The following is a 55777-nucleotide window of genomic DNA, read 5'->3' on the forward strand; positions in this document are numbered from 1 at the left end:
GCCGGCGTCGCCGAAGGCGACCAGGCCGACCCCCGAGGCGCAGCCGAGGCCCAGAGCCCCCTCACACCAAGATCAACCGAGAACAAAGCCCCCAAATACACAGCCTAGACCGACCCATCGACACCCCAGACCGCCCACACAACAGCATGATCAACCCGATCCAAAGCCCCCAATACACAGCCTAACCAAGCCCCCCGACAAACCCCGCCCCACGACCAAGTAAGTCCACAAAGGACCCCACCCCCGGATGTGACGCGCGCAACAACCCCCGTTGCCCGCCCACCAATCCCCCACCCCAGCAGGTGAAAGGACCACCACCACCCCAACCCGCCCGGATAGTACGACCACTGTGATCGAGTCGGTCAAGCCCAGCCCATCCCGATCGAGTCAGCTCGGTATTACAGTGCACGCCGTGCTCGACTCAGTGGCGTCACCGGGACTGTCCACCCGGCTGCGCGCGTTCCTCGACGACCGCGCGCCCGAGACGCCTTGCCTGGTGCTGGACCTCGAGGTGGTACGGACCAACTACCGCGCCATGCGGGCCGCGCTGCCCGAGGCCGCGATCTTCTACGCCGTCAAGGCCAATCCGGCCCCCGAGGTCGTCCGGGCGCTCGTCGAGGAGGGCTCCTCGTTCGACGTCGCCAGCACCGGTGAGATCGACCTGTGCCTGGCGCAGGGCGCGGCGCCCGCGGCCCTGTCCTACGGCAACCCCATCAAGAAGGCGAAGGACATCGCCTACGCATACCGGCTCGGCGTGCGCCGGTTCACCTTCGACGCCGAGGGCGACCTGGAGAACCTGGCCGCGCACGCGCCGGGTTCCCGGGTGTGGTGCCGGTTCCTGGTCGACGCGCCCGCCTCGGGCACCCCGTTCGGGGCGAAGTTCGGATGTTCCCCCGAGTTGGCACTACGGTTGTTGACCAAGGCGGCCGACCTGGGTCTCGCCGTGGACGGCGCCTGCTTCCACGTGGGCTCGCAGCACACCGACCCGGCGGCGTGGACGGCGGGCATCGCCCAGGCGGCCCGGATCGCGAAGGGGCTGGCCGCGGCCGGGGTGCCGACCCGGTCGGTGAACCTGGGCGGTGGTTTCCCGGCGTCGTACCGGGACCAGGTGCCGCCGCTGACCGCGCACACCGAGGCCATCCGGGCCGCGGTGGCCGCGCACTTCGACTCCCCGGTGGAGCTGGTCGTGGAGCCCGGTCGGGCGATCGTGGCCACCGCCGGGGTGATCCGGACCGAGGTCGTGCTCGTGTCGCGCAAGTCCGACACCGACGAGCACCGCTGGGTCTACCTCGACGTCGGTCGCTACTCGGGGCTCGCCGAGACCGAGAACGAGTACATCGCCTACCGGCTGCGCACCGCGCACCCGGCCGAGCCGAGCGGTCCGGTGATCATCGCCGGGCCCACCTGCGACGGCGATGATGTGATCTACCAGAACACCCCGTATCGTCTTCCGACGGCGCTGCGGGCAGGCGACCACGTCGACGTCCTCGACGCGGGCGCGTACACCGCGAGCTACTCCTCGGTGTCGTTCAACGGTTTTCCGCCCCTTCCGACGCTCATCGTCGGCTGATTTCCTCGCAGGAGGTAAGACAGATGTCGTATGACCGCGCGCCTGAACCGGGCGTGGGTAACTTCGCAGGCCGACACGTGCTGGCCGAGTTCGACGGGGTCGATCCGTTGCTGCTCGATGATCTGGGCTTCCTGCGCGAAGCTCTGGAGTCCGCGCTGCGCGACGCGGGCGCCACCATCTGCGACGTGGTGTCCAAGCAGTTCGAGCCGCAGGGGGTGACGGTGCTGGCGCTGTTGTCGGAGTCGCACGCCTCCATCCACACCTACCCGGAGATCGGATCGATGTTCGTGGACATCTTCACCTGCGGCGAGACCGCGGACCCGGAGCTGGCGGCGGCGTTGCTGCGCGACCGGCTCGGCGCGCTGGACGCCAGGATCAACACCGTCCACAGGGGACACCCGGTGCCGTCGGAGACCGCCCGATGATCGTCGAGCCGCTGGGTCCCGGCCTCACCCGGACGTGGGACGTGACCGAGGTGCTGGTGGACGCGAACACCGAGTTCCAGCACCTGGTGATCGGCCGGACCGCACAGGGCGTGAGCCTGTTCTGCGACGACGACCGGCAGAGCACCGAGTTCAGCCAGCTCACCTACCACGAGGCGCTGCTGGTGCCCGCGCTGCTGCTGGCCAAGACCCTGGACCGGGTCCTGGTCGTCGGCTCCAGCGAGGGGGTCGTGTCGCAGATCTCGGTCGCGGCGGGCGCGAGCGTGGTCGACCACGTGGACATCGACCAGCAGGCCGTGGAGCTGTGCGCGGAGCACCTGCCGTACGGCTACACCTCCGATGAGCTCGCCCAGGCCGTCAAGCACGAGGGCCCGGTGCGGGTGCACTACACCGACGGGTGGCAGTACCTGGCGGACACCCAGGAGCGCTACGACGTGGTGCTGGTGGACCTGCCCGACGAGCGCCCGGAGTTCGCCCAGCACAACCGCCTCTACGAGGAGGAGTTCCTCACCCGCTGCCGCTCGGTGCTGACCGACGGCGGCGTGGTGGTGTGCCAGGCGGGCTGCCAGACCATGTGGCGCAACGAGACGTTGATCCGGTCGTGGCGCCGGTTCAACGAGGTGTTCGGCACCACCGTGTACTACGGGTCGGACGAGCACGAGTGGGCGTTCCTGTTCGGACTCGCGGAGACCGAACCGGACACTGACCCGGCAGGGTTGTCCGCCACCACGGCGCGGATGCTGCGCAGGCTGGAGACGCTGCCCTACCGGCCGGAGACGATCGACGCCGACGCGCTGCGCGGCAACACGATCCCGCCGTACACCGTGCGCAAGTCGCGGTGAGACCGGGCGGGCCGGGGGCCTAGAGCTTCCGGCCCGCTCGCACCTGCCGGGTCACCCGGCGCTCCACGAAGAACGACACGAACGGGATCATGCCCGCGACCAGCACCAGCAGGGTCCCCTTGACCGACCAGCGCGCCTTGAGCGCCAAGTCGAAGGCGAACAGCAGGTACACCGCGTAGAGAAACCCGTGCGTGGGGCCGACGATGGCGACCGGGGTGGCGTCGTCGTAGCCGTACTTGACCACCATGGCCACCACCAGGCAGAGCAGGCCGACCCCGACGACGTAGGCCATCACCCGGTACCGGGCCAGCGCGCCCCGGGTGCCCTTGGCGCCGACCGCCTGGGCCGGGTTCTCCTCGTCGGTCATGCTCATCGGGACTCCTGGTTGGCGCGGGCGTTCAGGTCAGCGAGGTAGCGGTTGTACGCGGCCAGTTCGTCGTCATCGTCATCGGGTTCGACGACGGCGACCGGCCGGGGCGGCGGCGCGGGGATCGGCTCCGGTTCGGCGGGCCGCTCGGCCTCGCGCTGCCTGAGCTTGCGGAACCGCCAGAACATGTAGGCGGGGGCGAGGCCGAACAACGGCCACTGCAGCACGTAGCCCAGGTTCTGGAGGGTCCCGTTGGCCGACTCGAACCGCTGCCACTGCCACCACGCCAACCCGCAGCACACGACCAGCGCGAGCGTCGACCCCCCGATCACCAGGAGTGGACGTCCCTTGCCGGATCGCTGCGCCACCGGCCGATGCTAACGCGCCGCCGCTGAGAGCCGCGGACCGCGGTAAGACCGTGGTGACGGCCGCGACAGCTACCCGAGGGCGGCGCGCGCGTACCCGTCGGCCAGGCCGAAGACCTTCTGGCCGTAGGTCACCGAGTTGTTGTAGGAGAACACGCCCTGCCACCAGCCCTTGGGGCTGGTCATGTCGCGGCCGTCGGCGCACAGGTAGCGGGCGGCGGCGAGGGCGGCGTCGTCGATCTGCTGCGGGTCGCCGATCCCGTCGCCGTTGCCGTCGGAGGTCCACTTGCGCCAGGTGGACGGGATGAACTGCAGGGGACCGACGGCCCGGTCGACGGCGGTGTCGCCGTCGTACTCGCCGTGGTCGGTGTCCGGGATGTCGCGCACCCCGGTGGAACCGTCGAGCGGGACGCCGACGATCGGCTTCGACGGCCTGCCGTCGTCGCCCAGGGTCGCGCCGCCGTACTGGCCGTGGTTGGACTCGATCCGGCCGATGCCCGCCAGCGTGGCCCAGGACACCCCGCAGCGCGGCGTGCTCGCCCGCACCACCAGCTCGGCGTTGCCGTAGGCCAGCAACGCGCGCGCCGGGATGCCGGTGGGCCGGGCCAGCCGGTTGGCCCAGCCGCGCAGGTCCGGGCGACCCGGCCGGGGCACCTCGGCGACCTCGACCGGCGCCGCGACGTCCGGCTCGACCTGGGCGGGGGCCACCTCGGCCGCCGGGCTCTCCACCTGCGGGGTCACCGAGGCGATCCGCACGATCCAGACGATGGCGCCGACCACGGCGAGCAGGACCACGACGAGGGCGACCCGGAACCACAGGTCGGTCCGTCCGCGGGGTTTCGGGTCCGCCACCGTGCTCCCACCGGGCTCGTCGGCACCGGGCGGCGCCCGGTCTCACGACAAGCATCGATGACGGGGCACCGTGGCGTTACGCGGGGGTGGGGTCCTCGGGAGGTCAGGCCGCGCCGTCGCGGCGCTGGCGCTGCAGCCGGGCCACGCACCAGGCGGGGGCGCTGCCCCGGCGCAGGTGCTCGAGCACGGTGAGGGGACCGAGCCTGCGGGCCAGGTCGGACGGGGCGAGGCCCGCCGCCCGGTAGTCCAAGGCGCGCTGGTCCAGCGGGCTCATCCCCGCGTCCCACCACTCCTCGGCCTCGGCGACGCCGCCGACCATCTGCCACCAGCCGGCCGCGGCGGCGAGCAGCTCGTGCGGCACCTCGGGCAGCCGCTTGCGCATGGCGGTGAGGTAGCGCGGGTCGGCGGTCTCGACCGTGGCCCAGCTCGCGGCCCCGGCACGGGCGCGTTGACCGGGAATGCCCGGCGTGGACACGGTGGGGGCGTCGGCAAGCCACTCGGACGCGATGCGGTGGGCCTCGTCGGCGTCGGCGTCGTGCGCGCGTTCCGCGGTCCACTGGCGAACTAGGGCATCGACCCCGGGATCGTCGAGCATTCTGCCTCCTGGAGGTCTCATGATCACTCGATGGCTGAAACCGTAGGGGGAGGGACCGACAGATCGCCAGAGGCAAAACGGACCAGTTCGCCGAACGGACCGCGGAAACCGGCAGATCCACTCGGACGGTCCAATATGGATCTTCCACCGCGACCGGACATCACTGATCGTGACGGTCTACCGGCCCGCCGCTGGTCCTGGCCGGTGGCGGGCGCGCCTGTCCCCGGCGACCGGCCGGTCCGGCGGTGACGCTCAGGCGAACAGGTTCTTCAGGAAGGTGATGATCGCCTCGGCGCCGTCCCTCAACCAGCCCAACAGGCCCTGGACGGCCTGCGCGGCCTGGGTGGGCTGGCTGACCACGTAGAACAGCACCAGCGCGACCGCGACGAGGATCACGACTTTCCGCACGTTCATCGCCCACTCCGTCTCTCCGCGCCCACGGCGCACCGACCGGGTCCATGATCCCCCATTCCGCCCACCGGCGCGGCGGTTTTCGCCGATGGCCGACACCGACGGTGAGAAACCGGCCAACCGGGCCCGGGTCCAGCCACACCGTTGGCGGACCGATCACTCTACGGGCGGACGCGGTCGATCACCGGGTGGACACACCGGACGGTCGACGGAGAACGCGGCGCCGCCCAGAATTCGCGTCATCTTTGTGCAGGCGGCTGGGATCGGACACCCTCGGCGACCCGCGATCCGGTACAACTCCCCTGCGCGGCGCCGGGGTCACCACCCGCCGCCGCCCGGCCCGGAAGGCCCTCGGCACCCGCCCAGCAGGTGGGCGCCCGGCAGGCCGCCACCATGCGCGTGCCCGGGGCTGTGCGAACGCCACAAGCACCCGCACAGCCCTTTCCCCTCGGCGTCCTCCCGCGCGCGACGGCGCCTATCGAATTACCCGCGACGGGCCGCGCCATTGCCTGGTGGGCTATTCCCCGACAATGCCTTTATCACGGAGTGCCGCGAATTCCACTTCCGACACGCCCAACTCGGCGAGAACGGTGGCGGTGTCCGCGCGGGGGGCGCTCGGCGGGGTCGGCGTCGCGGTGGCGCTGCGGCTGAACCGCGGCGCGGGGCCGGGCTGCGGCGTGCCACCCACGTCGACGAAGGAGCCGCGCGCGGCGTTGTGCGGGTGGCCAGGCGCCTCGGCGGGCGACAGCACCGGGGTCAGGCAGGCGTCCGTGCCCTCGGCGAGCTCCGTCCACTCGTCCCGGCTCCGGGTGCGCACGGCGGCGGCGATCCGCTCGCGCAACTCGGGCCAGTTGGCCGGGTCCAGGTGGTTGGGCGGGTCGACCAGGCCCAAGACCCGGGCGAGCGCGCCGAAGAACCGGACCTCGATGGCGCCCACGGCCACGTACTTGCCGTCGGCGGTCTCGTAGGTGTCGTAGAACGGGGCGCCGCCGTCGAGCAGGTTCTCGCCGCGCCCGTTGGGCCACAGGCCGAGGCCGCGCATGCCGTGCAGGCTGGTGGTCAGCAGCGCCGCGCCCTCCACCATCGACGCGTCCACCACCTGGCCCAGCCCCGAGGTCTGCCGCTCGACCAGGGCAGCGAGCACGCCCATGGCCAGCAGCAGGCCACCACCGCCGAAGTCGCCGACCAGGTTCAGCGGCACGGTCGGCTGCTGCCCCGCCCGGCCGATCGGGTCGAGCGCGCCCGCGACGGCGATGTAGTTGATGTCGTGCCCGGCGACACCGGCCAGCGGGCCGTCTTGGCCCCACCCGGTGATGCGGCCGTAGACCAGGCCGGGGTTGCGGGCCAGCAGCACGTCCGGCCCCAGCCCCATCCGCTCGGCGACACCGGGCCGGAAGCCCTCGACCAACACGTCGGCCCGGTCGGTCAACCGCAGCACCAGGTCGAGACCCGCGGGCGACTTCACGTCGACGCCGATCCAGCGCCTCCCGCGGGTGAGCGGGTCGTCCGGGAAGCCGAGCACGTCCGGGCTCGGCCGGGCCCGGTCGACCCGGACGACGTCGGCGCCGAGGTCGGCGAGCACGGTGCAGGCGAACGGGGCGGGGGCGAGTCCGGCGAGTTCGACGACCCGCACCCCGGTCAGTGGTCCCATGGGGTTCCTCGTGGCAGGTCGGGAACTACAGCGAACGGGAGATGATCTCCTTCATGATCTCGTTGGTGCCGCCGTAGATGCGCTGCACGCGCTGGTCGGCGTAGATGCGGGCGATCGGGTACTCGTTCATGTAGCCGTAGCCGCCGTGCAGTTGCAGGCACTCGTCGACGGCCTTCATCGCCCGGTCGCTGGTCCACCACTTGAGCATCGCCACCGTCGGGATGTCCAGCTCGCCGCGCAGGTGCTTGGCGATGCAGTCGTCCAGGAAGACGCGGGCGATCCTGGCCTCGGTGGCGACCTCGGCCAGGGTGAACTTGGTGTTCTGGAAGGCGAAGACCGGGCGGCCGAAGGCCTGCCGCTCCTTCGTGTAGCGCAGGGTCTGTTCCAGGGCCAGCTCCATGGCCATCACCGAGCTGATGCCGATGATCAGCCGCTCCTGCGGCAACTGCTGCATCAGGTGGACGAAGCCCTGGCCCTCGACCCCGCCGAGCAGGTTGCCGACCGGGACGCGCACGTCGTCGAAGAACAGCTCGGCCGTGTCCTGCGCCTTGAGGCCGATCTTGTCCAGCACCCGGCCGCGGCGGAACCCGGGCCGGTCGGCCTCGACGATCACCAGCGAGGTGCCCTCGGCGCCCTTGGTCGGGTCGGTCTTGGTGACCACGATGACGAAGTCGCACTGGCCGCCGTTGGTGATGAAGGTCTTCGCGCCGGTGACCACGTACTCGTCGCCGTCGCGGACCGCCTTGGTCTTGACGCCCTGCAGGTCCGACCCGGCGCCGGGCTCGGTCATCGCGATCGCGCCGACCCACTCGCCGGAGGCCAGCTTGGGCAGCCAGGCGTGCTTCTGCTCCTCGGTGCCGTAGGCCAGCACGTAGTGCGCGACGATGCCGTTGTGCAGCGACACGCCCCAGCCGCTGTCACCCGCCCGGTTCTGCTCCTCCAGCAGCACGACCTCGTGCGCGAAGGTGCCGCCACCGCCGCCGTACTCCTCCGGGATGGACAGGCAGAGCAGGCCGACCTCGCCCGCCTTGGTCCACAGCCCGCGGTCCACCTGCTTGTCGGCGATCCAGCGCTCGGTGTTCGGGGTCAGCTCCTTCTCGCAGAAGGTGCGCGCCAGGTCGCGGAAGGCGGCCAGGTCGGGGTCCATCCAGGGGGACTGCTGGGTCACCGGGGGCCTCCTCGGGCCAGAAAACATTCCGGACTGCAGGTAAGTTCCCCCCAGAAGGTACCGGGGCCCGGACCAGCCCGTAAAGTGCCTGCCGAGCCCGGGTCGAGGAGGTCGAGTGGTGGCCGTGCGCACGCACCGCACCCAGCGGGAACGCAGCGAGCAGACCCGCGAGGCGCTGCTCGACGCGACCATCGGCTGCCTGGTCGAACTCGGCCACGCGCGCACCACGGTGCAGGAGATCTGCGCCCGTGCCGGGGTGTCCAGGGGCGCCCAGCAGCACCACTTCACCACCAAGGCCGAACTGATGACGGCCGCCCTCGAGCACCTGTTCGCCCGCCTCACCCGCCAACTGCGCGACGCCGCCACCGACCTGCCGCCCGGCCGCGCCCGGCTCAGCAAGGGCATCGACCTGCTCTGGGAGGCCTACTCGGGCACCCTGTCGACCGCCGCGGTGGAACTGTGGGTGGCCGCCCGCACCGACCCGGAACTGCGGGAGACCCTGCGCCCGGTCGACCGGGCGCTCGGCCACGCCACGCTGGAGCTCTACCGGGAGGCGGCGGGCGCCGAACTGCCGGAGGCCGAGGTGGAGACCCTCCTGCTGCTCAGCGTCAACCTCGTCCGCGGCCTCGCCCTCGACGCCATGATCGGCGGCGGCGCCGAACGCCGGGAGCGGCTGCTGGAGGAGTGGAAGGCCACCGTCCTGGACCGCTACACGTCGGTGACCGGCGGCGACCAAGGCTGACGAGTCCGGCCCGAACGACCCGTCCCGCACGACCCCGGCCGGATTCCGCCCGGTGCAGGCGGGCGGAACCGGCCGGGGTCCCGCTCGATGCTTCGTCGATCGCATCCGCGGCAGCCGACCCGGCCCTCGCTCGGGTCGGCCGCCGTACCCATAGATGAGTGCGGTGGGACGCCAACGGGACGTTCGCTTTCGCGAATAGTCTGACAGCGGCCCCGGTCGCCGGGTCTGCCAGGATCACCGGGTGACCGCACGAGCGCTCCTCTGGTGGTCGGCGGCGGTCCTGCTGCTGGCCGCCACCACCCTCGCGGTGGTCGGCCTGACCCAGCCCGTCATCGACCTGCCGGTCGACGGCTCCGCCGCCGACGCGAGCACCACGAACGCGCCCACCGCCCCGGTCCTGATCGGCGCCGGGCTCGCGGCGCTGGCCTGTGTCCTCGCCGCGCTGCGCCGGGTCACCCCGACCAGGGTGACCGCCGCGCTGGCCACCGGCATCCTGACCGGCATCACCATGACCAGTGCCCTGTCCGTGGACGACCTGTCCGCGCTGGAGGACACGACCGACGCCGACCCGGCGCAGGCGTTCACCGCGGGCCCCGGCCTGACCGTGTTGATCATCGCCACCGCCGCCGCCGTGCTGGCCACGCTGCTGACCTGGCTGCCGATCAGCACCAGCGGGCCCCCGACCGACGGCGAACCGGAGTCCTAACGACTCGTCCCGGGGCGAGTCACCGCGTCCGCCGAAGGACCGGCCCCGGTTCGCCCCGGAGCACCAAGACCGTGCCGGGCACCGGTTCCGTCACGCCACCACCCGGTCGCGGACGGGCCAGTCGCCGACGGTGAGGACGGCGCCGTCGACCGCGACCAGCAGCGCGGGCAGGTGCCGATCGGCGAGCCAGGCGGGGGCCTGACCGCCGAGCACCAGGGCCGCGGTGCTGGCCGTGTTGGCGTCCACACAGGACTCGGCGGCGACCGACACGGTGCGCCAGACCTCGGTGGCGCTGCGGCCGGTGCGGGGGTCGATCACGTGGTGCACGGCGCGGCCGCCGCGGTGCCAGCGCCTGCGGGCGATGCTGGAGGTGGCCAGGCCGCCGCCGGTGATGGCGACCCTGGCCCAGGGCGCGCGTTCGGCGGTGCGGTGGTCGTCGCTGATCGCGATCTGCCAGCCGCCCTTGGGGGGTTGCCCGGCGGTGCCGTAGTCGCCGCCGATCGAGACCAGGACGCCGCTGCCGATCACCTCGGCGATCAGCGCCGCGGCCCGGTCGGCGACCAGGGCCTTGCCGGTCGCGCCGAGGTCCAGGTTCACCCCGGGCGGCAGGAGGACCTCGTCGCGGTCGAGGTCGAGGGCGACCCGGTGCCAGCCCGGCACCGCGTGCGTCTCAGCCGGACGCGGGTCGTTGCCGGGTTGGACGGCGAAGTCGCGGTCGTAAGCCTGGCCGCGCAACGCGTCGGCGACGGTCGGGTCGACCAGGCCGTCGGTCACCTGGGCGGCGCGCAGGGCGACGTCGAGGGCGTCGGCCAGCAGCGGGCTGATCCGAGCCGCCCGCCCGCGCGGTAACCGGGACAGCTCGGAGTCGTCGCGGAACCAACTGCAGGCGTCGTCGAAAGCGGCCAGTTCCGCGCGTAAGGTCGCCGTCGCCTCGCGCAGCAGCAGCGGGTCGCCGACGACAACGACAGCCGACGTCCCCCACACCGAGAACTCAGCGCGCGCGGTCACGGCCGACACCCACTGGCAGGTCTTGTTCCCACACCGTCCAGTCGCGCGACGGCGGCCACACCACTCGCTCACTCACGACGCACCCTCCGGTCATCAGTCTCCCAACGCTGCACCCCGACCCTGTGCGGGCGCTGTGCGTGGCGTAGGCAAATCCTGGGCGCGGTTCCCACTATCCCCCGACCCACTTGCGCTGCGCCGAATGCCACAAACCCGGGCGTTCCTTCGGCCGCACGCCGAAAATCCCCCACTGCCAACCCGGCTATCCGGCGAGTTGTCCACAACGTCACCGACTGTCCACAGCGACCGCGCACCGGCACGACCTCATCCGAAGTCGCCACTACGCTGGATTTCGGGGGTGCTCGCGGAAGTTGGTCACCCGGGCGGGTGGTGCGACGTGTGGCCGGACACGCGCACCCCCTCACCCGCGCCCTCGCAGTGGGTGAAGCAGAAAACCGCCTGGGGATGACGGTACGTCCTTCGCGGGCGATTTGGGTGACCAACGCGGCGGCGGGTTGGCCGCACACGACCGAAACACGCCGGGCACTCGGCGGGCAACAGTCGTCGCGCAGGCTGGGCGCCATGCAGATCACCTTGCGACTCGGCACCACCGCCGACACCGACGCCGTTGGCGCGTTGCACGCCCGTTGCTCCGCGCAGACCCTGTTCACCCGCTACCACGCCGGCCTCGGGAAGATCCCGCCACGCTGGTTGACCAGACTGCTCCAGCCGCCGAACGGGACCACCGTGGTCGCCGCCTGCGGGTCGGAGGTGGTGGCGATCGCGCAACTGATCCCGACCGGCCGGGCCGAGGCCGAGGTGGCGGTGCTCGTGGAGGACGGGTGGCAGCGGCGCGGTCTCGGCACAGCGCTGATCCGCAGGCTCGCCGCCGACGCCAGGGCCACCGGGCACCAGCGGTTGATCGCGTGGTGCCTGCCCGCAGAGCCCGGGTTCGTCCGCGCCGCCGCCGCGTCCGGGCTGCCGGTGACCGCGCGCCACGAGGACGACCTGCTGCGCGTCGCCCTCGGCGTGCGGGGCAGGTGACGCGCGGGCTACTCGGAAGTAACATGAGCGGGTCGGCCGGAGCGAAGGAGCACGCCATGACCACCATCGGATCGGTTCCCGGCGCCCCCACCGCAGACCGGGCCGCCCAGTTGGTGGCAGGCGCCGTCCCCGGCGGCGCCGACCCGGTCACCGTCACCGCCCCGTTCACCGGCGCGCCGATCACCACCATCCCGCAACTGCTCGACGCGGACGTCCGGCAGGCGTTCAAGGTGGCCCGCGACGCGCAACGCGGCTGGGCCGACACGCCGGTGGCCGACCGCGCGCGGGTGCTGCTGCGGCTGCACGACCTGGTCCTGGACCGGCAGGGCGAGGTGCTGGACCTGATGCAGGTCGAGACCGGCAAGTCCCGCGTCGACGCGTACGACGAGGTCGCCGTCACCGCCATGACCGCCGCGTACTACGGCCGCCGCGCCGCGCGCCTGCTCGCCCCGAGGCGCAGGGCGGGCACGCTGCCGGTGTTCACCCGCACCACCGAGGTCCGCCACCCCAAGGGCGTCGTGTCGATGATCTCGCCGTGGAACTACCCGCTCGCGCTGACCGGCCTGGACGCCATCCCCGCGCTGGTGGCCGGGAACGCGCTGGTGCAGAAACCGGACAACCAGACCGCGCTGAGCGCCCTGTGGTTGCGAGAACTCGCGGTGGCGGCCGGCCTGCCGGAGGAGGTGTGGCAGATCGTGCTCGGCCGGGGTTCGGATGTGGGCGGCGCCCTCATCGAGGAGGGCGACTACCTGGGCTTCACCGGGTCCACCAGCACCGGCCGCGGCCTGGCCGCCCGAGCCGCCGAGCGGCTGACCGGCTTCTCGATGGAACTCGGCGGCAAGAACCCGATGATCATCCTGCCCGACGCCGACGTCGACCACACCGCCAAGGGCGCCGTGACGGCCTGCTTCTCGTCGGCGGGCCAGTTGTGCGTGTCCATCGAACGGATCTACGTCCACGAGGACATCCGCGAGGCGTTCACCCGCGCCTTCGTCGCCAGGACGTCGGCGTTGCGGCTGGGGTCCGCTTTGGACTACAGCGTGGACGTGGGCTCGCTGACGTCGACCGCCCAACTGGCCACCATCTCGTCGCACGTGGACGACGCGCTCGCCCAGGGCGCCCGGCTGCTGGCGGGCGGAAAACCCCGCCCGGACCTGGGCCCGCTGTTCTACGAGCCGACGATCCTGGACAACGTGCACGAGGGCATGACCCTGTTCGCCGAAGAGACCTTCGGCCCCGTCGTCGCCATCCACGGCTACACGGACGTCAGCCAGGCCATCACCCTCGCCAACCACACCCGCTACGGCCTCAACGCCAGCGTCTGGACCCGCGACCGCCGAGCGGGCGAGGAAGTGGCCACCCGAATCCACGCGGGCACCGTCAACATCAACGACGGCTTCGGCGCCACCTTCGGCAGCATCGACGCCCCCATGGGCGGCATGCACGACTCCGGTGTCGGACGGCGCAACGGCCCCGAGGGGTTGCTGAAGTACACCGAGCCGCAAACGATTGCGGCCCAACGGGGCCTCCCCCTCCGACCCGCGTTCGGGATACCGGCACGGGCGTGGACCGCGGGGTTGACCGCGGGCCTGCGCGCGCTCAAGCGGATACCCCGGTAGAAGATCAACAGTTCCGAGCAGCCCCCGTTTTCCAGCCTACCGAAGGAATGCGCGAGGAAGACCTGCCCGCAAGTCGCCTGTGGACAGTTCCTCACGATGTGGACGACGACCGTCATGGCTCCCGGTACCGACGGACGACAACCCGACGATCGGCCGCGGTGGATGGCCGCCTACCGTTGCCGCCCATGGTTGTCCACACACCCTGCGGCCACCCACAACCAGCCCACGGCACGCCCGCCCGAGCCTTTCCCCTCGGTAGGCTGGAAAACGGGGGCTGCTCAGCACCGTTGATCTTCGGACGCCGTGAGACCGCCGAGGGATCGGCGAGCAAGCCGTGGTCGTGGACGACGGCGACGGCATCAGTGCGGCGGCTCAGCACCGGGGATGTGGATGGCCGCTGACCATTGCCACCCACGGTGGTCCACACTCCCGGCGACCATCCACAACAGACCCGCGACAGGCCCGCCCGCGCCTGTCCCCCCGATAGGCTGGAAAACGGGGGCTGCTCAGCACTGTTGATCTTTGAGTGCCGCCCACAAGCCCCCGCGGGCGAGACGGCCAAGGGGTCAGTGAGCAGGCCGCGTCGACGGCGACGGCTTCGACGCAGTGGATCAACACCGGGGTCGTGGGTGGCCGCTGACCATTGCCATCCACCGTTGTCCACACTCCTGGCGACCATCCACAACCAGCCCGCGACACGCCCGCCCCCGCCTTTCCCTTCGATAGGCTGGAAAACGGGGGCTGCTCAGCACCGTTGATCTTCGAACACTGCCCGCTAGCCCTAGCAGGCGGGACAACCGAGGGCAGTGAGCAGGGCGGCGGTCGTCGGCGACGGCTTCGGCGCGGCGGATCAACACCGAGGTCGTGGATGGCCAAAATGACCATTGCCGCCCACAGTTGTCCACACCCCGGGCGGCCATCCACAACCGTCCCACGACAGCCCCACCCGCGCTTTCCCTTCGGTAGACTGGAAAACGGGGGCTGCTCAGGGCCGTTGATCTTCGAGCGCGGCGGGACGACCGAGGGGTCAGTGGTCGGTGAGCAGGCCGCGGTCGTAGGCGACGGCGACGGCCTCGGTGCGGCGGCTGGCGCCGAGTTTGGCCATGATGCGGCTGAGGTGGACGCTGACGGTCTTCTCGCTGATGAACAGTTCCTCGCCCACCTGGCGGTTGGTGCGGCCCGCGGCGACCAGGGTCAGGACGGCGCGTTCGCGGGGGGTGAAGGGGTCGACCTCGTCGCGGGGGGTGGTGGCGCCTTCGAGGGAGACGCGGGCGCGGCGGGCGATTTTGTGCAGGGCGTCGGAGAGGGGTTTGGCGCCGAGGCGGGTGGCGGTGGCGTCGGCGGCGCGGAGCTGGGCGGCGGCGGCTTCCCGGTCGTCGGCGGTGAGGAGGGCTTCGGCGTGGCGGCGGCGGCAGAGGGCTTGTTCGTAGACGGCGCCGTAGTCGAACGCGTCGACGGCCGCGCGCCACGTGTCGGGGTCGCTGGTGCCGGTGAGGCGGGTGTGTTCGGCTTCGGCGCGGGCGAGCCAGGCGCGGCCCTCGGGGCCGAGGACGCCGGTGCGCGGGCTGCCGCACTCGGCGGTCGTGCGGGCCATGGCCAGCAGGCGCGCGCCCTCGGTGGTGAACGTCGACACCTCGTTGCCCGCGCGGCGGGCGGTGGCGGCGAGGTCGGCGTACGCGGCGATGCCGATGGCGGCGATGCGGATCCCGGCGAGCACCCACTGCTCCCCGGCGCGCGCGACCCAGTCCAGCGCCTCGCGGACGCTTTCCACGGCCTTGTCCGGTCGGCCGCGCCAGATCGCGAGTTCCGCGCCGACGCCGCCGGTGGCGAGCGGGATCTGCAGGTCGCGGTGCCAGTCGGCGCGGAGTTCGGCGAGCAGCCGCTCGGCTTCGGCGAACCGGCCGCGACCGACGGTCACGTACGCGCCGACGGCGGCGAGCCGGGCGGACACGGTGCTGGACACCTTGTGCCCCGGGGGTTCGGCGGCGGCCTCGCTGCCGTCCCAGTCGCCGTGGGCGTAGCGGATGACCACCTGGATCACGCGCAGTTCCAGGCCGTAGGTGCTCCAGGTCAGGCCGGTGCAGCGGGCCCGTTCCACGCCTTCGTCGACGACCCGGGCGGCCTCGTCGAGCCTGCCCGCCTCGTAGAGGTTGACCGACAGCGAGTAGCGGGCGCGCAGCTCGACGGTGATCGCCTCGACGTCCTTGGCGCGGGTCATCGCCGTGTTCAGCAGCTCGCGGGACTCGTCGCTGTGGCCGCGGGCCTCGTCCAGGATCGCGACGGTGATCAGCGCGTCGGCCTCCGGTCCGCCCGCCTCGACCTCGCGGGCGACGGCGACGGCGCGCTCGGCGCGCTCGCGGGCCTCGTCGGCGCGGCGGTGCGACCGCAGGATCGTGGCGTACACCGCGAGCACCCACGCCTGGTCCGCGCTCGGCGGTCGCTCGGCGACCAGCCGCCAGGCCTGTTCGATGCTGGCCCACGCCTCGTCCTCGCGGCCCTCGACGGCGTACTGGAACTGGGCGAGCCTGCGGTGCAGCTTGGCCGCGCTCTCCGGGGTGACGGTGTCGTCGGCGACCCGCACCGCGGACTTGGCGAAGGCGATGGCGCGCTCCGGGTCGCCGGACATCACGGCAACCCAGGATGCATGTTGCAGCAACGCCATCTCGGTGACACCCGGCGGGCGCCGGTCGCCGGGAACGGCTTCCCACAGCTTCAACGCGCGCTCGGCGTGTTCCAACGATTCGGCGGGCGCCCCCAACCGTTCGGCCTCCAGCGCGGCTGTGATCGACGCGGCAAGAGCGGTCGGCAGCGCGTGGCTCTCCATGCTGTGGTGGGCAAGGGCCGCGGCCGCACCTCTTATGCCGACGTCGTTCGCGAGCTGATGGGCATAAGCGGCGTGCAGGCGCACACGTTCACCGGGCAATAGATCGCCGTAGACGGCTTCACGCATCAAGGCGTGCCGGAAGGTGTAGACCTCACCGTCCGCGGGAACGAGGACGTGGTGCGCGACGGCCTCGCGCAACGCGGCGTCCAATCCGGCCTCATCGATCCCGGCGACCTCGCGCAAGCGGGCGTCCGGCACCCGTCGACCGGCGACGGCCGCGACCCGCACCACGGCCTGCGCGGGCTGGCTCAACCGCTCGACCCGCGCCAACAACACGTCGACCAGGGTGGCCGGGATGCCGACGCTGTCGTCCGCCGCGTACGCGTCGAGCAGTTCCTCGGCGAAGAACGCGTTGCCCTCGGACCGCCCCGCGACCTCCCGCAACACCCGCTCCGGCAGCCGCCCCTCGGCCAACGCCGCCACGAACGCCCGGGTGTCCGCCGACCCGAACGGCGCCAACTCGATCCGCTCCACCTGCGGCAACCGCACCAACTCGGCCAACAGCGGCCGCAACGGGTGCCGCCGATGCAGGTCGTCACCGCGGTACGTACCCAGCACCAACAACCGCTGCGACCGCAACCGGGACAGCAGGAACGACAACAGGCTCCGCGTCGACGCGTCCGCCCAGTGCAGGTCCTCCAACACCAACACGACCGGCGACCGCTCCGCCAGGTCGGTCAGCATCCCGTGCACCCCGTCGAACAACTGCAACTGCCCGATGTCCTGCTCCGCGCGCGATCCCGCGGGCGGCAACGCCATCCCCGACTCCGGACGCCCCGGATCCGGCAGGCCGATCTCCGGGAACAGCCGCCCCAAGGCAGGCCGCCCGACCGCTTTGTCCCGCACCTGCGCCAACGCCTCGGCGACCGGGAGGTACGGCAGCCCCGCCTCCCCCGCGTCCAGGCAGCGCCCGGTGAGCACCAGCGCCCCCTGCTCGCGCGCGTACCCCCCGACCTCCTCGGTCATCCGGGTCTTGCCGACCCCCGCGTCCCCCGCCAACAGCACCGCCGACGCCCGCCCGGCCGCGGCCGCCGACACAGCCGACCGCAGCGCGCGCAGCTCCCGGCCACGCGCGACCAGCGGAATCCCCGAACCAAGACGCGGCATGACCAGCATGTTCGCACACCTCCCCGACAGCGGCGCCCACCACGGCCACGGAACCGCCGACGCCCCCGGACAAGTGCCGGTGCCGTTGTGGACCGATCGCCCCGCGGGCGACGAAACAGCGGCACATCCCGGGAATCCGCTCCGCCGCCGCGATTGGTCGCGTGCGCCAACGCGTTTCCCGGCGTCCACCGGTTGACCGGTGTCTCCGCACACCCCCATTCGGCGCCCCGCCAGTGCGGAGCCACCGGTCAACCGCCCGGTCGACCACCGGTCAGGCGCGGTCGCCCTGCCTCGGGTCCGGGCGCAGGCCGACCAGGCGCCGCCAGCGGGGGTGGTGCCTGCGGACCTCGTGGGCGTGCAACCTGCTGGTGCGGTCCCGGGTGCCGTGCGTGCGGTAGTTGGTCTCGGCCTGGATCGCCTCGATCGTCCACGTCATGTGGATCACTCCGTTTTCCCTCCGCCGCCGGGTCCTTCCCGGCTGACCCCCACTGTGCTGCTGAGGGGTGGCGGGGCAGATCGGGCGATCACGCAGTCCTGGCCCTTACCGACCCTCAGTCGGGGGCGTTCGGAGGGGTGCTGAGGGGAGTAAGGGGGTGAGGGGGGAACGGGGCCACGGGTGGTGCCGTGGCCCCGCCATCGAGGGGCTCCCGGACCGGGATGCTGTCGATCATCCCGGGCTCGGGGCTACCGGAGCGCCAGAAGGTTTCCCTTCACGGCTCCGACAAACACCGCCCACTCGGTGTCCGCGAACGACAGGTGCCCGTACTCCGCGTTCTTGGAGTCGCGCACCGCCGCGCCATTTCTGCCCACCACGAGTTCCACGCAGTCGTTACCACCACTGCGGGTGCTCGTTCGCCAATCGGCGCCGATCAGGTCAGAAACAGTCACGCCCCACTCCTCTCGGTGTTATTCGGGAATCACGGCCAACCTCTCCGCGATCCGCTGGACCAGGCCGACGGAGTCGTCTGGTCGCAACGCCGCCGCACGCAAGTGGTCGAACAACAAGGAGTGCTTGCGGACGTCCGCCGAGTTCTCCAGGTACACGCCGGAGGTGGCGTTCTCGACGTAGACGACGTCCGGGTCGGGGTCGGGGAACCCCATGATGAGGAAAGGCGATTCCATGCCCGCGTGCGCGCCGATCTCGAACGGCAGCACCTGCAGCGTCACGTGCGGTAGTTGGGCGATGTCGACGAGTTTCCGCAATTGCTCGTACATGACGTCCCGACCGCCGGTGAGCCGGTGCAGCACGGCCTCGTCGATGACCGCCCAGTACTCCGGCGGGTGCGGGTCGACGAGCAGCTTCTGCCGGGTCATCCTGGCCTCGACCCTGCGGTCGAGCTCGGCGGGCGGCGAGTCGGGCCGGACCGCGCGCAGCACCGCCCTGCTGTACGCGGCGGTCTGCAGCAGGCCGGGCACCAGCAGCGCCTGGAAGGCGTGCAGCGAGGCCGCGTCCGCCTCCAGCCCGACGAAGGCGCCGGTGAACACCTCGTTGTAGGCGTGCCACCAGCCCTTCTGCCTGGCCTCGCGGGCCAACTGCACCAGCGCGTCGCGCCGGTCGTCGACGATGCCGTACAGCTCGGCCATGTCGCGCACGTCGCGCGGGGTGACGCCGACGTGCCCGGTCTCGATCCGGCTGACCTTCGACGCGGAGCACTCCAGCCGGTCGGCCACCTCGTCGATGGTCAGCTCCGCCGCTTCCCGGAACCGCCGCAGTTCGGCGGCGAGCCTGCGGCGGCGAACCGTCGGACTGGGTGCTCGGGTCACGTGTCCACCTCGTTTCCGGCCGCGTGGAGGCGGCCTTCTGCCCGTTCGGGTGCTGGGGGGCGGCGTCGCGTTTCCCGCGGCCGCGGCGCGACCTGGGAGCGCGCCGTGGGCAAGTGTCGATGCTGATCTTGTCGAGCACAAGGAGCCGGTGCGCCGGAGGCCCGGTGCGGTTAACCGGATCGGCCCGCCGATGTCACCCGATCGTGTAGTGCAACTTGCAAAATGACATTCCCATAAAGCAGGCTGCACGGGTAAGCGCGGATGTCTGCGAATCGGACGCAAGGGACACGCGAAACGCGTCGGGGGGCGTGGGACCGCACCAGACGGTCATCGGCCGATTCGGCCGTCCGCTTGAGAGCGTCCCGGTTCGACGGTCGGGTTTTTCCGTTGATCGGACTACCCGGCGGCCGAACGGGGCGAGCACCGAGCGATCCGGTTGCCACCATGCGATTGCACAGTGACCTAGTAGCCGGTTGGTGGCGGTGAGGTTCGCGGGACACGACGAGGGCTGGAGGCCACGGGTGAGCGGGTCGATCTTCGGGCACATGGAAGCAGCGCTGCGCGGTCACCTCGCCGACCTCGGCGACCGCGCCCGAGTGGACGGCGACGCCGAGGCCGCCCGGCTGGCCCGAACCGAACTGCCCAGGGTCGTCGCCGCGCTGCGCGCCCTGCTCGACGAGCACCGTCCCGACCGGGACGGTCGCTGCCGCACCTGCCGCACCCGGCTGCTGACCCGCGCCCCGTCGCCGTGCCGGGCCTACCTGACCGCGCACCTGTGCCTGCTGGTCACCGAGGAGACCGACGAGACCGAGGACACGGATTACCGCGAACACCTGGCAGGCTGACAATTCCACACCGGACCCGCGTCCGTCCGGTCAACGCACCAGCCGCAGCAGTCCTTCCTGAACGACGGTCGCCACGAGCCTGCCGTCCCGGGTGAAGAACCGCCCGGTGGCCAAGCCGCGCCCGCCGGAAGCGCTGGGGGAGGCGCAGTCGTAGAGGATCCACTCGTCGGCGCGGAACGGCCGGTGGAACCACATCGCGTGGTCCAGGCTCGCGCCCATCACCTTGTCGGTACCCCAGTACACGCCGTGCTTGGCCAGAACTGCGTCCAAGAGGGTCATGTCGGAGGCGTACGCGAGCACGCACACGTGCAGCAGCGGGTCATCCGCGAGCTTGCCGTCGGCCCGCATCCACACCTGGTTGCGCGCGTCCCTCGGCCCCGTCTCCCGGGAAAGCCACGGCGGCTCACTGACGTAACGCACATCGATGGGCCGCGGCCGGTCCGCCCAAGCCCCGAACTTCGCCCGGAGATCCGGCGTCATCCGCTCCCCGTGCGTGGGCAACGACTCCGGGTCCGGCACGTCCGGCATCTCCTCGGCGTGCTCGATCCCCGGCTCCGTGGTCTGGAACGACGCGGACAACGCGAAAATCGCCTTACCGCGCTGAACCGCCACCACCCGCCTGGTCGTGAACGACCGCCCGTCGCGGATCCGGTCCACCTCGTACACGATCGGCACGCTCGGATCGCCACCACGGATGAAGTACGCGTGCAGCGAGTGCACCCCGCGCTCCGGCGGAACCGTCCGCCCCGCGGCGACGAGGGCCTGCCCGGCCACCTGGCCGCCGAACACCCGCACCGAGGAGTGCTCCGGGCTCACACCCCGGTAGATGTCGTCCTCGATCCGCTCCAGGTCCAACAGGTCGACCAGCAGGTCGAGCACACCCTGGCCACGCGGGACACCATCTTCAGCCAACTCGTGGTCGGTCATGCCGTGAAGGCTAGTGGGCGCACCCACCCGACGCCCGCGCGTGGTGCCCACGCCCGTCGATCAGTCCACAGTAGACCTGCGGGGACACGGGACTTGGTGCCGGAAGGGACGTTCCGGCACCAAGTGGGCGCTCGGTCCGCAGGGACGGGAACGGGCGCCGCGAAAGGGTCAGGCGTGGTCTTCCTCGCCCAACCGGTGGACGCGGATGAGGTTGGTGGAGCCGATGGTGCCGGGCGGGGAGCCCGCGACGATGACGACGAGGTCGCCGGGCTGGTAGCGGCCGATCGAGAGCATCGACTGGTCGACCTGGCGGACCATCCGGTCGGTGGAGTCGACCTCCGGGACGAGGAACGTCTCGGTGCCCCAGGTCAGCGCCAACTGGCTGCGGACGCCGGGCTCCGGGGTGAAGGCCAGCAGGGGCAGGCTCGTGTGCAGGCGGGCGAGCCGCTTGACCGTGTCGCCGGACTGGGTGAAGGCGACCAGGGCCTTGGCGTTGAGCCGCTCGCCGATGTCGCGGGCGGCGTAGGAGATCACGCCGCGCTTGGTGCGGGGGACGTGGGTGAGCGGCGGGACCGTGGGGATCTCGTTCTCCACGGCCTCGATGATGCGGCTCATCGTCCGGACCGACTCGACCGGGTAGCGGCCGACGGAGGTCTCGCCGGAGAGCATGAGGGCGTCGGCGCCGTCCAGCACGGCGTTGGCCACGTCGGAGGCCTCGGCCCGGGTCGGCCGGGAGTTGGTGATCATCGAGTCGAGCATCTGGGTGGCCACGATGACCGGCTTGGCGTTCTCCCTGGCGATCTGGATGGCCCGCTTCTGCACCAGCGGCACCTGCTCCAGCGGCAGTTCGACCCCCAGATCGCCGCGGGCGACCATGACGCCGTCGAAGGCCAGCACGATGGCCTCCAGGTTGTCCACCGCCTCCGGCTTCTCCAGCTTGGCGATGACCGGCAGCCTGCCCCGGCCCACCCGGTCCATCACCTGGTGCACCAGGTCGATGTCGGCGGGCGAGCGGACGAAGCTCAGCGCGATGAAGTCGACGCCGAGGAACAGGGCGAACTCGAGGTCCTCGATGTCCTTGTCGGACAGGGCGGGCACCGAGACGTCCATGCCGGGCAGCGACAGGCCCTTGTTGTTGCTGACCGGGCCGCCCTCGGTGACCTCGCAGACCACGTCGGGGCCGTCGACACCGGTGACGACCAGGCCGACCTTGCCGTCGTCGACCAGCAGCCGGTCGCCTGGCCTGGCGTCGTTGGCCAGGCCCTTGTAGGTGGTGGAGACCCGGTCGTGGGTGCCCGCGACGTCCTCGACGGTGATGCGCACGGTGTCACCGGTGCGCCACTCCACCGGGCCGTTGGCGAAGGTGCCCAGCCGGATCTTGGGGCCCTGCAGGTCGGCGAGGATGCCGACGGCGCGGCCCGACTCGTCGCCAGCGGTGCGGATCAGGTCGTAGACCTGCTTGTGGTCGCTGTGGCTGCCGTGGCTGAAATTCATCCGCGCCACGTCCATGCCCGCCGCGACCAGCTCGCGCACCCGCTCCGGCGTCGCGGCGGCCGGGCCCATGGTGCACACGATTTTTGCTCGTCGGTTCACACCTGCGCAGCTTAGCCCCGGGGGCTGTAACGATCCCGATGAACTCACCGATCGGGCCGACTCGATTCAGAGTGTTCTACCAGTGGCAACATGTTCGCTACCGTGTGCGATCGGTCAATCCCACGTGGTCACGGGCCCACTCGTTGAACGCCCGGAGCTGCCGCCACGCCTTGCGCACCCGGTCGAGGCACGCCCGTTCGTGCAGCGCGTCGTCGGGCTCCCAGACCCGGACCGCGAACACCGACCGGTACTTGAGCAGGTCAAGCCGAGGGTGCTCCTTGTCGAACCCGCGCGGCACCGTGCGCAGCCGGTCACCGCGGATGTCCCAGCCCGCGCGCTCCAGCTTGGTGAGGATGTCGCGCAGCGGCTCCCCGTGGATCTCCTCGGCGACCGCGGCGCGGAACCGGGCGAGCTGGTCGGACTCCAGGTGGAAGCAACCGCCGCCGACGCGCAGGCCGTCCGGGCCGACCTCGACGTAGTACGCGCCCGCGCCGCGCCCGGACTCGATGACGCCGCCGCAGTGGTCCTTGTAGGGCCGCTTGTCCTTGGCGAACCGGACGTCGCGGTGCGGCCGGAAGACCTTGGGGCTGCCGAAGTCGCCGCCGAACTCCTTCTCGAGCTCGCCGAGCAGCGCGGTCATCGGGGCGCGGACGTCGTTGTCGTAGGTGGCCTTGTTGGCGTCCCAGTAGGTCTTGGAGTTGTCGACGACCAGGCCGTCGTAGAAGTCGATGGCGTACTCGCCGAAGCCGGTGAAGCTCACACCCGCTCCGCCGAGGTCAGGTCGTGCGCGCGGACCAGCCGCTCGACGGCCGGGTCGTCCACCTTGTACTCGACGTCGTCGATGTGGCTGATGACCCGCACCGGGACCAGCGCGTTGGTGGCGAAGGCGGCGGCGAACTCGGGCAGCTCAGCGGTCGGCACCGGCCGGGTGACCACCTTGGCGCCGGTGCGCGCGAGCCCGCTCTGGATGAGCCCCAGCGCGATGCCGGGCAGCACGGGGGCGCTCGGGATGACGAGGGCGCCGTCCCGGTCGAGGAAGCACACGTTCCAGGTGGAGCCCTCGCTGACCTGGCCGTCGGGCGCCACGAACAGCACGTCGTCGAACCCGGCGCGGCGGGCGAGCCTGCGCTGGTAGAACAACCCGAACGTGCCAACGTGCTTGACCTGCGGCAGATCCCGCTGGTACCCGGCGGTCCGGACCTTCAGCGCGGACGCCTGGGTCGGCGGCGCGCTCGTGGTGACGACCACCTCGGGCTCGACATCGGCCTCCGGCCGGCGCGGGTCGAACCCGGGCGCGTGCACGGTCACCCGCACCGCCAGCGGCCCTTCCGCGCCGCTGATGGCCGCCCGGATCGCCGCGCGCACAACACCTTCGTCCAGCCCCTGCCCGAACACCACCCAGGCGTCCCGGTTCAACCGCTCCAGGTGCCGGGCCAATCCTCTGACCCGACCGGCGGCGACGTGCATGGTGGTGAAGTGGCCGTAGTTGACCAGGGCCAGGGACGCGGGGATGTCGGTCTGCGCACTCATCGCCCCGCAGTCTCGCACGCCGGTTCGAGCGGCCCTAGGCGTGGTGGCCGACGAGGTGGAACACCCGGCTCATCGCCCGGTACGGGTCCCGCAGGCTCGCCTCGAGTTCGACGGCGGCGACCGCCTCGACGTCGGTGTCCTGCACCGGGAGGTCCTGCCAGTCGCTGAACAGCCAGACCCCGTACCAGGCCGCGGGGGTGATGGCGTGGGAGGTCAGCAGGGTCGACAGGTGGTCGACGGTGTCAGCGCGGGTGGGGGCGCCGAGGACCCCGATCTCGGTGGTGGCGGTGAACGCGGCGAGGGCGTCGGTCCAGCGCCGTTCGAGAGCGGGGCGGACGGCGAGGGTGTGCGCGTTGAGCGCCATGATCGAGAGCAGGCCGCCGGGGGCGACGCAGCGGGCCAGCGCGGCGATCATGGGTTCGGGGCGGTCCAGGTACATCAGGACGCCGTGGCAGAGCACGACGTCGAAGGTGGCGCCGGTGGCCTCGGCGGCGTTCTCGCCCTCGGCCAAGACGAATCGCACGCGGTGTTGGACATCCGCCGGTTCGGCGGCGACCCGTTGTCGGGCCTTGGCGAGCATGGCCTCGGACGAGTCGAGCACCGTGACCCGGTAACCGAGGCGCGCGAGCGGGAGGGACTGGTGCGCCGCTCCCCCGCCGACGTCGAGGACCGTGGCGGGTGGTTCGGGGAGGTGCCGCAGCAACTGCCGGTGCAGGACATACGTGCGCACCCGCCCTTTCACCGTCGCGTAGGCGCCATCCACGAAGGCGTCCGCGAGGGCCGCCCAGGGATCGCTCATCGAACCGAGAGCGGCAGCGCGTTGGGTCGGACCGGGGCGGGCAGATCGGACGCGCCGGTCAGGTAGGTGTCGACGGCGTGCGCGACCGACCGGCCTTCCGCGATCGCCCACACCACAAGCGAAGCGCCTCGATGAGCGTCGCCGCACACGAACACACCGGGGGACGCCTGCCAGTCGTGGCCGCACGACAGCGTTCCCCGCGCGGTCAGCGACAGCCCGAGCCCGTCCAGCAGCGGCATGTGCTCGACGCCTTCGAACCCGATCGCCAGCAGGACCAGGTCCGCGGGGATCTCCTCGACGTGGTCGCCGACCGGGACCACTTGGCGCGCACCGGAAGCGTCGCGGGACACCTTGACCTCACGCAGCCGCACACCGGTCACGACATCGGTGCCGACGAACGCCTCGACGGCCACGGCGAACCGGCGCGAGCCCGCTTCCTCGTGCGCCGGGTAGCTGCGCAGGATCCACGGCCACACCGGCCACGGCGAGCGGGAATCGTCCCGAAGGGACGGTGGCATCGGGTACTGGTCGAGCTGGGTGATGCTCAGCGCCCCCTGCCGGGCGGCGGTGCCGTAGCAGTCCGCCCCGGTGTCGCCGCCGCCGATGATCACCACGTGCTTGCCCGCGGCGTCGACCGGGGCGGGCCCGTCGCCCGCGCAGGCGCGGTTGGCCGGGACCAGGTGGTCCATCGCGAGGTGCACGCCGCTCAGCGACCGGCCGGGGGTGTCGGTGTCGCGACCGCGCAACGCGCCCACGGCCAACACGACCGCGTCGTACTCGGCCTGGAGGCGGGCGACCGGGAACGCCGGGCTGCCGACGTCGCAGCCGGTGACGAACCGCGTCCCCTCGGCCCGCAGTTGCGCCAGCCTGCGGTCGAGGACCTTCTTCTCCATCTTGAACTCGGGGATGCCGTACCGCAGCAGGCCGCCGAGCCGGTCGTCGCGCTCGAACACGGTGACCTCGTGGCCGGCCCGGGTCAACTGCTGCGCGGCGGCCAACCCGGCGGGGCCGGACCCGACGACCGCGACCCGGCGGCCGGACGACACCGAGGGCCGCACCGGCTCCACGTACCCGCGTTCCCAGGAGACGTCGGCGATCGTGCTCTCGACCCGCTTGATCGCGACCGCGCCACCCGCCGCGGGGGAGATCGCCAGCACGCAGGCGGACTCGCAGGGCGCGGGGCAGAGCCTGCCGGTGAACTCGGGGAAGTTGTTGGTGGCGTGCAGCCGCTCGCCCGCCATCGCCCAGTCGCCGCGGCGGACCAGGTCGTTCCACTCCGGGATGAGGTTCCCGAGTGGACACCCGGCGGAACCCGAGTGGCAGAACGGGATGCCGCAGTCCATGCAGCGGGTGGCCTGCCCGCGGACCTGCCGGTCGCGGTCGTCGGCGGGCAGGTCGCGGTAGACCTCGCGCCAGTCGGCGACGCGCTCGTCGACCGGGCGCTTGGCGGCGTCTTCGCGGGCGTGCTCGAGGAAACCGGACGGGTCAGCCACGGGACGCCTCCATGACGGCGGTGTCGACGTCGCGGCCCTCGGCGCGGGCCAGCCGGACTGCGGCGAGGACGCGTTGGTAGTCGCGCGGCATGACCTTGGTGAAGCCCGCCGCGCGGCGGGTCCAGTCGCCGAGCAGGGACGCGGCGACGGCGGAACCGGTGTGCGCCCGGTGCCGGGTGACGATCTCGCGCAGCCACCGCAGGTCGTCGGACGCGGGCCGCTGCAGCTCGACCATGTCGGTGTTGACCAGGGCCGGGTCCAGGTCGAGGACGTAGCCGATGCCGCCGGACATGCCCGCCGCGAGGTTGCGCCCGGTCGACCCGAGCACGACCGCCCGACCGCCGGTCATGTACTCGAAGGCGTGGTCGCCGACCCCTTCGGCGACGATCACGGCGCCGGAGTTGCGCACCCCGAACCGCTCCCCCACCCGTCCACGCAGGAACACCTCGCCTGCGGTCGCGCCGTAGGCGATCACGTTGCCCGCGATGACCTGCCGTTCCGCGGCGAACCCGGCCGACGGGTCCGGCCGCACCACGATCCGGCCGCCGGACAGGCCCTTGCCGACGTAGTCGTTGGCGTCGCCGAACAGTTCCAGGGTGATCCCGGGCGGCAGGAACGCGCCGAGCGACTGGCCCGCGGACCCGGTGAGCCGGATCCGGATCGTGTCGTCGGGCAGGCCGTCGCCGCCGTAGCGGCGGGTCACCTCGGAGCCGAGCAGCGTGCCGACCGTGCGGTTCACGTTGCGCACCGGCAGTTCCAACCGAACCGGGTGGGCGTCCTCCAACGCCGCCTCGGCGAGCTGGACCAGCGTCCGGTCCAGCGCGTGCGCGAGACCGTGGTCCTGCGCGCGGACCCGCCTGCGCGCCGTCCCGTACGGGGTGTCCGGCACGGCGAACACCGGCGACAGGTCCAGGCCGCGCGCCTTCCAGTGCTCGACGGTGTCGTCGACCGCCAGCAGCTCCGCGTGCCCGATGGCGTCGTCCAGCGTGCGGAAACCCAAGGCCGCCAGGTGTTCCCGGACCTCCTGGGCGACGAACCGGAAGAAGTTGACCACGTGTTCGGCCTGGCCGGTGTACCGCTCGCGCAGCACCGGGTTCTGCGTCGCCACACCGACCGGGCACGTGTCGAGGTGGCAGACCCGCATCATCACGCACCCGGCCACCACCAGCGGCGCGGTCGCGAACCCGTACTCCTCGGCGCCCAGCAGCGCGGCGATGACCACATCCCGGCCGTTCTTCAGCGCGCCGTCGACCTGGACGGTGATCCGGTCGCGCAACCCGTTGAGCACCAGGGTTTGCTGGGTCTCGGCGAGCCCGACCTCCCACGGGGTGCCGGCGTGCTTGAGCGAGTTCAGCGGTGAGGCGCCGGTGCCGCCGTCGTGCCCGGAGATCAGCACGACGTCCGCGTGCGCCTTGGACACCCCCGCCGCGACCGTGCCGACCCCGATCTCCGACACGAGCTTGACGTGGATCCTGGCCTGCTCGTTGGCGTTCTTCAGGTCGTGGATCAACTGCGCCAGGTCTTCGATCGAGTAGATGTCGTGGTGCGGCGGCGGCGAGATCAGGCCGACCCCGGCCGTGGAGTGCCGGGTGCGCGCGATCCACGGGTACACCTTGTTCGGCGGCAACTGGCCGCCCTCGCCCGGCTTCGCGCCCTGCGCCATCTTGATCTGGATGTCGTCCGCGTTGACCAGGTACTCGCTGGTCACGCCGAACCGGCCGGAGGCCACCTGCTTGATCGCCGAGCGGCGGGCCGGGTCGTAGAGCCGCTCCGGGTCCTCGCCGCCCTCACCGGTGTTCGACCGGCCGCCGATCTGGTTCATCGCGATCGCCAGCGTCTCGTGCGCCTCGGCCGAGATGGAGCCGTAGGACATGGCGCCGGTGTTGAACCGGGCCAGGATCGACTCGACCGGCTCGACCTCGTCGATCGGGACCGGGGTCGCCGCGGTCCGCAGCCGGAACATGCCGCGCAGCGCGCCGCCCTCGCGGTTGAGCCGGTCGACCTCGGCGCTGTACTCGCGGTAGACCTCGTCGCGGCCGGTGCGGGTGGCGTGCTGCAGCAGGAAAACGGTTTCCGGGGTGAACAGGTGCAGTTCGCCCTCGCGCCGGTAGGCGTACTCGCCGCCCACGTCGAGGCGGCGGTGGACCCGGTCGGCCGGGTTGTCCGGGTACGCGCGGCGGTGTCGGATGCGGGCCTCCTCGGCGATGACGTCCAAGCCGACGCCGCCGAGTTTCGAGGTGGTGCCGGTGAAGTACTCGTCGAGCACGGTGTGCGCCAGGCCGAACGACTCGAAGACCTGGGCGGCGGTGTAGGCGCCGACGGTGGAGATGCCCATCTTCGACATGATCTTCAGGACGCCCTTGACCAGCGCCTTGACGTAGTTGCGCACCGCGGTGGCCGGTTCGACGCCGGTGATCGCGCCGTGCGAGATCAGGTCCTCGATGGTCTCGAACGCCAGGTACGGGTTGACCGCGGCCGCGCCGTAGCCGAGCAGCAGCGCGATGTGGTGCACCTCGCGGGCGTCGCCGCTCTCCACCACCAGGGCGACCCGCAGCCGCTCCTTGGTGCGCACCAGGTGGTGGTGCACGGCCGACACGAGCAGCAGCGACGGGATCGGCGCCATCCGGTGGTCGGAGTCGCGGTCGGAGAGCACCAACGTGCGCGCCCCGGCGGCGATCGCGACCGACGCCTCCCGGCGGACCCGCTCCACGGCGGTCGCCAGCGCGGCCCCGCCACCGTCCACTTCATACAGTCCGGAGAGGACGGTACAGGCGTAGCCGGGCAGGTCGCCGTCGTCGTTGACGTGGATCAGCTTGGCCAGCTCGTCGTTGTCGATCACCGGGTACGGGAGCTGGATGTGCCTGCAGGACGCCGGTCCCGGCTCCAACAGGTTCTGCTCCGGCCCCATGATCCGCTGCACCGAGGTGACGATCTCCTCCCGGATCGCGTCCAGCGGTGGGTTGGTGACCTGCGCGAAGATCTGCTTGAAGTAGTCGTAGAGCAGCCGGGCCCGCTGGGACAGCGCGGCGGGCGGGGTGTCGGTGCCCATCGACCCGATCGGCTCGGCGCCGGTGACCGCCATCGGGGTGAGCAGGATCTTGAGCTCCTCCTCGGTGTAGCCGAAGGTGAGCTGGCGGCGGCGCACCGACTCGTGCGGCTGCACCACGTGTTCCCGGTCGGGCAGGTCGGCGAGGGTGAGCAGCCCGGCGTGCAGCCACTCGTCGTACGGCTCGCGGGCGGCCAGCGCGTCCTTGACCTCCCGGTCGTCGACCACCCGACCGGCGGCCGTGTCGACCAGGAACATCCGGCCCGGCCGCAGCCGACCCTTGGCGACGACCTGGTCCGCCGGGACGTCGAGCACCCCGGTCTCGCTGGCCAGCACGACCCGGTCGTCGGCCAGCCGCCACCAGCGCGCGGGCCGCAGGCCGTTGCGGTCGAGGACGGCGCCGACCAGCGACCCGTCGGTGAAGGTGACGCACGCCGGACCGTCCCACGGCTCCATCAGACTCGCGTGGAACTGGTAGAAAGCGCGCCGCTGGGCGTCCATCCCGGTGTGGTTCTCCCACGCCTCCGGGATCATCATCAGCACCGCGTGCGGCAGGCTCCGGCCGCCGAGGTGCAGCAGTTCGAGCACCTCGTCGAAGCTCGCCGAGTCGGAGCCGTCCGGGTCGACCACCGGGTACAACCGGCTCAGGTCGCCGGGCAGCAGGCCGGACGAGAGCAGGGCCTCCCTGGCGCGCATCCGGTTCCGGTTGCCGCGCACCGTGTTGATCTCGCCGTTGTGCGCGACGAACCGGAACGGGTGCGCCAGCGGCCACGACGGGAACGTGTTGGTGGAGAACCGGGAGTGCACCAGGGCGATCGCGCTGCGCAGCCGCGGGTCGCGCAGGTCCGGGAAGAACGCCGGGAGCTGCGCGGTGGTCAGCATTCCTTTGTAGACAAGCGTGCGCGACGACAGCGACGGGAAGTACGTGCCGCAACCGTGCGCCACGCTCTCGTGCTCGACCCGCTTGCGCACGCAGTACACCAGCCGGTCCAGCTCGATCCCGGTCGGACAGTGACCGTCCGAGTCGGGGTGTCCGACCAGGAACGGCATGGCGAAGTACGGCATCACCGAGCGCGCGGTCGGTCCGATGCCCACGGCGTCCACCGCGACCGGGACCGGCCGCCAGCCCAGCAGCCGCAAACCCTCCTGCTCGGCGACCCGCTCGACCAGGGCGACCGCCTCGGCGCGCTCGGTCGGGTCGGCGGGCAGGAACGCCAGTCCGGTCGCGTACCCGTGGGCGCCGTGCTCATCGGGCTCGGGAAGGGTGAACCCGACCTCGGCGCGCAGCAGGTCGTCGGGCAGTTGCAGCAGGATGCCCGCGCCGTCGCCGCTGGTCGGCTCGGCCCCGGCGGCACCGCGGTGCTCCAGGTTCGCCAGCGCGGTCAACGCGTCCTGGACGATGCCGTTCGAACGGCGACCCTGGATGTCGGCGACCATCGCGACCCCGCAGGAGTCGCGTTCGGCGGCCGGGTCGTAGAGGCCGTCCGGGCGCGGAAAGGCCGAGAACAACATGGAGAGGCCTCCTGTCTGCGATCGCGCGCTCAGCCCGGCGGGCCCGAGGGGGCACAACCGGATCCTGGCGCGGGACGGCAGCGGCCCGCGAGGTGTGCTTTTTCGAGCTTAACAGCCCGCTAACCGGCCCGACACTCATCGAGATATCGGTCCGGTAGGGGAATTCGTCGGTGGTGGAATCGGTGGTGCGGGTCAGGACTTGCTGCGCGCGTCCACGTCGGTCTCGTCGGCGGAGTCGCGCGGTTCGGCGGCGGTGTCCGCCTCGTCCGTCTCATCACGATCGTCGTCATCGAGATCGTCGGCGCGGTCGTGATCAGCGCCTGCGCCGTCGGGATCTTCGTCGTCCGCTCGGGACTCGTCGGGCTCGTCGGGTTGCTGCGCGGCGACGATGGCGGCCAGGTCCTCGCGCGGGCCGCGGCGACCGGCGAGCACGAAGTAGACCACCGCGCCCGCGAACACCAGGATCGAGGTCCACACGTTGATCCGCAGACCGAGCACCATGGTGGCCGGGTCCGTGCGCATGAGTTCGATCGCGCCGCGACCGATCGTGTAGCCGGCGACGTACACGGCGAACGCGCGGCCGTGACCGAGTTTGAACCGGCGGTCGACCAGCACCACGACCACGGCGATGACCAGGTTCCAGATCAGCTCGTACAGGAACGTGGGGTGGACCGGGCTGCCGTCGATCGGGATGTGGTCCGCGGCGACCCCGTTGAGCGGGTCGTCCAGGCCGGTGGCCGGGTTGATCCGGCGGTAGATCTCCAGGCCCCACGGCAGGTTGGTGGGCCCGCCGTAGAGCTCCTGGTTGAAGTAGTTGCCGATCCGGCCGATGGCCTGCGCGGTGACGATGCCGGGCGCGATGGCGTCGGCGAACACGGGCAGCGGCACGCCCTTGCGGCGGCAGCCGATCCAGGCGCCGAGCCCGCCGAGCGCGATGGCGCCCCAGATGCCCAGGCCGCCGTCCCAGATCTTCAGCGCGTTGAGCGGGTTCTTGCCCGCGCCGAAGTACCGGTAGTAGTCGGTGGCGACGTGGTAGAGGCGACCGCCGACGAGGCCGAACGGCACCGCGTACACGGCGACGTCGAGGACCGTGCCGGGCAGGCCGCCGCGCGCGACGAACCGCTTCTCGCCCCAGTAGATCGCCACGATGATGCCGACGATGATGCACAGCGCGTAGGCCCGCAGCGGGAGGGTGAAGATCCCCAGGTCCAGCTCCCACACGCCGCGGTCGGGGCTGGGGATGCTCGCCAGGACTAGGTTCGAGGCGCTCGTCACGGGGTTACCGTAACGGGGTGGGGTGGTCTGCCGGTGAAGTGGTACCGGCAGGAGCCCGACTGGGAAACTTCGGTCACCGAGTTCACCCGATCGGGGCCGGGGTGGACCGCACGCCCTCGGCCAACTCGCCCGCCAGCGCCCGCACGCCTGCCACACCGGCGTCGGTGCCGCGGGTGACGAACGCCGACCCGACGATCACCGCGTCGGCGAACGACGCGACCTCGGCGGCCTGCGCGCCCGAGCGAACGCCCAGGCCGACGCCGATCGGCAGCGACGTGTGCGCCCGGGTCCGCTCCACCAGCCCGGCGGCGGCCCCACCGACGGCGTCACGCGCGCCGGTGACGCCCATGACGGCCGTCGCGTACACGAAGCCCGAGGACGCGGCGGTGGTCAGCGCGATGCGCTCCTCGGACGACGACGGGGCGACCAGGAAGATCCGGTCCAGGTCGTGCGCCCGCGACGCGGCGATCCAGTCGGCGCCCTCGTCCGGGATCAGGTCCGGGGTGATGAGCCCCAGGCCACCGGCGGCGGCCAGGTCGCGGGAGAACGCGTCCACGCCGTAGCGGTGCACGGGGTTCCAGTACGTCATCACGACCGCCTGGCCACCAGCGGCGGACACGGCCTCGACCACGGTGAACAGGTCCCGCAGCCGGAACCCGTTCTTGAGCGCGGTCTCGGCGGCGGCCTGGATGACCGGGCCGTCCATCACCGGGTCGGAGTACGGTACGCCGACCTCGACCAGGTCGCAGCCCGCGTCGACCATGCCCTTGAGCAGGTCGACCGAGCCGTCGACGGTGGGGAACCCGGCGGGCAGGTAGCCGATGAGCGCGCCCCGGCCCTCGCCGCGGGTCCGCTCGAACAGCGGGTCCAACCTGCCCATCTAGCTCTCCTCGTAAAAACCGAAGTACTTCGCCGCCGTGTCCATGTCCTTGTCACCGCGCCCGGACAGGTTGACCAGGATGTGGCCTTCGGGCCCCAGTTCCTTGCCGAGCTTGATGGCACCGGCCAGGGCGTGCGACGACTCGATGGCCGGGATGATGCCCTCGGTGCGCGAGAGCAACTGGAAGGCGGCCATCGCCTCGTCGTCGGTCGCGGACCGGTACTCGGCGCGGGCGGTGTCCTTGAGCCAGGCGTGCTCAGGGCCGACCCCCGGGTAGTCCAGGCCCGCGGAGATCGAGTACGCCTCGATGGTCTGGCCGTCCTCGTCCTGCAGCAGGTACGACCGGGCGCCGTGCAGCATGCCGGGGGTGCCCTCGGACAGCGTCGCGCCGTGCTCACCGGTGTCGATGCCCTTGCCGCCCGGCTCGATGCCGACCAGCCGGACGTCGGCGTCGTCGATGAAGCCGTGGAAGATGCCGATGGCGTTCGACCCGCCGCCGACGCACGCGGTGACGACGTCGGGCAACCGGCCGGTCTGCGCCAGGAACTGGGCGCGCGCCTCGAAGCCGATGACCTTGTGGAAGTTGCGCACCATCACCGGGAACGGGTGGCCGCCCGCGGCCGTGCCGAGCAGGTAGTGCGTGGTGTCCACATTGGTCACCCAGTCGCGCAGCGCCTCGTTGATGGCGTCCTTGAGGGTGCGCGAGCCGGACTTGACCGGGATGACCTCGGCGCCGAGCAGCTTCATCCGAGCCACGTTGAGCGCCTGCCGCTGGGTGTCGACCTCGCCCATGTAGACGACGCACTCCAGGCCCATCAGCGCGCACGCGGTGGCCGTCGCCACGCCGTGCTGGCCTGCGCCGGTCTCCGCGATGACCCGCTTCTTGCCCATCCGCTTGGTGAGCAGCGCCTGGCCCAGCACGTTGTTGATCTTGTGAGAGCCGGTGTGGTTGAGGTCCTCGCGCTTGAGGAACACCCGCGCCCCGCCCGCGTGCTCGGCGAACCGGGGCGCCTCGGTCAGCAGCGACGGCCGACCGGCGTAGTCGCGCAGCAGCCGGGTGAACTCGGCGGTGAACTCCGGGTCCAACCGGGCCTTGTCGTACTCGGCGGACAGCTCGTCCAGCGCCCCGATCAGCGCCTCCGGCATGAACCGGCCACCGTAGGGGCCGAAGTGGCCCTTTGTGTCCGGGTCGTGCCTGCCCTGGGCGTGCGGGTCCTGCCGCGGGTCGACCGCCTGCTGCTCGCTCACCGGCCCGGCCTCGGGCAGGCCGGGTGCGAGCCCGCGGTGACCAACTGCACCAACGCCGCCTTCGGGTCGTCCGTGGCGACCAGGCCCTCGCCGACCAGCACGGCGTCCGCGCCCGCGCCCGCGTAGGTCATCAGATCGCTCGGGCCGCGCACACCGGACTCGGCGATCTTGATCGTCTCCAGCGGCAGCCCGGGGGCCAGCCGACCGAACACGTCCCGGTCGACCTCCAGGGTGTGCAGGTTGCGGGCGTTGACCCCGATGACCCGCGCCCCGGCCTCCAGCGCCCGGTCGGCCTCCTCGGCCGTGTGCACCTCGACCAGCGCCGTCATGCCCAGCGACTCGACCCGGTCCAGCAGCGACACCAGGGCGTTCTGCTCCAGCGCGGCCACGATGAGCAGCACCAGGTCGGCGCCGTGCGCGCGGGCCTCGTGCACCTGGTACGGGCTGACGACGAAGTCCTTGCGCAGCAACGGGATGTCGACCTGGGCGCGGACCGCGTCCAGGTCGGCCAGCGAACCGCCGAACCGGCGCTGCTCGGTGAGCACGCTGATCACCCGCGCGCCCGCCGCCTCGTAGTCCTTGGCCAACGCGGCCGGGTCGGCGATCGGCGCCAGGTCGCCCTTGGACGGGCTGCGCCGCTTGACCTCGGCGATGACGCCGACGTCCGAACCGCGCAGCGCGCCGAGCGCGTCCCGCGGTGCCGCCGCCTTGGCGGCCAGTTCCTTGATGGTGTCGAAGGGAACGGCCGCCTCACGCGCGGCGAGGTCTTCCCGGACACCGTCGATGATCGAGTCCAGAATGCTCACCGCGCACCTCGAACCCGAGTCTGGCTGGTGTAGTCCCTCACAACCACTGCCCCTTCCCGCCGAATTGATGCTAACTCCGGCCCTTCCCCCTCCTGGGAACCGGGTCCTCGCTTCAACGCGTGGGGTCCTCCCCCTCCGACAACGCCTGCCACAGGTCTTGTTCGTCACGAGCCGTTTCCCGGGCTGCCCCCGGGCTGCGGTAACGACCACCCAGGCGTGGGGTTTGGTGGCCGCGCAGCAGCAACAGCACCCCGGCGGCGATGGTCAGCGACCCGCCGACCACGGCCACCGCCCGGCCTGCGAACTCGGTGCCGTCCGTGTGCTGGAACAGCGCGTTCCACACCGGGACCGCGCCCGCCGCGGCCACCACCAGGCCCAGCCAACGCCGCCATTGTCCGCCCACCGCCAGCACCCCGGCCACGGCGGCCAACGCGAGCACGGCCAACGGCACCAGGGCGGGCGCGGCGGTGGAACCGGGGACGGCAACGGCGACCGTGACGTCGGTGCCCGGCCGGACGTGCGTCGACTGGCCCCAGGCCAGCCGCGACGAGCCCCAGAGGGCGGCCGCGGCGAGCAGCAACAGGCCGATCACGATCCACAGTGGACTACGTGGTCGGTTCCCCCGCTCCGGGCTCGGCGGTTCAGCCACGGGCACTCGCGGCCGGTCGCATGGTCTCCGCCGTGGCGATGGCGGCGAGGACGGCGCGCGCCTTGTTGACGCACTCGGTGTCCTCGGAGCTGGGCACGGAGTCGGCGACGACCCCGGCCCCCGCCTGCACGTACGCCACCCCGTCGCGGACCAGGGCGGTGCGGATGGCGATCGCGGTGTCGCCGTCGCCCGCGAAGTCCAGGTAGCCGACGACGCCGCCGTAGAGGCCGCGCCGGGTCGGCTCCAACTCCTCGATGAGCTCCATCGCGCGCGGCTTGGGGGCGCCGGAGAGGGTGCCCGCCGGGAAGCAGGCGGCGACGGCGTCGAACGCGGTCTTGCCCTCGGCGAGCTCACCGGTGACCGTCGAGACGATGTGCATGACGTGGCTGTAGCGCTCGACCCGGAAGAAGTCGACCACCTGCACGGTGCCCGGCTTGCACACGCGGCCCAGGTCGTTGCGGCCGAGGTCGACCAGCATGACGTGCTCGGCGCGCTCCTTCTCGTCGGCCAGCAGGTCCTTCTCCAGGATCTGGTCCTCCTCCGGGTCTACCCCGCGCCACCGGGTGCCCGCGATCGGGTGGGTCGTCGCCCGCCCGTCGCGCACCGTGACCAGAGCCTCGGGGCTGGAGCCGACGATGCTGAACCCGTCGAGCCGGAGCAGGTACATGTACGGGCTCGGGTTGGTGGTGCGCAGCACCCGGTAGATGTCCAGCGGGTCGGCCTCGGTGCGCATCTCGAACCGCTGGGACAGCACGACCTGGAACGCCTCACCCGCCCGGATGGCCTCCTTGGCGGTCAGCACGGCCCGCTGGAACTCGTCGGGCTCGCGGCGCCGGGTGTACTCCGGGGTCGGCCGGTCGAAGGTCGCCGAGGTGGGGGCGGCCGTGGTCTGCAGGCCGTGCACCATCGCGTCCAGCCTGGCCACCGCGTCGTCGTAGGCCGCGTCCACCCGCTCCGGCGAGTCGTCCCAGTTCACCGCGTTGGCGATCAGGGTGATCGTGCCCTCGTGGTGGTCGAGGGCGGCCAGGTCGGTGGCCAGCAGCATGACCAGTTCCGGCAGTTCCAGGTCGTCCTCGGCGAGCTCGGGCAGCCGCTCCAGGCGGCGCACCGCGTCGTAGCCGATGTAGCCGACCATGCCGCCGGTCAGCGGGGGCAGGCCCGGCAGCGGGTCGGTGTGCAGCAGCCGGACGGTCTCGCGCAGCGCCTCCAGCGGGTCGCCGCCCTGCGGGAGGCCGATGGGGGGCGTGCCGGTCCAGTGCGCCTCGCCGCCGGTCGCGGTCAACGCGGCCGGGCTGGACACCCCCACGAACGACCAGCGCGACCAGGACCGGCCGTTCTCCGCCGACTCCAGCAGGAACGTCCCCGGCCGGTCGCCCGCCAGCTTGCGGTACACGCCCACCGGGGTCTCGGCGTCCGCGAGCACCCGGCGCACCACCGGGATCACCCGCCGGTCGGCCGCCAGGGCGTGGAACTGCTCCCGGCTCGGGCTGACCTCGCCGAGGCCGGTCGCCCCGACCGGGGGACGGGCCGGGACACCGATCGCGCTCACCATGGCGCCATTCTGCCGGGTGCGGGTCGGCCGGTTGTCCGTGACCCAATTCAACACATGTTGAACACCGGTCGGCTGTGGTCCATGATGCCCATCGTGACCAGCGCCCCCCGCGGCCGCCGCCCCGGCGGCGCCGACACCAGAGCCGCCCTGCTCACCGCCGCCCGCGAGGTCTTCGTCGAACAGGGCTACGACGGCGCCACCGTCCGCGCCATCGCCCGGCGGGCGGGCGTCGACGCCGCCATGGTCAACCACTGGTTCGGTGGCAAGGAGTCCCTCTTCGCCGAGGCGGTCCTGAAACTGCCGTTCAACCCCCGCGAACACCTCGCCCAAGCCCTCCGCGACGGCGACCCGGCGCTGATGGGCGAACGCGTCACCCGCACCTTCCTCACCACCTGGGACGCCCACGGCGGCGGCATCTTCGCCGCCCTGATCAGAAGCGTCGCCGCCCACGACCAGGTCTCCCACGCCCTCCGCGACTTCTTCCACCACAACGTCTTCGCCGAACTCGCCACCGTCGCCAAGGACAACGCCCCCCTCCGCGCCAACCTCGTCGCCACCCAACTCATCGGCCTCGGCATAGTCCGCTACGTCACCCGCTTCGACCCCACCGCCACGGTCGAGGTGGAAACCCTGGCCAAGGCCGTCGGGCCGACAATCCAGCGATACCTCACCGAACCGTTGGACTGACGTCGATCGACTTATCGGGGTCGGCGGCGGCGCACAGCCACGGCGGCGACCGCACCCGCCCCGACGAGACTGGCGGCCGGGAAGACGGTGGCGAGCACAGCCAAGCCGCCGATCCCGACGACGAGTAGGAGAAGAGCAAGAAGAGACCAACGCAGCAGCCGTAGCGCGCGCCGAGTGCGATCGTCGTCGTCAACAATGTGCCCGAGCAGGCCGTGAGGGCGTCGGGTCACCATGCCCTGCTCCGTTCGGATGTTCCGGGGCCAGGGGCCCGCAGATTCCGACGAAGCCCGGGGGCGTGCAGGACAACCCGCAGGGCATGTGCGAACTGCACGCACCGTGAACAGCCCGAGGCCGCCAAATCGTAGAGCTCACCACGGAACAACTCGTCGTAGTCCGCCCGGTGGGCAGCGGGCAGTATCCGCACCGCGCGATCGGTCAGCCAGCGGGACACGGTTGCCGACCGCGCCGGCGACGAGTGAATCTGCTCCATGTGCTCGGATTGCTCCAGCACAGTGGACAAATGCATCGCCGCCTCATGGACACGCTCCACAAAACGGCCGCGGACGAGACCGATGGCAGAGACACGGTCGAGATCGCGGACGATGTCAAGCAAGCAAACGGACCCGCGATCGAACCCGCCAGAAGAGTCGCGCGCGAGGACGACGACACGGTCGTAGTCACGGGCAAGGTCGCAAGCGACGTCTCGAGCAAGGGCACGGTCGCAGCCGAAGGCGCGACCCCGAATGTAGGCGGCGTTATGGAAGAGAGCTTGGACTCGGGCGAGGGCACGGACGCCTAATCAGAGGCGCAAGCAGAGGAGGAGGTCGCGAGCACGCAACCAGCCAAGGTCGCGGTCGCAGAATGGGGCATGCAAGCGGACGAGCGCGCCGACGGTACCGAGGTCGAGCGCGAGGTGGAACGCAAGATCGCGAGCGGCGGCGCGTTCGTTGCTCACTGGGCTCCCCCCGCAAGATCGGGCCGCAGGCGCAGCAGGGCCTGATGAGAGGCTTCGACACGGTGCAGGGCGGCGCGGACGGCGGCGGCGCTGTCGGGGTTGACGCTGTAGTAGCGGCGTCGGGGCCTGCCCTGCTCACCCGGGTCGATCTCTTCCCAACGAGACCGCAACCAGCCCACCTTTTCCAGACGAGCCAGGATGGGATGGATGGTGCCGGTGGGCAACCCGGCCGCCGCGCAGATCTGCAGCCCGTACATCTCCCGGTCTGGTTCCTCCAACAGCGCACGCAGCACCAACTGCGTGGGAATCGTCATCCGCGGTCCAGCCATGACCCTTACTCTACCTAGGGCTAGGTAGAGTACGACTACGCCGATCGAGTGCCGTTCCGGGGTCAGTCGAGGTCGAGGTAGTGCGCCAATACCGGTGCCAGTAGCTCGACGACCTCGTCTTCCGGGGCGGAGGCGAGGGGTTCGACGCGGATGATGTAGCGGACCATGGCGAGGCCGACGAGTTGGGCGGCCATCGCGGCGGCGCGGAGGCGGGGGACGTTGAGGGCGTCGGTGACCCTGGCGAGCATGGCGCGTTCCAGGAACTGGCGGAGCAGGTCGGCGGCGGACTCGCTGGTGGTGACCGAGCGGATCAGGGCGTGCATGGCTTTGGACGATTCCGGCGCGGTCCACAGGGTCAGGAAGAGGCGGACGAGGCGGGCCGGGATTTCCGCGCGGGGGCCGTCCAGGATGGTGGTGACGATCAGGTCCGGGTTGATCGGCAGGTTCAGGGCGGCGGCGAAGACCTGGTCCTTGGTGCCGAAGAAGTGGTGGATGAGGGCGGGGTTGACCCCGGCTTCGGCGGCGATGCCGCGCAGGGTGGCGCCCCGGTAGCCGTGGGTGGCGAACTGGGCGCGGGCGGCGGCGAGGATGTGGTCGCGGGTTTCGGTGGGGCCGGGTCGTCGGCCGCTCCTGGTCATTGTTCCCCCTTGTGCTCGCGGGTCCAGTATCGCCGCCCCGTAGGCTCGGGGGCATGGCAGTAGCGGTCCGCGTGATCCCGTGTCTCGACGTTGACGCCGGTCGGGTGGTGAAGGGGGTCAACTTCACCGACCTCGTCGACGCGGGGGACCCGGTGGAGTTGGCGGCCGCCTACGACGCCGAGGGCGCGGACGAGTTGACGTTCCTGGATGTGACCGCGTCCTCTTCGGACCGGGCGACGACGTTGGACGTGGTGCGGCGGACCGCGGAGCAGGTGTTCATCCCGCTCACCGTGGGCGGCGGGGTTCGCACCGTCGAGGACATCGACACGTTGCTGCGGGCGGGCGCGGACAAGGTCGGCGTCAACACGGCGGCGATCGCGCGGCCGGAGTTCCTGGGTGAGGCGTCGCGGCGGTACGGGGCGCAGTGCGTCGTGTTGTCGGTCGACGCGCGCCGGGTGCCGGAGGGCAGCGCGCCCACGCCGTCCGGGTTCGAGGTGACCACGCACGGCGGCAGGCGCGGCACCGGCATCGACGCGGTCGAGTGGGCCGAGCGGGGGCAGGAACTGGGGGTCGGCGAGATCCTGCTGAACTCGATGGACGCCGACGGCACCAAGGCCGGGTTCGACCTGGAGCTGATCCGGCTGGTCCGGGCCAGGGTGGACGTCCCGCTGATCGCCAGCGGCGGCGCGGGCGACCTGGCGCACTTCCCGCCCGCGGTCGCCGAGGGCGCGGACGCGGTGCTGGCGGCCAGCGTGTTCCACTTCGGACAGTTGCGGATCGGCGAGGTGAAGGACACCCTGCGCGCCGCCGGGGTCGAGGTCCGGTGAGCCGCCCGCTGGAGATCCGGGTCGCCGCGCTGATCCTGACCGCCGTCGCGGTGTTGTTCTTCGTGACCGGGCTGACGCGCGGGGACGCCCGGTCGCTGGTGTTCCCCGCGGTGCTCGGCGTGATCACCTTGCTGGCGGCGGTGAGCGCCTACGTCGGCCGGTACGTCGGCGTGGCGCTGATCGTGTCCGCGCTCGCGGCCATCGCGCACGCCGCGATCGCGTTGAGCGACCTCACGGTGTGGCTGCGGATCGCGTCCGGCGTGTTCGCGGCGGGGTACGTGTACGCCGGGGTGCTGCTGCTGACCCGCCCGGCCCGCAAGTTCTCGGGAAAGGAACCCGGTGACGAGTCTTGACCCGGCGATCGCCGACCAACTCAAGCGCAACGCCGACGGCCTGGTCTGCGCGGTGGTCCAGGAGCGGGGCAGCAACGACGTCCTGATGGTCGCCTGGATGAACGACGAGGCCCTGCACCTGACCCTGACCACCCGCCAGGCCACGTACTTCTCCCGCAGCCGCAACGAGTTGTGGGTCAAGGGCGCCACCTCCGGCAACACCCAACACGTCCACTCCGTCACCCTCGACTGCGACGGCGACACCCTCCTCCTCACCGTCACCCAATCCGGCGGCGCCTGCCACACCGGCAACCACACCTGCTTCGACGCCAACCGCTTGCTCTGACTCCACCCCGATTCCGAGTCACACCCCTCCGCCAGGACTCCAGTTCTCTGGGCGAGCCATCACCACCCCTGGCGACCCCCCTCACATGATCGTGCGGCCAAGCACCCCCACGATCAACCACCGACCGCACCCGCTCCCACCCACGCGATCGACTCCAACCGACCTCCACCCGAGCGATCAACCCCAACGGACCTCCACCCTCCACCAGGCGATCGACGTCGACGGACCCACCCAGTCCCCCACCCAATGCGGTCCAGCCCCCACCCAGTCCCGGGGGGCGTCCCTGGTCCAGTCTACCGGCCCTGACCTGCGCCGAAAGGGCCGCACCAAAGCTGGGGATCACCCCAGCCGATGTGGATAACTTTTGACCTTGATCTGTCCTGGGCTTGGGTTCCTGCTCGGGCCAGGATGGTTGGCCTGAAGGGGCTTGGAGGTCTGGTCATGCGGGAGTGGGCGGTGCTCGGGCGCTCTCCGGACGCCCGGTTGCCGACGTCGGCTCGGGTTACCGTTGCCGTCCTCGGTCTGGTTCCCCTGCTGGGTCTCGGTTTGTGGGCGGTGCTGCCGCTCGGGTCCGCGCCGTCCGCAGGCCGGCCGGTGCCGGTCGAGGTGACGTCAACCACCGAAACCACCGGATCCACTGACACCGCCGGATCCACCGAAACCACCGCGCCGTCTTCCACCGAGAGCCAAGCCGACTTCGTCACCGAGTTGGACAGCCTGCTGCACCGCACCCACGACGCCCGCGATCAGGTCAAGGCGGCCGTGCAGGACGCGGCGGCCTGCGGTTCCGACCTCGGGGGCGACGCCGACCGGGTCCGAGCAGCAGCGGCCGAGCGTGACCGACTGGCGGATGCGGCGTCCACAGTGGACGCCAACCAGGTCACCGGCGGGGACGAGATGCGCGGCAACCTCGTCTCCCTGCTCCGAACCTCGGCCAACGCGGACCGCGAGTACGCCGCCTGGATCGACGACCTGCGGGTGCAGTGCACACAACTGGCCACCAACCAGCACTTGTCGGCGGCGACCCAGTTGAGCGCGAGCGCGACCAAGGCGAAGCAGGTGTTCGTCGCCGACTGGAACGGGATCGCCGCCGCGCGGGGGCTGACCACCTGGCAGGAGGGTGATCTGTGATCGAAACGGACCTCGTGGTGACCCGGTTGTTGTGCGCGGGTGCGCACCTGGACAGCGCGTACTGCGGTGAGGTGTTGACCGAGTTGCTCGACCAGCGGCACCGGCGGGTCGCCCCGGCGTTCGGGTACGACACGGTCGCGGTGCTCGCGCACGCGTTGGAGTCGCGGCGCCGTCGTCGGCTACGGGCCCTGGCGTTGGTCGCGTGCGTCGCACCGCTGTTCCTCGCGTTCACCGACACCGACCGCTCGACGATCTGGGTGTGTGTGGCGTTGTGGTTGGCGTGGCTCGCCGTGTTCGTCGAACGCCTCGTTCGCACGCACACGTTGATGACCAGTCTGCCGCGCGGTGGCCCGATCTACCTCCGTCCGCACAAGGCGTTGCAGGCCCGCGCTGAGGACATCTCCCGGCAGCAGCACCTGGATTCGGTGTATTACAGCGGTCCCGTGCCGTTCGTCGGGGCGGGGACGCTGTCGCGGAGTTGGTCGTTCGCCATCGTGCTGCGCGGCGCGGACGGCGAGCCCGAGCGGTTCACGGCGGACGAGCTGGTCGACGACGTGTGCGCGGAGATGACCGCCATCCTCAAGGACCTGGTGGACGAGGACCGCCGCGTCGGCACCGTGCACATCGCCCGCCGCCGCTACGCCACCCGCCTCCTCCCCCACGACACCGAGGAGACGGACGCCGAGCTCGCCCGCGACGGCTACGGCAGCGCCCGCTCGTACGCGACCGTCCAGGTCGGTACTTGGGACAACGAACTGGTCACGTCGATCTTCGTCGGTTTCGACGTCCGCGCCGACACGCTGTACACGGAGCTGCACAGCTACGTCCTGCACCCGGTCCGCGCCGGCTTCCACGAGGTCGACCGGTTGCCGGAGCGACTCGGGGTGTGGGCGGTGTTGCTGATCGCCGTGCGGGCACCGCTTTCCGCGGTCGCGGACATCGCTCGGGGGCTGGTCGGGTTCGCGCACACCGTGCTGCCGGAGCGGCCCAAGACCGGAGTCTTCGCGACCTCGCTCGCCGCCGTCGGGTCGCTGTTCGTCCTGTGGTCCAGCCTCGCGGATGTCCGGTGGGCGATCGGGGTCGCCGTGGGTTTGTGGCTGCTGCCCGCCGCCGTCGCCGCGGGTCGCCGGTTGACCGCCCGCCGCACCGCGGAACGCGCCGCCCGCCGCAAACGCGACCGCGCCAACTCCGTGGGTGCCCGGGGGTTGAAGGTCATCGACTTCGGTGCCCGCGCGGGTGTCCGAGCGCTCGGCGCGGACACCCGCCCGCACAACTTCTTCCAGCAGGTCGACCAGGAGAAGTACACGAAGATCATCGAGCGCCGGGTCACCGACGTGATCCACGACTTCCTGCGCGGCAAGCGGGTCGACCTGTCGGAGTTCGACAACCGCAGGCAGACCGTCCTGAACTACGGCGTGCTGAACATGGGCAGCGGCCAGGTGCTCAACACGGGCGCCATGGCCGTCGGCACCACCGCCACGGCGACGAGGAAGGGATCATGACCAATCACGGGATCCAGGCGGACGGCAACGCCTGCATCGTCAACAACGGCGCGATGGCGGTGGGTTCGGCGACGGCGAACTACGCGGCCGACGTGACCGGTTCGGTCATCCAGGCGGGCACCCTGGCCGTCGAACCCATCCAGGAGCCACAGTCACCCGACGACACAACGGTTACGTGCCCGCCCGCCAGCGAGTGAAGGTGTCGATCAAGCCGATCACCTGATCGACGACGACCTTGGCGCTGACCCGGACCTCTTCCAACTCCAGGTCCCGATCGACCAACGCCGCCGCGCGCCCTTCGCCACCGCGCCAACGGCTGTGCGCGCGCCGCTCCAACGACACGGCGCGGCGCAGTTGGGAGAGTGGACGCTGGCTGGCGCGGACGAGGTCGCGGCGGATGGGTGCCAGCGCCACGAGGAAGTGGTGGGCGGGGGTGCCGACGCCGAGCCGGGTCATCTCCTGGGCTTCCCGGGTGGGGTCGGCGAAGTCTTCGTCCATGGTGAAGGCGGTGGCGACGCGGGTGAGGGCGTCGGCGGCGGTGCCGCCCGCGTCGAGGGCGGCGATCGCGGTTTCCCACGCGTCGACGCCCGAACGTAAACGGGTCAGGAAGGCGGCGGGCGCGGGGTCGCCGCGCAGGGGGCCGCGCACCTGGTCCAGCGCCTCGGTCAGCGCGGCCAGGGACAACTCGGCGGGCATGAAGACCTCCGGTCGGTGAGGGTGATCACGCTAGGACCTCGGCGAGCGCTGGTGAAGGTCTTGACGGGCTAATCTCAGCGGGCGCAGAATTAACCACATGACTAATTCAGCGGTCACCGCGACAGCCCTCCGGGTGGCCCGGGGCGGGCGGGAGGTGCTGCGGGACGTGGGTTTCGCGATCCCGCGCGGCTCGGTCACCGGCCTGCTCGGCCCGAGCGGCTGCGGGAAGACGACGCTGCTGCGCGCCGTCGTCGGCGTGCAGGCGATCACCGGGGGCGCGGTCGAGGTGCTTGGCAGACCCGCCGGGCACACCGCGCTGCGCCACAAGATCGGTTACGCCACGCAGAACCCGGCCGTCTACGCGGACCTGACCGTCGCCGAGTGCCTGCGCTACTTCGCCGCCGTGCTCGGCGCCGGTGACGTCGACCAGGTCCTGCGCGACGTCGACCTGCTCGACCACGCCGACCACCTCGTCGGCACCCTCTCCGGCGGTCAACGCGGCCGCGCCAGCCTCGCCGTCGCCCTGCTCGGTTCCCCCGAACTGCTGGTGCTCGACGAGCCCACCGTCGGTCTCGACCCGGTGCTGCGCGAGGACCTGTGGACGTTGTTCCACCGACTGGCCGCGACCGGGACCACCTTGATCGTCTCCAGTCACGTCATGGACGAGGCCGCCCGCTGCGACCGCCTGCTGTTCCTGCGCGACGGTCGCGTGCTGGCCGACGACACCCCCGCCGGTCTGCGCGCCGAAACCGGTGAGCAAGACCTCGAACAGGCTTTCCTACATCTGGTTCGGAGCGCGGCATGAACCCGACCACCACCCTCGCGACCGCGCGGCGGGTGCTCACCCAGTTGCGGCACGACCCGCGCACCGTCGCCATGCTGCTCGTCGTGCCGACGCTGTTGATGACCTTGCTGCGGTTCGTCTTCAACGACGAGCGCGTGTTCACCCGCACCGCGCCCGCGCTGCTCGGCGTCTTCCCGTTCATGATCATGTTCCTGGTCGCGTCGGTGACCACGTTGCGCGAACGCACGACCGCCACCCTGGAACGGTTGATGACCATGCCGATGGGCAGGCTCGACCTGATCCTGGGCTACGCCATCGCGTTCGGGGCGCTGGCCGTGGCGCAGGTCGGCATCGCGACGGCGGTGTGCGCGTGGTGGCTGGGCATGGCGGTGACCGGTTCGGTGTGGACACTGCTGGTGATCGCCGTGCTGGACGCGCTGCTCGGCATGGCGCTGGGCCTGTTCGTCAGCGCGTTCGCGAGCAGCGAGTTCCAGGCGATCCAGTTCATGCCGCTGTTCGTGCTCCCCCAGTTCCTGCTGTGCGGCCTGTTGCAGCCACGCGACCAGATGGGCTGGCCACTGCGGTGGCTCTCGGACGTGATGCCGTTGTCCTACGCGGTGGACGCGCTGTCCCGGGTCACCGCGGGCACCGGGTTCACCGGCGCCATCCGCACCGATCTCCTTGTCGTCGCCGGGTGCGTGTTGCTCGCCCTGGCTCTCGGCGCTGGCACGCTGCGCAGGCAGACCGCCTGAACGGGAACGTCCTGGTCGCTCGATCCCCCGGGTGATCGCCTACCATCTCGTCCCGACACTCGTGGATGGTTCGGGGGCCGGGGATGAGGGGTTTACGCAAGGTCACGATCGCACTGGTCGCGCTGCCAGTGTTGTTGGCGGGCTGCACCCGGGTGATCTCGCCGCCCGTCGAGTCGGCCAGGGCGATCCCCCGCTACACACCGCCGAAACCAGACCTCGTCAAGATTCTCGGGGATCTGACCACACTGGACATGTGCTCGCTGATCGATCCGGCCGACTTCGGCAACGGCAAGCCCATCACCTTGGGCTCGTGGGACGTCTGCTCCATCACGGTCACCGCGGGTGCGGGCGCCGCCACCATCAGCGTCGGCGACATCGACCTGGTGGACACCCTCGGGCCGCGGACCGCGCCCACCGAACTCCTGGGCTTCCAGTACTCCCAGTACACCAACGGTCTGACCCCGTGTGGCCGGGTCCTGCCGTTCACCAACGACAACTCCACCACCCTCGGCCTGACCCTCCGCGTCGACCGGGCCACCACCACCGAGGGTTCGAGCGGCTCCGCGTGCGGCCAACTCGCTCAGGGCTTCGAGAAGACGCTGCGCAGGCTCAGGGACAAACCCCAGTTGGTCAAGCACCACACCTTCACCCCCGCCGGACTGGCCACAATCGACCCGTGCGGCACCGTCCCCCGGGCCAGCGTCGCCGCCTTCCCCACCAAGAAGAACTGGCCCGGCAGGCACAACTGCGAGTGGACCGACGCGTCGAAGAACACCACCCTGCGCGTCACCTTCGGACGCTCCACTCCGGACTTCGACAAGACGATGACGAACACCGTGATCGCGGGCAGGCCGACGTCCCAAATGCAGGTCCCCAGCGGCCCGGGTTCGATGTGCCTGCTGTTCACCAACGGCCCGAAGGACCAGGAGTCCGGCGGTTCGGAGAACGCCATGATCGCGCTGACCGTGCGCGACGTCGCGGACGCCGCCGTCACGTGCACCCAGGCGACCCAGTTGGCGAACCAGATCTGGCCGGTTCTGCCACCCCCGCGCTAGCGGGAGCGGCAGAACCGAGGCAGGGCAACGAGATCAGGCGACCGGCCCGGAGACCGACTTGACCTTCTGCGAGCCGTCGGCGGTGGCCAACGACTTGGCGTAGCGGACGGTGGACGTCGGGTTGGTCCGGTCGGCCAGGTAGTACCAGTCGGTCTGCACGCGCTGCGGGTTCACGTCGACCACCGAGTACCCGTGCGAGTCCAACTCGACGTACCGCACGTGCAGGTTGCCCACCTGGATCGCGGCCTCGGCGGCGACCGACACGGTGCGCGGGTCGACCTTGAGGATGTCGTCGATGTTGTCGCTGGTCACCGAGGTCGTCACGAACTCGACGGCGGCGGAGTTGCCGTTGTACCAGTAGCTCGACCGGTCGATCGGCACGTCCGCGCCCCACGACGAGTGGATGTCGCCGGTCAGGAAGACGGTGTTCTTGACCTTGTTGTCCTTCAGGTGCCCCAACAGTTCCTGCCGGTCCGCGGTGTACCCGTCCCACGCGTCGGCGTTGGCGGCGACACTCCCGATCGGCAGGCCGAGCAGGGAACCCAACGCCTCCAGGAACTTCGACTCCACACTGCCCAGCGAGATCGGCGTGATCATCACCGAGTTGCCGACCAGCTTCCAGCGGGCGTCCGTGCCGGACAGGCCGCTCTTGAGCCACTCCATCTGCGGGTCACCGGTGATGGTCCGGCTCGGGTCGCCCGCGTTCCCGCTGGACGCGGTCACCTGCTTGGACCGGTAGCTGCGCAGGTCCAAAAGGGACAGTTCGGCGAGCTTGCCCCACCGGAACCGCCGGTAGATCTCGCCGTTCGCGCCCTGCCGCACCGGCATCCACTCGAAGTACGCCTGCCGCGCGTTGGCCTTGCGCACGTTCCAGTCGCCCTCGTTGGGCTGGTGGTTCTCCGCGCCGCCGGACCAGGTGTCGTTGGCGTACTCGTGGTCGTCCCAGGTGATGAACCAGGGCTGTCCGGCGTGCAGGGCCTGCAGGTCCGGGTCGGTCTTGTACTGGGCGTGCCGCCGCCGGTAGTCCGACAGCGAGAGGATCTCGGTGGTCGGGTCGTGCGGGCGGACCGTCACGCCACGGGCCCCGTAACCGCCGACCTGGTACTCGTAGATGTAGTCGCCGACGTGCAGCACGCCGTCCAGGTCGGTGCGGGCCGCGAGGTGCCGGTACGCGGAGAAGTACCCGGCCTGCCAGTTGGAGCAGGACACCAGGCCCAGCCGCAGCTTGGTCACGTCGGCGTTCACCGCGGGCGCGGTGCGGGTGCGGCCCGTGCCGGAACGAACTCCGTCGAGGGTGAACCGGTAGTAGTAGGTGGTCGCGGGGTTCAGGCCGCCGACGGCGACCTTGACGGTGTGGTCGCGGTCGGGTCCGGTGGTGGTGGCGCCGGACTGGACGACCGAGGCGAACCCGGTGTCGGTGGCGACCTCCCAGCGGACCTGGACGGTCGGGCCCGCGCCGGAACCCGGCGTCGACTCGGGGGTCGGGGTGACGCGGGTCCAGAGCAGGATCCCGTCCGGCAGCGGGTCACCGGAGGCGACCCCGTGCGCGAACTGGGGTGCGGCGGCAGCGGCGGTGGCGGTGGTGATGGCGGCGGGGACCAGCAGCGCGCCACCGGCGACCGCGGCGGACTTCAGGAGGACGCGGCGGTTGGGCGTGGTGGGAGTCACGCCTGCCAGTGATACACCGGGAAGGTAAGTGTCACAGCTACTGCCCGGGTGAACATCCAGGGAAATGCGCCTTGACACCCGTCCACCCGCATCCTTAACCTAATGGTTCTGAAACGCACAGGTTATGGAGGTGGCCGGGGTGACCGACCAGCTCAGCGCCGTGTTCGCCGCCCTCGCCGACCCGACCCGCCGGGCGATCCTGGCCCGGTTGCGCGACGGTGAGGCGACCGTGGCCGAGTTGGCCGAGCCGTTCGCGATGTCCCAGCCCGCCGTGTCCAAGCACCTGAAGGTGCTGGAGCAGGCCGGGTTGATCTCGCGGACCCGGCGGGCCACGGCTCGGTTGAGCCACCTGGAGGCGGGCCCGCTGCGCGCGGCCCGCGACTGGCTGGCCGACTACCGCGCGTACTGGCGGGAGAGCCACGACCGCCTCGACGACCTGCTGACCCAGTTGAAGGAGAACGAACGATGAGCGAGACCGTCATCACCGCCAAGGCCGACAGCCCGTACGTCGAGATCACCCGCGAGTTCGACGCGCCCGCCGAGCTGGTGTTCCGCGCCTACACCGAACCCGACCTGGTCGCCCAGTGGCTCGGCCCGCGCAGGCTGACCATGAAGGTCGACCGTTGGGACGCCACACACTCCGGCGGCTACCGCTACCTGCACGTCGACCCCAACGGCAATCAGTACGGCTTCCGCGGTGTCTTCCACGGCACCCCGTCGGTCGCCGACGGCATCACCCAGACCTTCGAGTTCGAGGGCATGCCAGGGGACATCGCCCTCGAACGGGTGCGGTTCACCGAGGTCGACGGCCGCACCACGGTGCACGCCGTGAGCGTCGGCTTCTCCATCGAGGCCCGCGACCAGCACATCGCCAACGGGATGGAACAGGGCGCCCGCGAGTCCTACGACCGGTTGGCCGAACTGCTGGCCACGCTGTAATAGCCTGGACCCCATGGACCCCGCCCTCGGCGACGGCAAGTACCTGCTGGTGACCACCTACCGGCGCGACGGCACCGCCGTGCCGACCCCGGTGTGGGTGGCCCGCGACGGCGCCGACCTGGTCGCCTGGACGGTGCGCGACTCGGGCAAGGTCAAGCGGATCCGCGCGGGGTGCCGGGTCGAGGTCGGCCCGTGCGACGTGCGCGGCCGCCCGCTCGGCGAGTCGTCGACGGTCAAGGCCCGGCTGCTCGACGCCGCCGACACCGACCGCGTCCGCAAGCTCATCCAACGCAAGTACGGCGTCGTCGGCTGGTTCGTGGTGCGCGGCAGCCTGCTGCGCCGCGGTCGCGACGGCACCATCGGAATCGCGTTCACGTCCGAATAGCGACCACAGTGGACTCCGTTTACCGTGGCACCTGTCTTTCCACTGTGGACAGGAGCCGCCATGAAGGTCCTCGCCGCCGCCGTCGCCACCGTGCTCCTCACCGCCGCACCCGCCCGCGCCGATGACGGGTTCACGGTCGCGGTGTCATCCGATCAAGCGGACTTCGCCTACCCGTCCGGCGCCCTGCGGGTAGTGGTCGACTACTCCTGCGCCGAGAACGACCCCATCACCATCGGCGTCGAAGCCGACAGCGCAGGCGTCCACGGCGAAGGCGCCGTCTTCGACCTGCCCTGCCCGGCCACCGACCAGCGAACTCCCATCACCCTCACCCCCTTCGGCGGCGAGTCCTTCCAACCCGGCAACCCGATCAGCCTCGGCACCAGGATGTACCAGCAAACCGGCGGCCGACCGGTCAAGGTCGCGGACAACTCCCAGAACCTCTTCCCAACCTGCCGCTGACCCCTTCCGCCAACCCGTGGCGCCGGCACACCCGCAGTCAAGATCAAAGCGACCTGAGCAGCCCCCGATTCCAGCCTAGTGGCCGACACCGACCGAACGGACCACTCGTCCGGCAGGCTGTGAACACCTCGGCACGGTGTGGATGACACGCCCTGGCCCGTGCACCACGACGAGAGGTGTGGACTGTTCGCCCACATCCCCCGCGCCAACCCGCAGAAAATGCGGACCATTCGCCCTCATCCCTCACGCCGATCGACAGCAGATGTGGACAGTCCACCCACATCTCCCACGCCGATCGACAACAGATGCGGACCGCTCACCCACACCCCTCAAGCCGATCGACAAACGTGGACCGTTAGCCCACATCCTCCACGCCGATCGACAACAGATGCGGACCGTTCGCCCACATCCCTCACGCCCATCCACAAACGTGGACCGTTAGCCCACATCCTCCACGCCGATCGACAACAGATGCGGACTGTCCACCCAGATCTCCCGTGCCCATCGACGGCAGGTGTAGACCGTTTGTCCACATCCTCCGTACCCGTCCACCGGCATTTCCGCGGCGCGGTTTCCGTTGGCGCCCAGCACTAGGCTGGAATCGGGGGCTGCTCACCGCCGTTGATCATGGCCGACCGTCGGTGCTCGGGGTCCGCTGTGGACAGTCAGCCGCTAGTCGAGGGTGACGCCGAGGCAATCGGGGAGGTGGACGCGGCCTGCGGGGGTCAGGTGGATCACGCGGGGGGTGGAGCCGTGCCGGATCCAGTCGAGGGTGTGCAGGCGGGTGGTGATGGCGGCGCCGAGGGCGCCCGCGAGGTGGTGGCGGCGTTCGGTCCAGTCGACGCAGTAGCGGACGAGGGGGCGGCGGGTGGTGGGGATCTGCACGCCGAGGGCGGTCAGCGCGGTGGCGCCGGACGGGGTCAGTTCGTAGTGGATGTCGGTGCCGGGGGCGGATTCGCGGTCCAGGACGGCGCGGTCGGGGTGGTGCAGGCCGTCGCCGCCGGTGAGGTGGCCGCGGTCGAGGAGGGCGCGCATCAGGCGGACGCCGAGGTCGCCCGCGAGGTGGTCGTAACAGGTGCGGGACCGGCGGAGGGCGGCGACGCGGGTGCTCTGCCGCAGGGAGCGGACCGGCAGCGGCGCGGCCAGGGCAGCGAGGGCTTCGAGGGCGGCGGCGACCTCGGGCCGGGCGAGGCGGTAGCGGCGGGTGCGGCCGGCGCGGACGACCGTCACCAGCCGCGCGTCGACGAGTTTCGCGAGGTGGGCGCTGGCGGTGGACGCCCCGATCCCGGCCTCGGCGGCGAGGGCCGACCCGGTGCTGGGTCGGCCGTCGCAGAGGGTTTTGAGGATGAGGGCGCGGGAGTTGTCGGCGATCAGGGCCGCCACGCTCGCGATGTCCGGGTCCACCGGCACCACGGTAGGCCGAGGACACTTCGCCGGGCAACGAAGTTTCCGGGTCGCAGACTCGGGGCATGCGCGACCGACCGTTGTTGGCGTTGAGCCTGGGCTACTTCCTCGTCATGTTGGACGTGACCGTGGTGACGGTCGCGGTGCCGGACATCCAGCGGTCGCTCGGTGCGAGCCCGTCCGCCGTGCAGTGGGTGGTGGACGGGTACAGCACGGTGTTCGCGGCGCTGTTGCTGTTCGGCGGCGGCCTGGGCGACCGGGTCGGACACCGGCGGGTGTTCCTCGCCGGGCTCGGGGTGTTCGCGGCGGCGTCGGTGGTGTGCGCGGCGGCGGCCGGTCCCGGGATGGTCGTGCTCGGGCGGCTGCTGCAGGGGGTCGGCGCGGCGGCGATGGTGCCGACGTCGTTGGCGCTGGTGGCGGCGGCCCACCCGGACCGGGAGCGGCGGGCCCGCGCGCTGGGGGTGTGGGCCGGTGTGTCGGCGGTGGCGTTCGCGGCGGGGCCGGTGGTCGGTGGGGTGCTGGTGTCGGGGCCGGGGTGGCGCGCGGTGTTCTGGGTCAACGTGCCGGTCGCGGTGGCCGCCTGGCACCTGACCCGCCTGCACGTGCCCACCCCGGAGAACCGCGAGGTCGGCAGGATGGACGTGGTGGGCCAGGTCTTGGCGGTCAGCGGGCTCACGTGCCTGGCGGGCGCGCTCAACGAAGCGGCGTACACACCGTCCACAGTGGTCATGGCGGTGGTGGCCGTCGTCGCGCTGATCGGTTTCGTGGTGCGGGAGCGCGCGGCCGAGAACCCCCTGTTGCCACTGGGGTTGTTCCGCGAACCGGGGTTCGTCGTCGCCACAGCCGTCGGCCTGCTGCTGAACATGGGCTACTACGGGATGCTGTTCCTCTCGACGCTGTACTTCCAGCAGCAACGCGGCTACAGCGCGCTGGTGACGGGATTCGCGTTGCTGCCGACGGTGGGCCTGGCGTTGATCGGCGCGCCGCTGTCCGGACGGCTCACCGCCCGCCACGGGCCGTACCGGGTCATGGCGGGGCGCGCTCACCCTTGGCGCGGTTGGCTTCCTCGGTTGGCTGGTCGCGGGCCCCACCACGCCGTACGTCCTGCTGGTCCCGGCGCTGGTCGCGACCGGCATCGCCACGCAGATGACGGTCCCCGCGGCGACGGCGGCGATCATCGAGTCGGCGCCGCCGGGTAACGCCGGGGTCGCGTCCGCGACGTTCCACGTCGCGCGGCAACTGGGCAACGCGGTGGGGGTGGCGTTGTTCGGCTCCCTCACCGCGGCCACCGATCTGACCACGGGGGTGCGCTGGTCGGCCGCGATCGCGGCGGTCGCGATGTCCGCCGCCGCGATCGCGGCCAGGCGATGGCGGCCTACGCCCGTGCCCGCGTGAGGTCGCCGTGTCGCCTTTTCCAGTCGCTGTTGTGTGCACGTGCCGACGCCGAATGCAATTGGCGAGGTCAAGCGTGTTTCGATTCCCGACCGACCGATTTGGTCATCTTGTCCCTACTCCGCCTGCGAATGGCGCGGACTGTTCGGTCTACGTCGTTCAGCGACCGTTCAGCCAAGTGTGCGACCTCTTTCTTCTGGTAGCCACGGCTGATCATGTCGATCATCCAGATATCCGGCTCGCCCAGTGCACCGCAATCACGCAATACACTCGCGGCACTCACCTGGTCGAGCACGGAGTCGGCCGGATCACCCGGGTGTTCCGGCTGGAGAGTCGCCACGCGGCCGAGCCGTTGTTGTCCGGCCTCGATTATCGCCACCGCCTGACATCGTCGCCACACCGCCATGTCCAATAGCGAGTCGAATCCCCGGGGATAGAGGCGCGGCATCGTCATGACTGCTATGAAAACGTCGTGCACGATGTCGTCGGCGTGGTCCGGTAAACCGAAACGCGCGACCGACCCGCACAGCCGGGAACGTCTGCGCAGGCAGCGCCGCCAGGCCTGATCGGTGGTCATCAGCTCCTCGACCGCCCGTCTGCGTGCCTTTCCCGACGGGGAACCCGGTGGCGCGAGGGCGTTGGGGGCGGTGTAAACTGTCGATTCACCCATCGCCTCAGCCAACGCCCTCGCACCGGATTGGGCGTTCCCTGCAAACGCCCGAGACACGGACTCCCGGTCGGCCCAACGCCATTCTGCCGACTCCGTGTCGATGACAATGCTGCTTGACGAGATCGAGCACCGCAATGGTTGCAATGGGAGCGGTGCCACGGACTGCTCTTTTTGGCTGAACCTGCCGCACCGCGAAATGGGACTGCCGCAATACCTGCAAGATGCACCGCGCGGTATCGACGGGTGTTGCACTCCGCACAGGAGCGGGGGTGAAATCCGCGGACACCGCATGCCGCTGTGGGCGCGAATCACCCCGGATCGTTGTCGTGGGCCCGGAAATGACCGAATAAGATGTGATGTGTGACACTTTTCACCCTTGTCACCATCTCGTTGGGCGCCGGGGACCGGGGCGTTTGTGGTCCTATGGTCGCAAGGCGCGAGCAGATCCTCCAGCGCGATCACTCGATCGGCCGGGTGCCGCGGTGGATGACCGAGTACGCTTCGCCCCTTCGACGCCTGGAGTTCTCTCGGTCGTGACTACGACGCCAGGTCCGCGTTAACCGAGGGAAAGCGCAGCGTGTGGACTTCGACCACGACCGGGGCGGGCGGCACACCGACCTCATGGCTTGGCTCTCGACCGTGGTCGCGCGATCCGGGCGCGAACTGTCCCCGGATCTGCTGTGCGCCCTCGCCAGGGACCGGCTGGCGGTCGACGGAACGCTCGTCGTGATCAGTGTCGACCGGGCCGCGCCGTTCACCCACGCCACCGACGACGACGGCCGCCGCTTGGCCGAGCTGGAGCTGATCGCCGGTGAGGGACCCATGACGTCGGCGACGGAGACCGAGTCGCCGGTGCTGGTGCCGGACCTGTCGGCGCCCGCCGCGCGGAGCCGATGGCCGCTGTTCGGCCAACTCAACGAGGGGCTGGCCATCTCGGCCGTCTGCGCGTTCCCGATGGCCATCGGCATGGTCAAATTGGGGGCGTTCGGCATCCACCGCACCGCGGCGGGGCTACCGCCGGACCCGGTGCTGCGCGAGGCCCGGCGGTTCGCCAGGATCGCGATGGACCTGGTTGTCGCCGGGACCGCCCCGTTGACCACCCCGCAGATCCACCAGGCGACCGGCATGGTGGCCGTGCAGTTGGGCGTCGACGTGTCCACCGCGTTCGCGAGCCTGCGCGCCAGGGCGTTCACCGACGGGCGCGCGGTGGCCGACCTGGCGGACGACGTCGTCGCCCGGCGGGTGCGGTTCGAGAACGACGAGCACCACCCGAGATCCGAACCACCACAACGAGGAGATGAGTTGCCGTGAGACAGCAGCGTCTCGTGGAGACCTTCGTCGAGTTGGCGGACACGCTCGTCGCGGAGTTCGACGTCGTCGAGTTCCTGCACATGCTGGTCGAGCGCAGCATCGAGTTGCTGAGCGTGGACGCCGCGTCCATCCTGCTGGCCACCGCCGACGGCGACCTGCACATGATCGCCAGCTCGAACGACGACGTCGGCAGGCTGGAGCGGTTCCAGGCGACCAGCGGCGAGG

General features: G+C 71.1%; 60 protein-coding genes (1 of these 60 cut by a window edge). 27 read left to right on the forward strand and 33 right to left on the reverse strand.

The window, feature by feature from the left end:
* Positions 1-403: 403 nt before the first annotated feature.
* The 3 genes from H504_RS0116210 to H504_RS0116220 are packed head-to-tail and all read left to right on the forward strand — an operon-like array spanning position 404 to position 2855.
* Positions 404-1570, forward strand: a complete 1167-nt coding sequence (locus H504_RS0116210) for a type III PLP-dependent enzyme (protein WP_026423611.1) — start codon at positions 404-406, stop codon at positions 1568-1570.
* 23 nt (positions 1571-1593) lie between these two features.
* A complete protein-coding gene (gene speD / locus H504_RS0116215) occupies positions 1594-1995 on the forward strand; it encodes an adenosylmethionine decarboxylase (RefSeq protein ID WP_026423612.1) in 402 nt (133 codons plus the stop codon).
* On the forward strand, positions 1992-2855 hold the full coding sequence (locus H504_RS0116220) for a spermidine synthase (RefSeq protein ID WP_026423613.1): 864 nt from the start codon (positions 1992-1994) through the stop codon (positions 2853-2855). The genes speD and H504_RS0116220 overlap by 4 nt, the downstream gene beginning before the upstream one ends.
* Positions 2856-2874: 19 nt before the next feature.
* Here H504_RS0116220 and H504_RS0116225 read toward each other — a convergent pair whose 3' ends face one another.
* From H504_RS0116225 to H504_RS0116255, 7 genes are all read right to left on the reverse strand, one after another.
* A complete protein-coding gene (locus H504_RS0116225) occupies positions 2875-3222 on the reverse strand; it encodes a DUF3817 domain-containing protein (RefSeq protein WP_051385942.1) in 348 nt (115 codons plus the stop codon).
* A 2-nt stretch (positions 3223-3224) separates the two neighbouring features.
* On the reverse strand, positions 3225-3590 hold the full coding sequence (locus H504_RS0116230; RefSeq protein WP_051385943.1) for a hypothetical protein: 366 nt from the start codon (positions 3588-3590) through the stop codon (positions 3225-3227).
* Positions 3591-3659: 69 nt separating this feature from the next.
* Positions 3660-4439 (reverse strand): lytic transglycosylase domain-containing protein, encoded by a 780-nt coding sequence (locus H504_RS0116235; protein WP_084467788.1) that lies wholly within the window; start codon positions 4437-4439, stop codon positions 3660-3662.
* Between the two features lie 103 nt (positions 4440-4542).
* Complete coding sequence (locus H504_RS0116240; protein WP_026423617.1) at positions 4543-5034, reverse strand: hypothetical protein; 492 nt, start codon at positions 5032-5034, stop codon at positions 4543-4545.
* A gap of 252 nt (positions 5035-5286) precedes the next feature.
* A complete protein-coding gene (locus H504_RS42045) occupies positions 5287-5448 on the reverse strand; it encodes a hypothetical protein (RefSeq protein ID WP_169735406.1) in 162 nt (53 codons plus the stop codon).
* Positions 5449-5962: 514 nt separating this feature from the next.
* A complete protein-coding gene (locus tag H504_RS0116250) occupies positions 5963-7096 on the reverse strand; it encodes a CaiB/BaiF CoA transferase family protein (protein ID WP_026423618.1) in 1134 nt (377 codons plus the stop codon).
* A gap of 25 nt (positions 7097-7121) precedes the next feature.
* The gene (locus H504_RS0116255; RefSeq protein ID WP_035304584.1) at positions 7122-8243 is read right to left on the reverse strand and encodes an acyl-CoA dehydrogenase family protein; all 1122 of its coding nucleotides are present in this window, start codon (positions 8241-8243) and stop codon (positions 7122-7124) included.
* A gap of 139 nt (positions 8244-8382) precedes the next feature.
* Here H504_RS0116255 and H504_RS0116260 point away from each other — a divergent pair, with 139 nt between their 5' ends.
* Together H504_RS0116260 and H504_RS0116265 are read left to right on the forward strand one after the other, a co-directional pair.
* Positions 8383-9006, forward strand: coding sequence for a TetR/AcrR family transcriptional regulator (locus tag H504_RS0116260; protein ID WP_026423620.1), 624 nt, complete (start codon positions 8383-8385; stop codon positions 9004-9006).
* 241 nt (positions 9007-9247) lie between these two features.
* Complete coding sequence (locus H504_RS0116265) at positions 9248-9712, forward strand: hypothetical protein (RefSeq protein WP_026423621.1); 465 nt, start codon at positions 9248-9250, stop codon at positions 9710-9712.
* 90 nt (positions 9713-9802) lie between these two features.
* On the opposite strand, the gene H504_RS0116270 is transcribed toward H504_RS0116265, so the two are convergent.
* The gene (locus H504_RS0116270; protein WP_026423622.1) at positions 9803-10720 is read right to left on the reverse strand and encodes an FAD:protein FMN transferase; all 918 of its coding nucleotides are present in this window, start codon (positions 10718-10720) and stop codon (positions 9803-9805) included.
* Between the two features lie 579 nt (positions 10721-11299).
* Here H504_RS0116270 and H504_RS35470 point away from each other — a divergent pair.
* Positions 11300-11761 (forward strand): GNAT family N-acetyltransferase, encoded by a 462-nt coding sequence (locus H504_RS35470; protein WP_211239339.1) that lies wholly within the window; start codon positions 11300-11302, stop codon positions 11759-11761.
* Between the two features lie 56 nt (positions 11762-11817).
* Complete coding sequence (locus tag H504_RS0116280; RefSeq protein ID WP_245614294.1) at positions 11818-13380, forward strand: succinic semialdehyde dehydrogenase; 1563 nt, start codon at positions 11818-11820, stop codon at positions 13378-13380.
* A 1027-nt stretch (positions 13381-14407) separates the two neighbouring features.
* On the opposite strand, the gene H504_RS0116285 is transcribed toward H504_RS0116280, so the two are convergent.
* The 4 genes from H504_RS0116285 to H504_RS0116300 all read right to left on the reverse strand — a co-directional run bounded on the left by H504_RS0116285 (position 14408) and on the right by H504_RS0116300 (position 19135).
* The gene (locus tag H504_RS0116285) at positions 14408-17380 is read right to left on the reverse strand and encodes a helix-turn-helix transcriptional regulator (protein ID WP_026423624.1); all 2973 of its coding nucleotides are present in this window, start codon (positions 17378-17380) and stop codon (positions 14408-14410) included.
* 262 nt (positions 17381-17642) lie between these two features.
* Positions 17643-17807, reverse strand: coding sequence for a hypothetical protein (locus H504_RS41345; RefSeq protein ID WP_157440458.1), 165 nt, complete (start codon positions 17805-17807; stop codon positions 17643-17645).
* A gap of 248 nt (positions 17808-18055) precedes the next feature.
* Positions 18056-18259 (reverse strand): DUF397 domain-containing protein, encoded by a 204-nt coding sequence (locus H504_RS0116295; protein ID WP_026423625.1) that lies wholly within the window; start codon positions 18257-18259, stop codon positions 18056-18058.
* 18 nt (positions 18260-18277) lie between these two features.
* Positions 18278-19135 carry a helix-turn-helix domain-containing protein gene (locus H504_RS0116300; RefSeq protein WP_026423626.1) on the reverse strand — a complete coding sequence of 286 codons (858 nt, stop codon included), beginning with the start codon at positions 19133-19135 and terminating at the stop codon, positions 18278-18280.
* A 521-nt stretch (positions 19136-19656) separates the two neighbouring features.
* Between H504_RS0116300 and H504_RS35475 the strand changes: the two genes are divergently transcribed.
* Positions 19657-19980 (forward strand): hypothetical protein, encoded by a 324-nt coding sequence (locus tag H504_RS35475; RefSeq protein ID WP_051385944.1) that lies wholly within the window; start codon positions 19657-19659, stop codon positions 19978-19980.
* A gap of 30 nt (positions 19981-20010) precedes the next feature.
* On the opposite strand, the gene tesB is transcribed toward H504_RS35475, so the two are convergent.
* From tesB to H504_RS0116370, 13 genes are all read right to left on the reverse strand, one after another.
* Positions 20011-20907 carry an acyl-CoA thioesterase II gene (tesB, locus tag H504_RS0116310; protein WP_051385945.1) on the reverse strand — a complete coding sequence of 299 codons (897 nt, stop codon included), beginning with the start codon at positions 20905-20907 and terminating at the stop codon, positions 20011-20013.
* Between the two features lie 168 nt (positions 20908-21075).
* Complete coding sequence (pyk, locus tag H504_RS0116315) at positions 21076-22500, reverse strand: pyruvate kinase (protein ID WP_026423628.1); 1425 nt, start codon at positions 22498-22500, stop codon at positions 21076-21078.
* A 97-nt stretch (positions 22501-22597) separates the two neighbouring features.
* Positions 22598-23260, reverse strand: coding sequence for a DUF2461 domain-containing protein (locus tag H504_RS0116320; protein ID WP_026423629.1), 663 nt, complete (start codon positions 23258-23260; stop codon positions 22598-22600).
* The gene (locus H504_RS0116325; RefSeq protein WP_026423630.1) at positions 23257-24030 is read right to left on the reverse strand and encodes an aminotransferase class IV; all 774 of its coding nucleotides are present in this window, start codon (positions 24028-24030) and stop codon (positions 23257-23259) included. The genes H504_RS0116320 and H504_RS0116325 overlap by 4 nt, the downstream gene beginning before the upstream one ends.
* Before the next feature lie 34 nt (positions 24031-24064).
* Positions 24065-24829: a methyltransferase domain-containing protein gene (locus H504_RS0116330; RefSeq protein WP_026423631.1), complete on the reverse strand. Its 765-nt coding sequence runs from the start codon at positions 24827-24829 to the stop codon at positions 24065-24067.
* Positions 24826-26322 (reverse strand): glutamate synthase subunit beta, encoded by a 1497-nt coding sequence (locus H504_RS0116335; RefSeq protein WP_026423632.1) that lies wholly within the window; start codon positions 26320-26322, stop codon positions 24826-24828. The genes H504_RS0116330 and H504_RS0116335 overlap by 4 nt, the downstream gene beginning before the upstream one ends.
* A complete protein-coding gene (gltB, locus tag H504_RS0116340; protein WP_026423633.1) occupies positions 26315-30880 on the reverse strand; it encodes a glutamate synthase large subunit in 4566 nt (1521 codons plus the stop codon). The genes H504_RS0116335 and gltB overlap by 8 nt, the downstream gene beginning before the upstream one ends.
* Positions 30881-31072: 192 nt before the next feature.
* Complete coding sequence (lgt, locus tag H504_RS0116345) at positions 31073-32155, reverse strand: prolipoprotein diacylglyceryl transferase (protein ID WP_026423634.1); 1083 nt, start codon at positions 32153-32155, stop codon at positions 31073-31075.
* A gap of 82 nt (positions 32156-32237) precedes the next feature.
* Positions 32238-33035, reverse strand: a complete 798-nt coding sequence (gene trpA, locus H504_RS0116350; protein ID WP_026423635.1) for a tryptophan synthase subunit alpha — start codon at positions 33033-33035, stop codon at positions 32238-32240.
* Positions 33036-34301 carry a tryptophan synthase subunit beta gene (trpB, locus tag H504_RS0116355; protein WP_026423636.1) on the reverse strand — a complete coding sequence of 422 codons (1266 nt, stop codon included), beginning with the start codon at positions 34299-34301 and terminating at the stop codon, positions 33036-33038.
* The gene (trpC, locus tag H504_RS0116360; protein ID WP_026423637.1) at positions 34280-35089 is read right to left on the reverse strand and encodes an indole-3-glycerol phosphate synthase TrpC; all 810 of its coding nucleotides are present in this window, start codon (positions 35087-35089) and stop codon (positions 34280-34282) included. Before trpC ends, trpB begins: the two co-directional genes overlap by 22 nt.
* Before the next feature lie 112 nt (positions 35090-35201).
* Positions 35202-35681 (reverse strand): Trp biosynthesis-associated membrane protein, encoded by a 480-nt coding sequence (locus H504_RS0116365; RefSeq protein ID WP_051385946.1) that lies wholly within the window; start codon positions 35679-35681, stop codon positions 35202-35204.
* A gap of 49 nt (positions 35682-35730) precedes the next feature.
* Positions 35731-37290, reverse strand: coding sequence for an anthranilate synthase component I (locus tag H504_RS0116370; protein ID WP_026423639.1), 1560 nt, complete (start codon positions 37288-37290; stop codon positions 35731-35733).
* 84 nt (positions 37291-37374) lie between these two features.
* Between H504_RS0116370 and H504_RS0116375 the strand changes: the two genes are divergently transcribed.
* Positions 37375-37977 carry a TetR/AcrR family transcriptional regulator gene (locus tag H504_RS0116375; protein WP_425394062.1) on the forward strand — a complete coding sequence of 201 codons (603 nt, stop codon included), beginning with the start codon at positions 37375-37377 and terminating at the stop codon, positions 37975-37977.
* Between the two features lie 11 nt (positions 37978-37988).
* Here H504_RS0116375 and H504_RS35480 read toward each other — a convergent pair whose 3' ends face one another.
* Positions 37989-38207 (reverse strand): hypothetical protein, encoded by a 219-nt coding sequence (locus tag H504_RS35480; RefSeq protein ID WP_157440460.1) that lies wholly within the window; start codon positions 38205-38207, stop codon positions 37989-37991.
* Positions 38208-38497: 290 nt separating this feature from the next.
* Between H504_RS35480 and H504_RS0116380 the strand changes: the two genes are divergently transcribed.
* Positions 38498-38776, forward strand: coding sequence for a hypothetical protein (locus H504_RS0116380; protein WP_026423641.1), 279 nt, complete (start codon positions 38498-38500; stop codon positions 38774-38776).
* On the opposite strand, the gene H504_RS41350 is transcribed toward H504_RS0116380, so the two are convergent.
* The 3 genes from H504_RS41350 to H504_RS0116395 all read right to left on the reverse strand — a co-directional run bounded on the left by H504_RS41350 (position 38777) and on the right by H504_RS0116395 (position 39899).
* Positions 38777-38932: a hypothetical protein gene (locus H504_RS41350; protein ID WP_157440461.1), complete on the reverse strand. Its 156-nt coding sequence runs from the start codon at positions 38930-38932 to the stop codon at positions 38777-38779.
* Positions 38929-39261, reverse strand: a complete 333-nt coding sequence (locus tag H504_RS0116390; RefSeq protein ID WP_245614297.1) for a PadR family transcriptional regulator — start codon at positions 39259-39261, stop codon at positions 38929-38931. Before H504_RS0116390 ends, H504_RS41350 begins: the two co-directional genes overlap by 4 nt.
* Positions 39262-39323: 62 nt before the next feature.
* A complete protein-coding gene (locus tag H504_RS0116395) occupies positions 39324-39899 on the reverse strand; it encodes a TetR/AcrR family transcriptional regulator (RefSeq protein WP_026423643.1) in 576 nt (191 codons plus the stop codon).
* A 53-nt stretch (positions 39900-39952) separates the two neighbouring features.
* Between H504_RS0116395 and hisF the strand changes: the two genes are divergently transcribed.
* The 6 genes from hisF to H504_RS0116425 all read left to right on the forward strand — a co-directional run bounded on the left by hisF (position 39953) and on the right by H504_RS0116425 (position 44234).
* Complete coding sequence (gene hisF, locus H504_RS0116400) at positions 39953-40726, forward strand: imidazole glycerol phosphate synthase subunit HisF (RefSeq protein WP_035304573.1); 774 nt, start codon at positions 39953-39955, stop codon at positions 40724-40726.
* Positions 40723-41079 carry a hypothetical protein gene (locus tag H504_RS0116405; RefSeq protein WP_026423645.1) on the forward strand — a complete coding sequence of 119 codons (357 nt, stop codon included), beginning with the start codon at positions 40723-40725 and terminating at the stop codon, positions 41077-41079. The genes hisF and H504_RS0116405 overlap by 4 nt, the downstream gene beginning before the upstream one ends.
* A complete protein-coding gene (gene hisI, locus H504_RS0116410) occupies positions 41066-41404 on the forward strand; it encodes a phosphoribosyl-AMP cyclohydrolase (RefSeq protein WP_026423646.1) in 339 nt (112 codons plus the stop codon). Before H504_RS0116405 ends, hisI begins: the two co-directional genes overlap by 14 nt.
* Positions 41405-41845: 441 nt before the next feature.
* Positions 41846-42535, forward strand: a complete 690-nt coding sequence (locus tag H504_RS0116415) for a hypothetical protein (protein ID WP_026423647.1) — start codon at positions 41846-41848, stop codon at positions 42533-42535.
* On the forward strand, positions 42532-44037 hold the full coding sequence (locus H504_RS0116420) for a hypothetical protein (protein ID WP_026423648.1): 1506 nt from the start codon (positions 42532-42534) through the stop codon (positions 44035-44037). Before H504_RS0116415 ends, H504_RS0116420 begins: the two co-directional genes overlap by 4 nt.
* Positions 44034-44234 (forward strand): hypothetical protein, encoded by a 201-nt coding sequence (locus H504_RS0116425; protein WP_026423649.1) that lies wholly within the window; start codon positions 44034-44036, stop codon positions 44232-44234. Before H504_RS0116420 ends, H504_RS0116425 begins: the two co-directional genes overlap by 4 nt.
* On the opposite strand, the gene H504_RS0116430 is transcribed toward H504_RS0116425, so the two are convergent.
* Complete coding sequence (locus H504_RS0116430) at positions 44209-44733, reverse strand: hypothetical protein (protein WP_026423650.1); 525 nt, start codon at positions 44731-44733, stop codon at positions 44209-44211. The genes H504_RS0116425 and H504_RS0116430 overlap by 26 nt on opposite strands.
* 97 nt (positions 44734-44830) lie before the next feature.
* On the opposite strand from H504_RS0116430, the gene H504_RS0116435 reads away from it, so the two are divergent.
* The 3 genes from H504_RS0116435 (at position 44831) to H504_RS0116445 (ending at position 47324) form a co-directional block, all read left to right on the forward strand.
* Positions 44831-45538, forward strand: coding sequence for an ABC transporter ATP-binding protein (locus tag H504_RS0116435; RefSeq protein WP_026423651.1), 708 nt, complete (start codon positions 44831-44833; stop codon positions 45536-45538).
* Positions 45535-46269, forward strand: a complete 735-nt coding sequence (locus tag H504_RS0116440) for an ABC transporter permease (protein ID WP_026423652.1) — start codon at positions 45535-45537, stop codon at positions 46267-46269. The genes H504_RS0116435 and H504_RS0116440 overlap by 4 nt, the downstream gene beginning before the upstream one ends.
* An 83-nt stretch (positions 46270-46352) precedes the next feature.
* Complete coding sequence (locus H504_RS0116445; protein ID WP_026423653.1) at positions 46353-47324, forward strand: hypothetical protein; 972 nt, start codon at positions 46353-46355, stop codon at positions 47322-47324.
* 33 nt (positions 47325-47357) lie between these two features.
* On the opposite strand, the gene H504_RS0116450 is transcribed toward H504_RS0116445, so the two are convergent.
* Positions 47358-48992 carry an alkaline phosphatase D family protein gene (locus H504_RS0116450; protein WP_084467793.1) on the reverse strand — a complete coding sequence of 545 codons (1635 nt, stop codon included), beginning with the start codon at positions 48990-48992 and terminating at the stop codon, positions 47358-47360.
* A gap of 139 nt (positions 48993-49131) precedes the next feature.
* Between H504_RS0116450 and H504_RS0116455 the strand changes: the two genes are divergently transcribed.
* Genes H504_RS0116455 through H504_RS0116470 form a run of 4 tightly spaced genes read left to right on the forward strand, consistent with a single transcriptional unit; the run spans position 49132 to position 50775 of the window.
* A complete protein-coding gene (locus tag H504_RS0116455; protein WP_026423655.1) occupies positions 49132-49461 on the forward strand; it encodes an ArsR/SmtB family transcription factor in 330 nt (109 codons plus the stop codon).
* Positions 49458-49931 carry an SRPBCC family protein gene (locus H504_RS0116460; RefSeq protein WP_026423656.1) on the forward strand — a complete coding sequence of 158 codons (474 nt, stop codon included), beginning with the start codon at positions 49458-49460 and terminating at the stop codon, positions 49929-49931. Before H504_RS0116455 ends, H504_RS0116460 begins: the two co-directional genes overlap by 4 nt.
* Before the next feature lie 13 nt (positions 49932-49944).
* The gene (locus H504_RS0116465; protein ID WP_026423657.1) at positions 49945-50316 is read left to right on the forward strand and encodes a PPOX class F420-dependent oxidoreductase; all 372 of its coding nucleotides are present in this window, start codon (positions 49945-49947) and stop codon (positions 50314-50316) included.
* A gap of 60 nt (positions 50317-50376) precedes the next feature.
* Positions 50377-50775: a hypothetical protein gene (locus H504_RS0116470; protein ID WP_026423658.1), complete on the forward strand. Its 399-nt coding sequence runs from the start codon at positions 50377-50379 to the stop codon at positions 50773-50775.
* A 672-nt stretch (positions 50776-51447) separates the two neighbouring features.
* Here the strand turns inward: H504_RS0116470 and H504_RS0116475 are convergent.
* Positions 51448-52179, reverse strand: a complete 732-nt coding sequence (locus H504_RS0116475) for an ArsR/SmtB family transcription factor (RefSeq protein ID WP_211239340.1) — start codon at positions 52177-52179, stop codon at positions 51448-51450.
* Positions 52180-52244: 65 nt separating this feature from the next.
* Between H504_RS0116475 and H504_RS35485 the strand changes: the two genes are divergently transcribed.
* On the forward strand, positions 52245-53378 hold the full coding sequence (locus tag H504_RS35485) for an MFS transporter (RefSeq protein WP_211239341.1): 1134 nt from the start codon (positions 52245-52247) through the stop codon (positions 53376-53378).
* Positions 53326-53574 (forward strand): hypothetical protein, encoded by a 249-nt coding sequence (locus tag H504_RS42565; protein WP_211239342.1) that lies wholly within the window; start codon positions 53326-53328, stop codon positions 53572-53574. The genes H504_RS35485 and H504_RS42565 overlap by 53 nt, the downstream gene beginning before the upstream one ends.
* 67 nt (positions 53575-53641) lie before the next feature.
* Here H504_RS42565 and H504_RS0116485 read toward each other — a convergent pair whose 3' ends face one another.
* Positions 53642-54148, reverse strand: coding sequence for a hypothetical protein (locus tag H504_RS0116485; protein WP_026423660.1), 507 nt, complete (start codon positions 54146-54148; stop codon positions 53642-53644).
* 672 nt (positions 54149-54820) lie between these two features.
* Between H504_RS0116485 and H504_RS0116490 the strand changes: the two genes are divergently transcribed.
* On the forward strand, positions 54821-55552 hold the full coding sequence (locus tag H504_RS0116490) for an ANTAR domain-containing protein (RefSeq protein ID WP_026423661.1): 732 nt from the start codon (positions 54821-54823) through the stop codon (positions 55550-55552).
* Positions 55549-55777 carry the 5' portion of a GAF and ANTAR domain-containing protein gene (locus H504_RS0116495; protein ID WP_026423662.1) on the forward strand. The gene runs 488 nt beyond the window's last position, so the window shows 229 of its 717 coding nt (coding positions 1-229); the start codon lies at positions 55549-55551; its stop codon lies beyond the right edge, outside the window. Before H504_RS0116490 ends, H504_RS0116495 begins: the two co-directional genes overlap by 4 nt.

It is taken from the genome of Actinokineospora inagensis DSM 44258 (assembly GCF_000482865.1).
Classification (GTDB): Bacteria; Actinomycetota; Actinomycetes; order Mycobacteriales; family Pseudonocardiaceae; genus Actinokineospora; species Actinokineospora inagensis.

Coding starts and splice junctions, on each gene's coding strand:
- H504_RS0116460 (WP_026423656.1), top strand. CDS start 49,458: ATGAGCGAGACCGTCATCACCGCCAAGGCCGACAGCCCGTACGTCGAG.
- H504_RS0116440 (WP_026423652.1), top strand. CDS start 45,535: ATGAACCCGACCACCACCCTCGCGACCGCGCGGCGGGTGCTCACCCAG.
- H504_RS0116325 (WP_026423630.1), bottom strand. CDS start 24,030: ATGAGTGCGCAGACCGACATCCCCGCGTCCCTGGCCCTGGTCAACTAC.
- speD (WP_026423612.1), top strand. CDS start 1,594: ATGTCGTATGACCGCGCGCCTGAACCGGGCGTGGGTAACTTCGCAGGC.
- tesB (WP_051385945.1), bottom strand. CDS start 20,907: ATGACCGACCACGAGTTGGCTGAAGATGGTGTCCCGCGTGGCCAGGGT.
- H504_RS0116445 (WP_026423653.1), top strand. CDS start 46,353: ATGAGGGGTTTACGCAAGGTCACGATCGCACTGGTCGCGCTGCCAGTG.
- gltB (WP_026423633.1), bottom strand. CDS start 30,880: ATGTTGTTCTCGGCCTTTCCGCGCCCGGACGGCCTCTACGACCCGGCC.
- H504_RS35485 (WP_211239341.1), top strand. CDS start 52,245: ATGCGCGACCGACCGTTGTTGGCGTTGAGCCTGGGCTACTTCCTCGTC.
- H504_RS0116255 (WP_035304584.1), bottom strand. CDS start 8,243: ATGGACCCCGACCTGGCCGCCTTCCGCGACCTGGCGCGCACCTTCTGC.
- H504_RS0116435 (WP_026423651.1), top strand. CDS start 44,831: ATGACTAATTCAGCGGTCACCGCGACAGCCCTCCGGGTGGCCCGGGGC.
- hisF (WP_035304573.1), top strand. CDS start 39,953: ATGGCAGTAGCGGTCCGCGTGATCCCGTGTCTCGACGTTGACGCCGGT.
- H504_RS0116395 (WP_026423643.1), bottom strand. CDS start 39,899: ATGACCAGGAGCGGCCGACGACCCGGCCCCACCGAAACCCGCGACCAC.
- H504_RS0116370 (WP_026423639.1), bottom strand. CDS start 37,290: ATGGTGAGCGCGATCGGTGTCCCGGCCCGTCCCCCGGTCGGGGCGACC.
- H504_RS0116330 (WP_026423631.1), bottom strand. CDS start 24,829: ATGAGCGATCCCTGGGCGGCCCTCGCGGACGCCTTCGTGGATGGCGCC.
- H504_RS0116250 (WP_026423618.1), bottom strand. CDS start 7,096: ATGGGACCACTGACCGGGGTGCGGGTCGTCGAACTCGCCGGACTCGCC.
- H504_RS42045 (WP_169735406.1), bottom strand. CDS start 5,448: ATGAACGTGCGGAAAGTCGTGATCCTCGTCGCGGTCGCGCTGGTGCTG.
- H504_RS41345 (WP_157440458.1), bottom strand. CDS start 17,807: ATGACGTGGACGATCGAGGCGATCCAGGCCGAGACCAACTACCGCACG.
- H504_RS0116285 (WP_026423624.1), bottom strand. CDS start 17,380: ATGCTGGTCATGCCGCGTCTTGGTTCGGGGATTCCGCTGGTCGCGCGT.
- H504_RS0116280 (WP_245614294.1), top strand. CDS start 11,818: ATGACCACCATCGGATCGGTTCCCGGCGCCCCCACCGCAGACCGGGCC.
- H504_RS0116425 (WP_026423649.1), top strand. CDS start 44,034: ATGACCAATCACGGGATCCAGGCGGACGGCAACGCCTGCATCGTCAAC.
- H504_RS0116220 (WP_026423613.1), top strand. CDS start 1,992: ATGATCGTCGAGCCGCTGGGTCCCGGCCTCACCCGGACGTGGGACGTG.
- H504_RS0116390 (WP_245614297.1), bottom strand. CDS start 39,261: ATGGCTGGACCGCGGATGACGATTCCCACGCAGTTGGTGCTGCGTGCG.
- H504_RS0116430 (WP_026423650.1), bottom strand. CDS start 44,733: ATGCCCGCCGAGTTGTCCCTGGCCGCGCTGACCGAGGCGCTGGACCAG.
- trpA (WP_026423635.1), bottom strand. CDS start 33,035: ATGGGCAGGTTGGACCCGCTGTTCGAGCGGACCCGCGGCGAGGGCCGG.
- H504_RS0116465 (WP_026423657.1), top strand. CDS start 49,945: ATGGACCCCGCCCTCGGCGACGGCAAGTACCTGCTGGTGACCACCTAC.
- H504_RS42565 (WP_211239342.1), top strand. CDS start 53,326: ATGACGGTCCCCGCGGCGACGGCGGCGATCATCGAGTCGGCGCCGCCG.
- H504_RS0116470 (WP_026423658.1), top strand. CDS start 50,377: ATGAAGGTCCTCGCCGCCGCCGTCGCCACCGTGCTCCTCACCGCCGCA.
- H504_RS0116375 (WP_425394062.1), top strand. CDS start 37,375: ATGCCCATCGTGACCAGCGCCCCCCGCGGCCGCCGCCCCGGCGGCGCC.
- H504_RS0116380 (WP_026423641.1), top strand. CDS start 38,498: ATGCATCGCCGCCTCATGGACACGCTCCACAAAACGGCCGCGGACGAG.
- H504_RS0116415 (WP_026423647.1), top strand. CDS start 41,846: ATGCGGGAGTGGGCGGTGCTCGGGCGCTCTCCGGACGCCCGGTTGCCG.
- H504_RS35470 (WP_211239339.1), top strand. CDS start 11,300: ATGCAGATCACCTTGCGACTCGGCACCACCGCCGACACCGACGCCGTT.
- H504_RS0116225 (WP_051385942.1), bottom strand. CDS start 3,222: ATGACCGACGAGGAGAACCCGGCCCAGGCGGTCGGCGCCAAGGGCACC.
- H504_RS0116485 (WP_026423660.1), bottom strand. CDS start 54,148: ATGACCACCGATCAGGCCTGGCGGCGCTGCCTGCGCAGACGTTCCCGG.
- H504_RS0116240 (WP_026423617.1), bottom strand. CDS start 5,034: ATGCTCGACGATCCCGGGGTCGATGCCCTAGTTCGCCAGTGGACCGCG.